The organism is Streptomyces sp. MUM 2J (genome assembly GCF_022414535.1).
Classification (GTDB): Bacteria; Actinomycetota; Actinomycetes; order Streptomycetales; family Streptomycetaceae; genus Streptomyces.
Genome location: NZ_JADWYM010000020.1, coordinates 57,672 through 114,315 on the forward strand (window position 1 = coordinate 57,672; position 56,644 = coordinate 114,315).

Below are 56,644 nucleotides of genomic sequence, written 5' to 3' on the forward strand. Positions count from 1 at the left end.
CTGGGCGGGGATCGCCGGCGTCGAGGAGCGGCCCCGGGGCAGCGCGCGCTGCACGAGCGCGTGCGCGGTCAGCACACGCCGGCTCCGGCCCGGGCCGGAGGGCAGCACCAGGTAGGCGAGCCGGACGAGGCGCGGGTAGTGCTCGACGAGCGCGGCCTCGGCCTGTTCGACGTCGACGACCGGGTCGGAGGTGGGAGCGGGGTGAGGGGCGACATCCTGTGACTGCACGCCCAGTGGAACGAGCGACCCGGAGGATGGTCACCGCCGTCCGGGTGGCTCGGTCCTCCGCGCGGTCCCGCGGCCCGTCCACCGGCTCGACGAGCGCCCTCGCCCACTGCGCCAACGACAGCTGTCGGCACGGCGGATGGGGGCGAGGCCAGGCCTCTCCGGTGACCCCGGTGCCGTCACCGGCAAGACCGGCGACACCGAAGTGCAGCCACTTCGTGTACCCGTTGCGCGCCTCGGCCCTGGTCGTCGACCTGGTGGTCTGCTCCCGCGGCTGCGGGGCGGCGGCCACGCGATCGTCCCCGTCCTCGTTCACCGGGCCCCCTTCGCACAGGTGCCCCGGCGGTCGGTGGATTCTGAGCGCGGGCGGTGCCGGAGCCGTATCGAGGGCGAGACCCCTCAGGGAGGAACACATGAGGTCGACCCGACCCGTGGTCGCGCTCGCCGGAGCGGCGGCCGTGCTGGCGCTGGTGGGCTGCCGGTCCGGCGGCGCGGAGCAGGACGCGGTGCCGCCGGTGGCGACCGGGAGCCTGGAGCGCCTGGCCGCTACGGTGCAGTGCACCCCGAACATGCAGACCGACGCGGACGAGATCCGCCAAGCCGTGTGCAGCAACGCGGACGGCAGGTTCGTCCTCGCCACCTTCGCCACCGATCGCGGCCTGCGCGAATGGATCAACGAGGCCAAGGACTACGGCGGCCACTACCTCGTCGGCCGCAAGTGGGTCGCCGTCGGGGAGAGCGAGGTGCTCGACGCGCTGCGCGGCACGCTCGGAGGCGACATCGAGGAGGGGACGGACCACTCGGCGCACACGGGCGGCTGACCCGGTGCAAGGCGGAGCCGGCGGGGGCAGTGCCCACCGCCGGCTCCGTCATGTCCCCCTCACCTCGTCAGGCGCACCGCCCGCCCCTGTTGATGCAGCTGGCGATCTTGTTCGCCAGGCCGTTCTTCGTGATGCTGATGAAGTCGTCGTGGTCGGTGGCCGCCTTGTGGAGCTGCTCCGGGAAGCCGTCCACCGCGAAGGCGTTCTTCACCTGGCCGTTCTCGACGACCGGCTGCGGCACCTCGTACACCAGGCGCATCGTCAGCTGCGGGATCGGCTTGAAGCCGGCCTTGCAGTTGCCCCTGTCGTCGGCGAAGTCGACGTGCGTACGGTGGTTGGCGCTGTCGATGTTCTGCCCGTCCCAGCACGACTGGAAGGCGAACGAGCGCACCACGTCGCTTCCCTCGGGGCAGATCGGGTACTGCTCGGTCAGCTGCACCTTGTTCTCGAAGCCGGTGCAGCTCCAGTGCGCGTTGGCGTTCGCCAGGCCGTTGGTCGTGGTCTTGGCGTCACCGGTGATGATGCGCAGGAACTGCGGCAGGGCGACGACCTTGCTCCGCGGGTTGCCGACGTACTTGATCTGCGCCTGCTTGGCGGTCAGGATCCGGCCGACGTTGCCCTCCTTGCCGCCGCCGTCCTGGTTCTGGTCGAACTCCTGGGTGCCGTCCTGCAGGCGCAGCACCGGCCAGTAGTACGCCGACAGGTCGTTGCGGTTGCTGCAGCTCGTGCCGCCCTGGAGGAAGTTGTCGTTGTCGGAGAACGCGTTGATCTTCTGGTTGCCGACGTAGTCGTGCGTGTGGTGCGCGCCGTTGGTGACACCGGGCGCCACGATGACGTTGTCGGTGTTGTAGTTCTTGTTGGCGTTCACCCCGCAGCGGACGGTGAAGCTGCCGGTCGAGGCGTTGCGGGAATTGCGGGGCTTGGCCTTGACGTTCGCCTGCACCTTGGTGATGTCGACGAAGTCGGCCGCGGTGGGACCGTTGCCGGCCTGGCCGCCGATGCCGCCCTGCTGCCCGCCGTCGCCGTTCTGCTGGCCGCCGCCGTTCTGCTGGCCGCCGCCGTTCTGTTGCTGGCCGCCGTTCTGCTGCCCGTCGCCGTTCTGCTGCTGGCCGCCACCTGCCTGCACCTGGTCGGCGGTGGTTCCCGTGCAGGGGGCCATCCGGTCCAGACTCTGGGGCGCGTTGCCGCCGACCCGGTTGATCTCCAGCTGGATGCGGTCGATGATCACCTTCCGCCGGTCCTTCAGCGGGCCCAGGATGGTGTTCTGCACGAACCTGCCGTCTCTGGCCTGCGCGTCCCGGGTGGTCGTCAGCCGCTGGTAGGCCTCGGTGATCTGACGGTCCAGCGTGGCCAGTTCGCCGTCCACCTCACCCCGGGCCCGGTTCGGCACGTCGGTGAGTTTCTGCCCGACGTCCGGGCAGGTGATCGTCGCCACCTGGCCGGATGCGGCCTTCGTCCAGTTGCGTGGCGAGTGGTTCCTCTCGTGCGCCGATGCGTAGAAGTTCGCCCAGACCAGCCCGCCCCCACCGAGCGCTAGGGCCGCCGATGCGGCTATGGCCTTGGTGGCCATCGACGAACGGCGTTTTCTTGTGTTGCGTCCCATGGAACTCCTCTGACTTCCTTGCGGGCTTGCGGGGCGGCATCGAGGCGCCCGACAGGAGTGAAGCGGCTCCCTTTGATACGCAAGCGGTTCCTGGGGCGTTCAAATGCCCGAAGAAATCAGCGCAGTTGCAGGTCGGAGCAGGTGGCCGGACGCGTCCGGCGGACACCCGGCGGGACACGCCGAGGGGCGTCCACCGGCGGTGGACGCCCCTCGGAACCGCGGGTGCGGGTCAGACCTGGCCGGCCTTCTCCAGGGCGGCGCAGCAGGTGTCCACCAGCAGGCGGGTCACCACGTACGGGTCGACGTTGGCGTTGGGTCGGCGGTCCTCGATGTAGCCCTTGCCGTCCTTCTCGACCTGCCACGGGATGCGCACGGAGGCACCGCGGTTCGACACACCGTAGGAGTACTCGTCCCACGGGGCGGTCTCGTGCAGACCGGTCAGGCGGTCGTCGATGCCGGCGCCGTACTGCTTGACGTGGTCGAGCGGCTTGGAGCCCTCGCCGAGCGACTCGCACGCGGTGACGATCGCGTCGTAGGACTCGCGCATCGCCTTGGTGGAGAAGTTGGTGTGCGCACCGGCGCCGTTCCAGTCGCCCTTGACCGGCTTCGGGTCCAGGGTGGCGGCGACGCCGAAGTCCTCGGCGGTGCGGTAGAGCAGCCAGCGGGCCACCCACAGCTGGTCGGCGACCTCCAGCGGGGCGAGCGGACCGACCTGGAACTCCCACTGGCCCGGCATGACCTCGGCGTTGATGCCGGACAGACCCAGGCCCGCCGACAGGCAGTTGTCCAGGTGCGCCTCGACGACGTCACGGCCGAAGATCTCGTCCGAGCCGACACCGCAGTAGTAGCCGCCCTGCGGGGCCGGGAAGCCGCCCTTGGGGAAGCCGAGCGGGTAGCCGTCCTGGAAGAAGGTGTACTCCTGCTCGATGCCGAAGATCGGCTCCTGAGCGGCGAACTTCTCCGCGACCTCGGCCAGCGCGGCGCGCGTGTTCGTCGAGTGCGGGGTCATGTCCGTGTTGAGGACCTCGCACAGCACCAGCACGTCGTCGCCGCCGCGGAGGGGGTCGGGACAGGTGAAGACCGGCTTGAGCACGCAGTCCGAGGCGTGCCCCTCGGCCTGGTTGGTGGAGGACCCGTCGAATCCCCAGATCGGCAGCGCGTCCAGCCCGGCAGGAGCACCCGCGATTATCTTCGTCTTCGAACGGAGCTTGGCCGTCGGCGCGGTGCCGTCGATCCAGATGTACTCAGCCTTGAAGGTCACGGGCCACATCCTTCGGGGTGGGTCTGGGCGCACCTGCCGGTGCTGCGGCGCTGCGGCACCGTGGCGCCGCGCTGGTTGCCCGCGAGCCTGTCAACAGGCGATTTCCCGACCATTGCCCGGATGTGAACCGCGTGTTACCGGGTGATGCTGCGGCGTGACTCACGCCGTGAGGGCGGGGGAGGGGAGAAGGAGCCGTGCGTCACGGCACGCGGCGGGCCCCGGTGGACGACTCGTATGCGATGCGGTTGAGCCGGTCCGGTCCGCTCGGAAGCTCTCCGGCGCTGCGTCCTGAACCCCCGTCAGGAGGGGCCGGACCGCCGCCCTTTCCTGCCCGTCGTGTACCGCGAACGGCACCACCGTCCGCCCGACGAGGGGCTGAAGAACGCCTCGCCGAGGGGCACGGGCCGGACGCCCGCCTCGATGACGGCCCTGCGCCGGTCGTCCGCGGCGTGCACCTCCCGCGGACGGACGGCCCGCCTCCGGCACGCGAGGCGCTGCGGTCCCCGGACGCGCCGGTCCCGCTGCTCCTGGCGGGAGCAGCGGGACCCACGACGCGGCCCGGTGGGCCGCCGGGCCGGCGTGCGGGGAGACGGAGATCATGCCGGGCGTCTCCCCGCACGCGCTGCCCCAGGCCGCCCCCGCCGGGCTGGGGCAGTCGCCTCGCCGGTTTCCCGGGCACCCGGCTCCCTGAGCCGTGCGCCCGGACCTCACCCCACCTTCTCGATCACAGCCCTGCGGATCAGGAACTTGCCGGGCTCGCGGACCTGCTCGAAGGCCGCGTTGTTGAGCAGCACGCAGCTGCCGGAGACCGAGGTGACCTCCACGGTCGTGGACTTGTTGTTGTCCAGGTTCGTCACCTTCAGCTTCGTCCCTGCCGGGAACTGGTCACTGGAGGCCGCCGGTGCGCCGCCCTCGCCGGACAGGGTGACGGTGGACCCCTTGCACACCTGCTCGCCGACGGCCACGGCGCCCCCGTCGCCCGCCCCGGAGGGCTGTTCGGCCTGCTCGCCGTTCCGGCCGTCGTCCTGGGCGTTGCCCTGGCCGTTGTTCTGGGCGCCGTTGCCGTTCTGCGCGGCTTGGGAGTCCTGAGCCGACTCCCCCACCACGCACCCGGACGCCGCCTGCTTGCGCTTGATCTCGTCGATCACCGCCTGCCGGTTGGCGATCCTCGCCTCCGACTGCGCGTCGGGGTTGGCCCGCTGGCCGTCGATGAAGCGCTGGTTGTTGCCGAGGGCGGTGGCCAGCCCCTTGCAGGCGACCGACTCCGCGGCGGTCTGGGGCGGGGCGGCGTTCGAGGTGCTCGCCATGACGAAGGCACCGCCGCCCGCCACCGCCGCCGCACTGACCAGCAGGGCGATCTTCTTCTTCGTGCCGAGAGTTCTCCTGCGCGACATGCGCGCCTCCTGAAGAGGTAGGGGAGCGTACGCCGCTATGTACGAGATCCCGAACGAAGTTGCTCACAGGTTTCCGGGTACTCTCAAGTAACCTATGTCACAGGGGAGTTGAGTACGACCCGTCCTCTGTGTGACCGGACCTCTCGCTGCTCGCGGGGCGCGGCACCGCCACCGACGTGCCGCGGCGGCCCCCCGGTCCCGCGCGCCGGCGAGGCGTCCGCGGTCACGGCGCCATCGTCGCCACCGCCCGTTCGCGCACCCCCGGGAACGCGCCGTCGCCGTCCGCCGGAACGGACCGGTCGCGGCACGGGCCGCGCGCGCCTCGCCCGCCGTAGCGCTGCCGAAGGGGCGGGTGTCACCCGCGGGACAAGGCGTCCCGTACGGCGTCCTCGGTGCGGGCGACGACCGCCGTCCCGTCGGCCGCCGTGATGATGGGACGCTGGATCAGCTTCGGGTGCGCGGCGAGCGCGGCGATCCACCCCTCGCGTGCACCGGCATCCCGAGGCCACTCCCTCAGTCCCAGCTCCGCGGCGACGCGCTCCCCGGTGCGGGTGATGTCCCAGGGTTCGAGACCGAGCCGGTCGAGCACGGCCCTGATCTCGTCCTCGGTCGGCACGTCCTCCAGGTAGCGGCGGACGGTGTACTCGGCCCCCTCGGCGTCGAGCAGGCCGAGAGCGCCGCGGCACTTGGAACAGGCCGGGTTGATCCAGATCTCCATGCGCGCCACGGTACGCGACCCCGTCCGCGACCGGCTCTGTTCGAATTTTGGGCGTCCCGGCCGTCCCGCCCGCCACGCCGGTCATGGGGCGTCAAATCGTGCTCTCAACTGCGAAGTTGTGTCCATTCGGAGGCTCTCGGATGTCAGTGTCGGGCAGTAGAATGGAGGAAGTGTTCGAGGGAGTCGCCGGAACCTCCGGCGGACCGTCCCGACCGCGACAGGAGGATGCCCGTGCCCGCTGCCGCACTGAAGCCGAAGCCGTCCGCCGAGCCGCTGCCCACCCAGTCCACAGCGCACCGCCGCGTCCCGCTCGACCTGCCCTACGCGCCCGTGCACAAGCGACCCCTGCCGCCCGGGCGCCCCCGCGAGTGGTACGTCACCCACAACCGCCGCCTGAAGGCCATGCGCCTGGCCATCGCCCTGCTCGACTCCGGCGTCACCCTGCCCGTCCAGGCGCGCAACGAGACGATAAGGAGCACCGCGCGGCTGATCGGCGTCCACCCGCCGTCGGACACGACGTGCCACATGGTCCGCGCTCTCATGCGGTACTCGCGGTAGCCACCGCGAGCCGTGGACGCCGGGTGCCCCGACCCCACCCGGGGGTACCCGGCATCGCGCCGGTCAGCCGCTCGACTCCCGCTCCAGAGGCGTCCGGACCCGCGGCGTCACCCGCGTCGCCCCCCACCCGCTCGCGCAGCCGCTCCGGACCCCGCTTCTCGCGCATGGGCTGGAGGAGCGGGTCCTGGACGTGGTTCTGTCCCGGCTGTCCGATGCGGGAACGCTGCGGGCCGGGGGCCGGCAGCGGACCGATTCCACACAGGCGCTGGCCGTGGTGCGCACGCTGAACCGCATGGAGTTCGTCGGCGAGACGCTGCGAGCGGCGCTGGAAGCGCTGGCCGCGGCCGTCCCGGACTGGCTGCCCCCGCTGATCGACGCATCGTGGGTGGACCGCTACGGGGCCAAGGCCGACAACTATCGTTTCCCGAAGGGAGGCAACGCCCGCCTGGAGCGGGAAGAGCAAGTGGGACGGGACGGGTTCGCGCTCCTGGATGCCGTCGATGACGCGTTCGCTCCGGCCTGGCTGGGCGGGATCCCCTCGGTGGGAACCCTGCGCCGGGCCTGTTCCGAGCAGTACCACCGGGACGCGGAGGGGATGCGCCGGTGGGAGGGCAAGGACCTCCCACCAGCTAGTGCCGCAACAGGCGGCGTTCGCCCCGTCGCGGCGCCCGGCACGCACTCCCGCCGCACCGGCCGAAAGCCCGAGTACGCCCGGTACGAGGACTTCCGGCCGGCGCGCCAGGAGCACGCACCGGACGCCGCTCCCTGACGGGCGAACGGTGCCTGCCGCGGCACTGGAGAGCGGCTGTCCTCGCCATATGACACTGATGAGGCCGCCGCAGCCTCACATCCCGGGCGCGCCCCACACCGGGAACCAGCGGGCCAGGTCCTGCTCGATCCGCAGGTCGTCGGCGAGGGCCGCCTTCACCTGGAGCTCCAGTGCGTTGTCGCGGCGCTGGGCCCGGCCGGGCAGCGGGGCGAACGGGTAGAAGGTGCCCCGTTTGTAGAGGTAGACCAGCGCCAGCCTGCGGTCGCGGTCGTCGCGGAAGCCGGCCAGGGAGCACAGCAGCTGCGGGCCGAAGCCGTTGACCTCCATGGCGCTGTTGACCGCGTGCAGGTCGTTCACGAGCTGCGGCAGTTCGTCGGGGGAGCGGTGGGACACCAGCCAGGAGTAGCCGTAGTCGTCCTGGGTGAACTCCACCGGAGGCCCGGTGCGCTCGGCGTCGGCGTCCAGCAGCGCCTGCACCTCCCGGTGCGTCTGCTCGAACGCCGAGCCCTCGACCGTCGCGAAGCACACCGCGCCCTGCCCGGTCGCGGTGAACCCGGCGGCGGCCTCCAGCGTCACCGCCGCCGACGGCAGCGCGAAGAGCTGGTCCAGGTCGGGCGCCACCGGTTTCGTACGGCCGAGGAGGATGTCGAGAAGCCCCATGTCAGCCCTTCCCCGGTGCCGCCGGCTCGCCCAGCTCGGAGGAGATCCGGCCCAGTTGCTCCAGCCGCTGCTCCAGAGGCGGATGAGTGGCGAAGATCCGGGACAGGCCGGGTTCGCGGCCGTCGGCCGGGGTGAAGTAGAAGGCGTTGAAGGCCTGGGCCGTGCGCAGGTCCTTCGACGGGATGCGGGCGATGTCGCCGGAGACCTTCGTCAGCGCGGACGCCAGCGCCGAGGGCCGGCCCGTCAGCAGCGCCGCCGCACGGTCGGCGGCCAGCTCGCGGTACCGGGACAGCGCCCTGATCAGTACGAAACTGGTCGCGTACACGGCGAGGGAGACTCCCAGCACGCCCGCGATGATCACTGCCGTGTTCTGGTCCCGGCGCCCGCCGAACATCCCCGAGTACAGGGCGAACCGCACGAGCAGACCGGCCAGGACACCGAGGAACGAGGCGATGGTGATCACGGCCACGTCCTTGTGCGCCACGTGCGAGAGCTCGTGCGCGAGCACGCCCTCCAGCTCGCCGGGCTCCAGTCGCCGCAGCAGACCGGTGGTCACGCAGACGACGGCGTTGTCCGGGTTCCGCCCGGTGGCGAACGCATTCGGCATGTCCATGTCTGAAACGGCGACGACCGGCTTGGGCATGTCCGCCATGGAGCAGAGCCGGTCGATCACCGCGTGCAGCTCCGGATACTCCTCCCGCTCCACCACCCGCCCGCGCATCGCGAACAGGGCGATCCGGTCGGAGAACCAGTACTGCGCCCCCAGCATGCCCGCCGCCACCACGGCGACCAGCACCCAGGACTTCAGCAACAGGATCAGCGCGGCCACGAACGCCACGTACAGCAGCCCGAGCAGAAACAGCGTGACCGTCATCCGGACGGTCAGTCGCCGATCGCTCTGGAACCGACTCCGCATCTGTACCACCCCGCAGTCAGGCACTCGCCTACTGCAAGTGTGCACCCGGCGCGACCCAAGGCCGGGTCCCGATCGGCCCCAGTACCGGCAAAAGGTCCCCCCTTCCGCGCCCGGAACCCGCCGCGCCCGTTCGGATGCGGACCCCGGGCCTCCCGCCCGCTCTGCTTCGACACGTGATCGCCGAACGGACGCCGCCCCCTGTCGCGGCACCAGCCACGTCGGTGATCCCCGGCGAGCACCGTCTCCGTCCGGGCGTTCCCGGTGAGCCGCGCGGCGGCCGCCACCTCGACGGTCTCGACGGTCTCGGCCACGGTGCCTCCCCCGGTCAGGCCCGGAAGTCCTCCGGTACCGGTCAGAACCTGCCCGTCCGCGTCAGTGCGCTCCCCGCATCCGCGCCCACAGCAGCACCGCGAGCCCCGCCGCCACGCAGCCCAGCACCACGATCGTGGTCAGTCGTGGGGAACGGCGCCGGCGGCCGGGCCCCGGATCGGGCCGGAAGGGGACCGGGCCCGGCGGGTTGTGCTTCCAGCGGGCGGCGAGCATACGGGCGCGGGCGGACGGCTCCTTGTGCTCGGCGTCGTCCGCCCACTTCAGATCGAACTCACGCTCGGGATCGTTCTGGTCGGACATCGGTCGTCACCCCCGTGTCGGTGCCCCGGGCTCCTTGTCTCCCGGGTCCCTCGTTCCCCTGTTCGCATGGTACATACGCCGGCGCCCCCGCCTCCCGGACGGGAGACGAGGGCGCCGTACGGCTCACGCGTGGCTCACGCGCGGTCCGATCACACGTCGAAGTAGAGCTCGAACTCGTGCGGGTGCGGACGCAGCTGCAGCGGGGCGATCTCGTTCGTGCGCTTGTAGTCGATCCAGGTCTCGATCAGGTCGGCGGTGAACACGTCGCCCTGGAGCAGGAAGTCGTGGTCGGCCTCCAGGGAGTCGAGGACGGCCGGGAGCGAGGTCGGGACCTGCGCCACGTTGGCGTGCTCCTCCGGAGCCAGCTCGTACAGGTCCTTGTCGATCGGCTCGGCCGGCTCGATCTTGTTCTTGACACCGTCCAGGCCCGCCAGCAGCAGGGCCGAGAAGGCCAGGTACGGGTTGCCGGAGGAGTCGGGCGCACGGAACTCCACGCGCTTGGCCTTGGCGTTGGAACCCGTGATCGGGATACGCATCGCGGCGGAGCGGTTGCGCTGCGAGTACACCAGGTTGATCGGGGCCTCGAAGCCCGGCACCAGGCGGTGGTAGGAGTTCACCGTCGGGTTGGTGAAGGCCAGGAGCGACGGGGCGTGCTTGAGGATGCCGCCGATGTAGTAGCGGGCGGTGTCCGACAGGCCCGCGTAGCCCTGCTCGTCGTAGAACAGCGGCTCGCCGCCCGCCCACAGCGACTGGTGGACGTGCATGCCCGAACCGTTGTCGCCGAAGATCGGCTTCGGCATGAAGGTCGCGGTCTTGCCGTTGCGCCAGGCCACGTTCTTCACGATGTACTTGAAGAGCTGCAGGTCGTCGGCGGCGGCGAGCAGCGTGTTGAACTTGTAGTTGATCTCCGCCTGGCCGGCGGTGCCGACCTCGTGGTGCTGGCGCTCGACCTTCAGGCCGTTCTTCTCCAGCTCCAGGGAGATCTCGGCGCGCAGGTCGGCGAAGTGGTCGACCGGCGGGACCGGGAAGTAGCCGCCCTTGTAGCGGACCTTGTAGCCGCGGTTGTCCTCGAGCGCACCGGTGTTCCAGGCGCCGGCCTCGGAGTCGATGTGGTAGAAGGACTCGTTCGCCCCGGTCGCGAAGCGGACCGAGTCGAACACGTAGAACTCGGCCTCGGGGCCGAAGTACGCCGTGTCGGCGATGCCGGTCGACGCCAGGTACGCCTCGGCCTTCTTCGCCACGTTGCGCGGGTCGCGGGAGTACTGCTCGCCCGTGATCGGGTCGTGGATGAAGAAGTTGATGTTGAGGGTCTTGTCCCGGCGGAACGGGTCGACACGGGCGGTCGACAGGTCCGCGCGAAGAGCCATGTCGGACTCGTGGATGGCCTGGAAGCCGCGGATCGACGAACCGTCGAAGGCGAGCTCCTCGTCCGGGTCGAACGCCTCAACGGGCACGGTGAAGTGCTGCATGACGCCCGGCAGGTCGCAGAACCGGACGTCGACGAACTTGACGTCCTCGTCCGCGATGAACTTCTTGGCCTCGTCGGCGTTCTGGAACATCCAGCTCCTCCTACTCCCGACCGACTGCCGGGGTGGTAGATCGTTCGTGCGGCCAGTGCGGTGGCACACGCCGTCCCCGACCCTAGGGACGGGTGATTTCTCGGGCGTGACCCGTTTGTTTCGCAGAAGTTAACCGGCCCGGGTTCAACCGTAGCCCCGACACACCCCGCGCACACCCCGCCCTGCGGTGGTCCTGTGCGGGCGCAGTACCGTGGTCGGGTGGACAACAGGCAAGCAATCGGATCGTGGCTCTCCGGGCCCCGTGCCGCCATGGAGGACGCCGGAGCCGACTTCGGTTACCGGGGAGAGCAGCTGGGGCTGCCGGAGACCGGGCCGAACTCCCTCGCCCGCCCGGGACGCCGGCTCGGCGCGCTGGGCGTGGACTGGGGCCTGTGCGTCTTGATCGCATACGGTCTGATCACCGACGGCTACAGCCCCGCCACCAGCAACTGGGCGCTGCTGATCTTCCTGGTGATGAGCCTGCTCACCGTGGGCACGATCGGCTTCACCCCGGGCAAGCGCCTCTTCGGCATCCGGGTGGTCAGCCTGGAGACCGGAACCGTGAACCCGCTGCGCGCCGCCGTGCGCACGGTCCTGCTCTGCCTCGCCGTGCCGGCACTCGTCTGGGACCGCGACGGCCGCGGGCTCCACGACCGGCTGGGCCGGACGGTGGAGGTCCGCGTCTGATCCCTCCGGGGTTCCACGGCGGGCCCCGAACGGTTCGGCGCGTACCGCACCGCCCCGCACACGCAGTGCCGGCCCGCCTTGCGTCCGGCCGGCGTCCTGTGCCGGGCGCTCAGGCTTCGCCCGGGCTCTCCCGCGGGACCGGCGGTACCCGCACCACGACGCACCCCACACGACGGCGGAGGGGTCCGGCGATCGCCGGACCCCTCCGCCGTCGTGCGGGAGAACTCGTCGGGACGACCGTCAGCGGGCCTTCGGGCCGCCCTTGGGCATCCGCACGCCTTTCGGCATCGGGCCCTTCGGCATCGGCATGTTGCTGAGCAGGTCGCCCATGGCGCGCAGCCGGTCGTTGGTCGCGGTCACCTGCGGGCCGGTCAGCACGCGCGGCAGCTTCAGCATCGTGGTGCGGACCTTCTTCAGCTCGACCTGGCCCTCGCCGGTGCCGACCACGATGTCGTGCACGGGCACGTCCGCGACGACGCGGCTCATCTTCTTCTTCTCGGCGGCCAGGAGGGTCTTCACCCGGTTCGGGTTGCCCTCGGCGACCAGGACGATGCCGGCCTTGCCGACGGCCCTGTGCACCACGTCCTGGCTGCGGTTCATCGCCACGGCGGGGGTCGTCGTCCAGCCCCGGCCGATGTTGTCGAGGACGGCCGCGGCGGCGCCCGGCTGTCCCTGCATCTGCCCGAAGGCGGCCCGTTCGGCCCGGCGCCCGAAGACGATCGCCGTCGCCAGCAGGCCCAGCAGCAGGCCCAGGATGCCCAGATAGACGGGGTGGCCGATCAGGAAACCGATCACGAGGAAGACACCGAGGGTGCCGAGCCCGACTGCCGCGAGTACGAGACCGATCCTCTTGTCGGCCTTGCGGGTCATCTTGTACGTGAGGGCGATCTGCTTCAGTCGCCCTGCGTTCGCGGCGTCCGCCGCGTTGTCCTTCCTCGCCATGCCCCGAAGTCTACGTGCCCCCGGAAGCGCCTTCGACGGCAGTGCGGGGTGACGAGCGACTCAGGAGCGGGTGGCGACGCGCTCCAGGACCTGCTGGGCCTCGACCCGGTCCTTGGCGCGGCGGCGGTCCTCCAGGACGGAGGTCCAGGCGTTGCGGCGGGCGGTGCGCTGGCCGCTGCTCATGAGCAGGGACTCGACGGCGCGCAGCGCGTCGGTGAAGGACGGAATCGCGGTGGCGCGAACGGGCGCGGCCTGCATCTGGGGATCCCCCTACGGCTGGCGGGACGGGTGTACGTGGCGTGAGTCCAGCGTCACTGATTGGTGTTACCAGGGCGTGACCGACCGGTCAAACACCCATGAAGCCTTTGCCGCAGTGTCCGGCGGCGACCCGGAACGCCGGTGCGGCCCTGCCCCGTGCCCTGATCAGCGAGGACGGCCAGGACCGCATCACCCCGGCCATTACCCGCCGGTAATAATTTGTGCGTGAATTCACACAGTATGGTTCCCGAGGCGATCCCCGGGTGGTTCCCCGACGGTTCTCAGACGGCCTGAGTGGCCGCGAAGCCGTCCCGCTTCTCGATCGCCATCCGGTACAGGCGGCCGGCCCGGTAGGAGGAGCGGACCAGCGGGCCGGACATCACGCCGGAGAAGCCGATCTGCTCGGCCTCCTCCTTCAGCTCCACGAACTCCTGCGGCTTCACCCAGCGCTCCACCGGGTGGTGGCGCACGGACGGGCGCAGGTACTGCGTGATGGTGATCAGCTCACAGCCGGCGTCATGCAGCTGCCGCAGCGCCTCGCCGACCTCCTCGCGGGTCTCGCCCATGCCGAGGATCAGGTTCGACTTGGTGACCAGGCCGACGTCGCGGGCCTCGGTGATCACCTTCAGGGAGCGCTCGTAGCGGAAGCCGGGGCGGATGCGCTTGAAGATCCGGGGCACCGTCTCGACGTTGTGCGCGAAGACCTCGGGGCGGGACGAGAAGACCTCCGCCAGCTGCTCGGGGACCGCGTTGAAGTCGGGTGCGAGCAGCTCCACCTTGGTCCGGCCGTCCTCGCGCTGAGCGGTCTGCCGGTGGATCTGCCGTACCGTCTCGGCGTACAGCCAGGCGCCGCCGTCCTCCAGGTCGTCGCGGGCGACGCCGGTGATGGTGGCGTAGTTCAGGTCCATGGTGACCACCGACTCGCCCACGCGGCGCGGCTCGTCGCGGTCGAGGGCCTCCGGCCTGCCCGTGTCGATCTGGCAGAAGTCGCAGCGCCGGGTGCACTGGTCGCCGCCGATGAGGAAGGTCGCCTCGCGGTCCTCCCAGCACTCGTAGATGTTCGGGCAGCCGGCCTCCTGGCAGACCGTGTGCAGGCCCTCGCTCTTGACCAGGTTCTGCATCTTGGAGTACTCGGGACCCATTTTCGCCCGCGTCTTGATCCACTCGGGCTTGCGCTCGATGGGGGTCTGGCTGTTGCGGACCTCCAGGCGCAGCATCTTGCGTCCGTCCGGTGAGACTGCGGACACGTCGGCTCCCTGTAGCTTCGATTCTTCGGCGTACACCAGGGTACGCCCGTGTTTACTGAGCCCTACCGCTCAGGCCAACCGCCCGGCCGCAGGGTGCATTCCCCTGATCAGGCGGTCGCCTTCTCGATCGGCCGCGGCTTCAGCTCCGCGTTCTCCAGGATGTCCCTCAGGTGCCTCTCCGCCACCGGCAGCACCTCGTCGATCGTGACCTCCCGGCCCACCTCGTTGGTCAGCGACGTGACCCCCGCGTCGCGGATGCCGCACGGGATGATCCGGTCGAACCAGGCGTTGTCCGGGTTCACGTTCAGGGCGAAGCCGTGCATCGTGACGCCCTTGGCGACCCGGATGCCGATCGCGGCGATCTTGCGGTCCTCGCGGCGCTGGCCCGCGTTGGAGGGGGCGTACTCGGGGCCGTTGAGCCGCGGGTCGAACTCCTCGTCGTGCAGGCGCGGGTCGAAGTCCAGGGAGAGTCCGCCGAGCGAGGGGCGCTGCTCCACCGGGTCGCCGAGCACCCAGACGCCGCTGCGGCCCTCGACCCGGGTGGTGGCCAGGCCGAACTCGGCGCAGGTGCGGATGAGGGCCTCCTCCAGGCGCCGCACGTGCGCCACCACGTCGACCGGGCGGGGCAGCTTCTGGATCGGGTAGCCCACCAGCTGGCCCGGACCGTGCCAGGTGATCTTGCCGCCGCGGTCGACGTCCACGACCGGGGTGCCGTCCAGGGGGCGCTCGCTGTCCTCGGTGCGCCGGCCCGCCGTGTAGACGGGGGGATGCTCCAGCAGCAGGACGGTGTCGGGCACCTCGTCGGCGAACCGCGCCGCGTGCACCCGGCGCTGCTCGTCCCAGGCCTGCTGGTACTCGACGGCGTCCGCTCCGAACCCCATACGGACGAACCGCAGCTCACTCACGGCAAGCGCCTCCCTCGAAGTCGTAAGGCCTGAAACGGGCCCACGCCACTGTACGTCCGCGGGATCCGCGCTACAGAGGCCGGATCTGCGTCAGCCGCTGGGGGCAATCCTCACACGATCGGATGAATGACCGCCAAAGGGTGCGACGGGGTGCTTACGCTCCGCTACATTCGCGCCGTTCACGAGGCCATAAGGGCAGCTCACAGGCAATTCCGGCACTTCAGTGGCCCGGAAGGCAGGAGACCACACCGCAGATGACGGAACGACCCGCGCAGCGCACCCCCAACCGCCAGCTCGCCGCGCTCATCGCAGAAGCGGGGTTCTCCAACGCAGGTCTCGCCCGTCGCGTGGACCAGCTCGGCCTGGAGCACGGGCTCGACCTGAGATACGACAAGACGTCCGTGACCCGCTGGCTGCGCGGGCAGCAGCCGCGCGGCACCACGCCGGCACTGATCGCCGAGGTCTTCACCCGTCGTCTCGGCCGTCGCCTCACCGCGCAGGACCTCGGGCTGGATGCCTGTGCGCCCGTCTACGCGGGCCTGGAGTTCGCCGCCGGCCCCGAGGAGGCCGTCGACATCGTCAGCGGCCTGTGGCGCAAGGACTCCGGCAGTCATGCCGAGCTGCGCAAGATCGCCTTCACCCCCGCCGGGCTCGTGGTGCCCAGCAGGGACTGGCTCATCGGCCGTGCCGACGAGAAGGTCGCCCGCGGCGAGACGCCCCGCGTCCCCGCCCAGGGCCGCCCCGCCGCGCCCCGGGGCACGGCCCCGGGCGAGCCGCGCCGCCGCAATCCGGCCGAGCGCGGGCCCGGACACCGGGTGAGCGGGGGCGACATCGCCGCGCTGCGTTCGGTCGCCGAACTGTTCCGCACCCTCGACGACGCCTACGGCGGCGGCCACGCCCGGCAGGCCCTCGTGCGCTACCTGGAGCACGAGTGCGAGCCGATGCTGCGCGGCGTCTACGGCGAGCAGACCGGCCGGCGGCTGTTCGGCGCCGCCGCCGAACTGACCCGGCTGGCCGGCTGGACGTCGTACGACATCGCGGCGCACGGCCTGGCCCAGCGGTACTTCGTCCAGGCGCTGCGGCTGTCCCAGGCCGCCGGGGACCGCGCCTACGGTGCCTACGTCCTGGTGACGATGAGCCGCCAGGCCGTGTACCTCGGGCACGGCCGCGAGGCCGTCCAGCTGGCGCGCGTGGCGCAGCAGGGCGTGGGCGGCGGCGGCCCGCCGGTCGTGCAGGCGCTGCTGCATGCCGCCGAGGCGCGCGGGCACGGGGTGCTCGGCGAGGTCCGCTCCAGCACCGCCTCCCTCGTGCGCGCCGAGCGCGCGCTGGAGGCGGCGCGACCGGGGGACGAGGTGCCCTCCTGGGCGCGGTGCTTCGACGAGGCCCAGCTGGCCGACGAGTTCGGGCACTGCCACCGCGACCTGCAGCAGTTCCGCGCCGCCGCGCAGCACGCCGAGCGCTCCCTGCAGCTGCGTGGCGCCGGGTACGCGCGCAGCAGGCTGTTCTCCAAGGTCGTCCTCGCCACCGCCCGACTCGGCCTCGGTGAACTGGACCAGGCCTGCCAGCTCGCCGCGGAGGCGGCCGGGCAGGCGGCGGAGATGCGGTCGGTGCGGGCGGTGGAGTACGTCAAGGACTTCGAGCGCCGCCTGGAGCCCTACAAGGACGCGGCGCCCGCGCGGGGGTACCGCGACAAGATCGCGGCGCTGGGGTAGGAGCCGGAGCCGGAGCCGGAGCCGCGGCGGGGCGGGGCGGCCCCGCCGCACGGCCCTGTGCCCGGGCCGGTGGTGCCCGGGCCGGGTTCCCCGCGCCGTGGGGCCGCGCGGAACCCGTGCTCCCGACCGACGGCCTTCAGGCGGCCTGCGCCGCCGGGGCCGGACCGGCGGTGTGCAGGGGCCCGGCCGCCCCCCGGTCCGCCAGGATCGCCGCGCAGGCGCGCCGGGCGGAGTGCAGGGCTCCCTGGACCGTGCTGGTGTCCCGGTGGTCGCCGCACACGTACAGGCCGGCCAGGAGCCGCACCGGACGCCTGAGGTCGTGCGGCGGCCGCATCGCGGGCACGGCCTCGGTGGTGCGGTGCACCGCGAGGGTCTCCCAGCGAGTGGTGGACGTGCCGTACAGCCGGGCCAGATGCATGCGGACGGCGGTGTCCACGGCGTCGGGCGGGACGCCCAGCACCGTGGACGAGATCAGCGCGCGGCCCGCCGGCGCCCGGGTCGGATCGACCCGGCTGACCACCGCCGTGTGGGCGACGGGGCCGCCCCGGTCGGCGTCCAGCAGCAGCGACGTGCCGGTCCCGGGCGCCTCGTCCGCCGTGTGGTGGACGACGGTCACCGGGTGGAAGGCTGGCACGCGCAGGCCGGGCAGCAGTTCGGCGGCGGTGCGCGCGTCCGTCGCGACCAGCACGGCACGGCAGCGGAACACCCCGTGCTCGGCCGTGGTGACCGCGGTGGTCGACACCGAGGTGACCCGCACCCCGGTGTGCACGGCGCCCGGCGGCAGCGCCCCCGCCAGCAGTTCCGGCAGCACCTCCGCGCCGCCCTCCGGCAGGCACAGCCGGCCCGCGGCGAAGGAGCGCAGTGCGAGGTCGGCGCACCGGCTGGACGTGGTCAGCGCGGGGTCGCACAGCAGGGCTGCCAGCAGCGGGCGCAGGAAGCCGTCGACCGTGCGTGCGGGTAGTCCGCGGGCGGTGAGGGCCCGGCCGGCCGGGGACTCGGGGCGGGACAGCAGCCGTTCGACGGGCAGGTGGGCGAGCCGGGTCAGGGCGGCGTCGAGCCGGGCCTGGTCGACGGGGCCGCCCAACGGGGCACCGGTACGGGCCCTGGGCACGGCACCCCTCGCCGTCCTGGGGGCGGCGCCCTTCGCGGCCGGCGCGCGGGGCGCCGTCCGGGGAGCGCTCGCCAGGGCGCGCACGACATGGAGTGCGCCCCTCGTGCCACTCCTCGCGCCCCGCGCGCCCGCGCCGCCCGCCACGGCACCCGCGCGGTGCCGGCGGCCGTCGCTGTGCAGCAGGACGCCCGGGGCGAACGGACGCAGGACGAGCGCGTCCAGTCCCGGGGTGCGGCGTAGTTCCGGATAGGCGGTGGACAGCAACTGCCCGATGCGGTCCAGCCGGAAGCCGTCGACCTTCTCGGTCGCCATCCGGCCGCCCACGTACGGGGCGGCCTCCAGTACCGTGGTCGTCACTCCTGCGCTGGTCAGCCGAAGCGCCGCCGAGAGGCCGGCGATCCCGGCTCCCACCACGACGACGTCTGCCTGGTACGCGGGCTCAAGCACGTGCCCCTCCTCGAGGTTGCGCGGCTGGTGGAGACGTCATGCCCTCAACAGCCGTCGGGAATACCCGAGTTCGGGACGAGGTTAGGGCCGTGATCGGTCGGGTGCAGTCGCGCACGAACAGGGCACGGTCGCACGGCGGTCGCATACGGTCACCGGTGGCCGCCCCGCCGCGCGGGGCGCGCTGCCCGTGCCCCGCGCGGCGGTCCCGGGCGCGCCGGCCCTACTCCCGCTGCGCCGCCCGGATCGCCTCCTCGATGCCGGGGAACGCGAAGACGAACCCCGACTCCAGCAGCCGCGCCGGCAGGATCCGTGCGCTGCCGAGCACGTCCCCGGACATCTCGCCCAGTACGGTCCGCAGCACCGGCGCCGGGACGCCGAGCAGGGTCGGCCGGTGCAGCACCCGCCCCATCGCCTCCGTGATCTCACGGTTCGTCAGCGGCTGCGGCGCGGTGAGGTTGAACGGGCCCGCGAGGTCGTCGCGGTCGATCAGGTGCCGGATCGCGGCGACCTCGTCGTGCAGCGCGATGTACGACCAGTACTGCCGCCCGTCGCCCAGCCGCCCGCCCAGCCCGGCCCGGAAGACCGGGAACAGCTTCGCCCAGGCGCCGCCCCGGCGCGACACCACGAGGCCGGTGCGCACCAGCACCGTCCGCACCCCCGCCTCCCGTGCGGGCCCGGCCGCCGCCTCCCAGTCCACGCACACCTCCGCCAGGAATCCCCGGCCGTGCGGCGCCCGCTCGTCCACGGCCCGGTCGCCGGTGTCGCCGTAGTAGCCGATCGCGCTGCCGCCCACGAACACGCGCGGCGGCTTCCTCAGCGCGGCGGCCGCCTCCGCGAGCGTCCGTGTGCCGTCCACCCGGCTGCTGCGGATCCGCTCCTTGTACGCCTCGGTCCACCACCGGTCGCCGATCCCGGCGCCCGCCAGGTTCACCACGGCGTCGCAGCCCTCCAGCCCCGCCACGTCCACGGACCCGCCCGCGGGGTCCCAGCGCGCCTCGTCCGCGCCCCCGGGCGCACGGCGCACCAGCCGCACCACCTCGTGCCCGTCGGCGGTCAGGGACCGCACGAGCGCACCGCCGATCAGGCCGGAGGACCCGGCCACCGCAATCCTCATCCGTCGCATGAGGCCATCCTGTCCCGTGAGCGCACGTGTCCCCCGGGGGAAACCCGTTTCGGGGCACGGCGGTCCCCACATAGGGTGACGGCCATGCCCGAGCCGACCCCGCACGAGCCGTCACCTCCCCGCCGGCCGCCGCACGAGCCGTCCATCCGCGTCGCCCGGCCCGAGGACGAGGAGGCACTGCGCCGGCTGGATCGCGCCAACTGGTCGCACCTGCACGCCATCACCCCGCAGCCCGAGCCCGGCGAGCCCTTCTTCCGGGAGACCGGCCGCCCCGCCGACCACCTCGTCGCCGAACTCGACGGCCGCCTCGCCGGGTACATCCGGCTCGGCTTCCCCACGCCGTTCGCCGCCAACACGCACGTACGGCACGTCCGCGGCCTCGTCGTCGCCGGGGAGGCCCGGGGCCGGGGCGCCGGCCGGGCCCTGGTGCGCGCGGCCGTCGACGGGGCCCGCGCGGGCGGCTTCCGCCGCATCACCCTGCGCGTCCTCGGCCACAACACCCCGGCCCGCAGGCTGTACGAGTCCGAGGGCTTCGTCGTCGAGGGCGTGCAGCCGGAGGAGTTCCTTCTCGACGGCGCCTACGTCGACGACGTCCTGATGGGCCGTCCACTGCGCTGAGGCCCGGTCAGGACGTCACCAGCTGCCCGGTGTCCACCGGCCGTGTCGCGTCCGCCGCGCGCTGCGCGGCCGGGGCCACCTCCGCCGCCGTCAGCACGTACCCCGTCTCGTCGTCCGAGGTGGAGCGGGCGAAGACCACGCCGAACACCCGGCCGTCCGTGGTCAGCAGCGGCCCGCCGGAGTTGCCGGGGCGGACCGTGGAACGGATCGAGTAGATCTCCCGGGTGACCGAGCCGTCGTTGTAGATGTTCTGCCCGTGCGCGTGCACCCGGGCCGCGACCGTGGCCGCCTGCAGGTCGAGGTCGCCGTCCTGCGGATAGCCCGCGACCACGGCCGCCGCCCCGCGTCCCGCGTCGTCGTCGAACCGCAGCACGGGCGCGTGCAGGCCGGGCACGTACAGCACGGCCACGTCCCGGTCCGGATCGAACAGCACCACCCGCGCCGGGTACGGCCGCCCCACCCCACCGACGCGCACCTTCGGCGCGTCGATGCCCGCGACCACGTGCGCGTTGGTCATCACGTGCCCCGGCGCGAACACGAACCCGCTGCCCTCTCGGCCCTGGTCGCCCGAGACCCCCTCGATCTTGACCGTGCTCCGCCGGGCCGCATCCGTGGCGGCGGCGGTCACGTTGTCGCCCGTGGGACGGGCGACCTCGGCCGTCGACTCGTTCTCGAACGGGTTGAACACCTGCGGGAAGCCCGCCTCCGTCAGTGCGGACGTGGCCCGGGAGAACCACGCCGGCGTGCTGTCCGGCATCGCGTCCTGCACCGCCCCCAGCAGCCGCGAGTCGCGGATCTGGCCGGTCAGCAGCGGTGACGAGGACGCGGCCAGCACGCTCGCCGCCACCCACGCCACGATCAGCACCGCGGCGGTGTTCGCGGCCGCCCCGCCCACGCCGTCGGCCACCCTCAGCGGCCCCCGGTCCAGCTCCCGCCGCAGCCGCAGCGCGAGCCGCCCCGCCAGCTCGTGGCCGGCCGCCGCAGGCAGCAGCACCGTGCACACCGCGGTCACCGTCGCCGCCGTCGACCCCGCCGGCACCAGCTCCATCACCCACGGCAGCACCCACACGCCGACCACCGCGCCGCCCACGAAGCCGGCGAGCGACACGCAGCCGGCCACCAGCCCGCGCCGGTAGCCGGAGCCGGCGTAGGCCAGGATCACCAGCAACAGCAGGATGTCCAGCACGTCCACGGAGCCGCCTTTCTCTCGGACCCGTTAGTACGCGGGGGACGGGCCCGGTGATCAGCCGCGCGCGTGCGGCCCGGCGGAGCCCGGCCGCACGCGCTGTCACCCGGGGAAACGCCGCGGACCCGGACGATGGTTCCAAGGGGTGGCACGGCACACATCGCGGGCGCGGGGGTTTGCGCCGATAGTGGGATCATGCGTGTCCGAACAGCTCGGGGGACACGGAAGCGGCGGGCCGTACGGATACCCGGCTCCGCCCGGGTGGCTTTCGGTTTCCTGCCCGGCCTCGCCGCCGTCGCCACGCTGGCCCTGTGCGTGCACGGTGCCGACCGCCCGTCCGGTACCGTCCGGCCTCCGTCCCCGGTGGCCCGCCCGGCCGGATCCCACACCGCGCCCAAGCCGTCGATCAGGCCCCGTTCGGCCTGGCTCGACGGCACCGCCCCCGCCCAGCCACCGCCGCGCTACGACGGCGAGGTCGTCGCCGTCTTCATCCACCACACCGACTCGCCCAACGACTACGACTGCGCCGACACCCCCCGCATCATCCGTGCTCTCTACACCGGTCAGACCCGCGACCGCAGCTGGGACGACATCGGCTACAACTTCCTCGTCGACCGCTGCGGCACCATCTACGAGGGTCGCGCCGGAGGCGTCGACCGCCCTGTCACCGGTGCCCACACCCAGGGCTTCAACCACCGCACCGCCGGCATCGCCGCCATCGGCACCTTCACCGAGGGCACCCGCGTGCCGCGGGCGATGACCGACGCGATCGCCGCGCTCGTCGCCTGGAAGCTGGGCCTCACCGGTACCGACCCCCGCGGCGGCGTCCGGCTGACCTCCAGCAACGGCCACAGCCGCTACCCACGCGGCACCACGGCCGTCCTGCCCGCCGTCGCCGCCCACAAGGACGCCTACATGACCCGATGTCCCGGCCCGGCCCTCGTCGCCCGGCTCCCGGCCATCAGGCTGCGCGCCGCGGCACTCCAGGGCCGCACACCCGACGCCGGGACGTGACCGGCACCAGCCACCACGACCACAGCGCCGCCCTGCCACCGCCGCCGGGTGCGGGAGGGCACCTGCGGTGGCCGGCCGTGCGGCCGGCAGCCACGGCCAGGAGCCGCGCCGTGCCCCGGCCGGCCCGGTCGCGGTGCGGGCCGGAGAGGCTCACGTGCGGAAGCGGTCCCAGAGTTTCGGGAAGCGCTCGGCCAGGGCCCGCTCGTTCTCGAAGTCGAGCGGCGTGCCCTCCGGCTCTGCCGGCTGGGGCGGCAGGCCCAGGTCGGGGGCGACGCCGCCGGTGAGCTGCTCGTAGGCCTCGTCGGCCGCGTAGCCGATCTCCTCGCCGTCGCCGTCGATCTCCTCGTCGAAGTCGCCGAGCAGACCGGCGAGGGAGTCGGGGTCGTGCAGCGCGCCCTCGAAGACCTCCCGCCCCTGCCCGATCAGCCAGCAGCGGAAGAAGTCGAAGGCGTCGTCACTGGCCCCGTCCAGCAGCACCCAGGCGGCGCCCCACAGATCCCAGCGGTAGGCGCGGTTGTAGCGCGCCTCGAAATGACGGGCGAAGTCCAGGACCGCCTCGGGATCCAGCCGCCGGAGCCGGTCCACGAGCACGTCGGCCTGTTCCTCGGGGTCGCCCTCGGCGGCCTCGCGGCTAGTGTCCACCAGGTCCCAGAACTCCGTCTCGTCCATCACGGCTCCAGCATCGGCCCATCGGAACCCGTACGCACGTGGAGTGCGGCGCATTTCGCGCCGGATCCCCGCACCCGATGCCAGGATCCCCGCACCCGGTTCCCCGATCCCCCCGCCCGTTCCTCACGCCCCGTACAGTCCGGCCATCCGCCGCGCGTCCCGGGCGAACCGGTCACGCAGCCCCGCGGGCGCCAGCACCTCCGCCTCCGGCCCGAGCGCCGTGAGCTGCGCGTGCGCGACCTCCTCGGACTCCACCGGCAGGGTCACCGTCACCCGTCCCGCACCGTCCGGCTCCCCGGCCGCGGCCAGCGCCCGGCGCGCGGCGAGCGGATCGACGGCGTGCCACAGCATCCGCACCCCCTGCGGGGACAGCCGTACGACGACCTCGTCCCGCCACAGGGACCGGGCGAACCGCTCCGCCTGCGCCGCCCAGAAGCCGGGCAGATCGAACCCCTCGTCGCGGGCGAAAGCACCCTCCTGGACGTCGACGGCGGTGAACCGGTCGATGCGGTACGTCCGGAACTCCCCACTCGCCCCGGTGCCCGCCACGCGCGCGCAGACGTACCAGACCCCCGCCTTCAGCACCAGCCCGTACGGCTCCAGGTCGCGATCCACCGTCCGTTGCGCACGCCGGTAGCGGGCCGTGATCCGCCGGTCGTCCCACACCGCGCCGGCCACCTCCGGCAGCAGCTCGGGCGTCCGCGGCTCGGTGAACCAGTTCGGTGCGTCCAGATGGAACCGCTGTGCCACCGAGAGCGGGGCGTCCCGCAGGGACGGCAGCAGCGCGGCCGACACCTTCAGCCGGGCCGCGGAGGCGGCGTCCTCCAGCCCCATCTCCCTCAGGGCCGCCGGCACCCCGCTCAGGAACAGCGCCTCGGCCTCACCGCGCGCCAGCCCGGTCAGCGGACCGCCGCCCAGGCCCGCGAGGCTGCGGGGAAGGGCGCGAGAGCCGCCGACCAGCCGGTACCCCCCGGCCCGCCCCCGGTCCGCGTACACCGGCACGCCCGCCTCGGACAGCGCCTGCGCGTCGCGCGCCACGGTCCGCTCCGAGACCTCCAGCTCCCGCGCCAGCTCCGCGGCGGTCATCGAGCGCCGGTACTGGAGCAGCAGCACCATCTTGATCAGTCGGGCGGCACGCATGCCGCCATCATGCAGCAGGCCCCCGCCGGGGCGGGGGCTGCGGTGGTGCGGCGGTCTCCCGCCCCGGTGGGGTGCGGTCGTGTGGTGGGTCGTGGCCCCGCTTCGGCGGGACCCCGACGACACCGGTCCCTACAGGCCGTACTTCTCCCGGGCCTCCTTGACCGCGGCGGCCTTCACCTCGCCGCGGCGGGCGAGCTGGGCCAGGGCCGCGACGACGATCGACGGGGCGTCGACGCCGAAGTGGCGGCGGGCCGCCTCACGGGTGTCCGACAGGCCGAAGCCGTCGGCGCCCAGCGAGGACCAGTCCTGCTCGACCCACTGCGCGATCTGGTCCGGGACCTGGCGCATGTAGTCGGAGACCGCCAGCACCGGGCCCTCGGCGCCCTGGAGCGCCTGCCGCACGAACGGCACCCGCTCCTCGCCGCGCAGGAGCGCCGCGTCGGCGTCCATGGCGTCCCGGCGCAGCTCCGACCAGGAGGTCGCCGACCACACGTCGGCGGCCACGCCCCACTCCTCGGCGAGCAGCCGCTGCGCCTCCAGCGTCCAGTGGATCGCCGTACCGGAGCCCAGCAGCTGGATGCGCGGGGCGTTGGCGGTGGTGGACAGGCCGGCCGACTCCGCGGTGTTGAAACGGTACAGGCCCTTGACGATGCCCTCGTCGATGCCCGGGCCGGACGGCCTCGCGGGCTGCGGCAGCGGCTCGTTGTAGACGGTGAGGTAGTAGAAGACGTTCGGGTCCTCGCCCGGCTTGGCCTCGCCGTACATGCGGCGCAGACCCTCGCGGACGATGACCGCGATCTCGTACGCGAACGCCGGGTCGTACGTCAGCGACGCCGGGTTCGTGGCCGCGATCACCGGCGAGTGGCCGTCGGCGTGCTGGAGGCCCTCGCCCGTCAGCGTCGTCCGACCGGCCGTCGCGCCGACCAGGAAGCCGCGGCCGAGCTGGTCGCCGAGCTGCCACATCTGGTCGGCGGTGCGCTGCCAGCCGAACATCGAGTAGAAGATGTAGAACGGGATCATCGCCTCGCCGTGCGTCGCGTACGACGTCGAAGCGGCGATGAAGTCGGCCATCGAACCGGCCTCGGTGATCCCCTCGTTGAGGATCTGGCCGTTCCGGGCCTCCTTGTAGTACATCAGCTGGTCGCGGTCGACCGGCTCGTACGTCTGGCCCTTGGGCGAGTAGATGCCGAGCGAGGGGAACAGCGACTCCATGCCGAAGGTGCGCGCCTCGTCGGGGACGATCGGCACCCAGCGCCTGCCCGTCTCCTTGTCGCGGACCAGGTCCTTCACCAGGCGGACGAAGGCCATCGTCGTCGCCACGTTCTGCGAACCGGAGCCCTTGTCGAAGGAGGTGAACGCCTTCTCGGCGGGGGCCGGCAGCGGGGCGAGGGGGTGCGTGCGGCGGGCCGGGGCCGGGCCGCCGAGGGAGGCGCGGCGCTCCTGGAGGTAGCGGACCTCCGGGGAGCCGGCGCCCGGGTGGCCGTAGGGCACCTGGCCGTCGGCGAAGTCGCTGTCCCTGATCGGCAGGCCGAGCAGGTCGCGCATCGCCTTGAACTCGTCCACCGTCAGCTTCTTCATCTGGTGGTTGGCGTTCTTCGAGGCGAAGCCCTCGCCGAGGGTGTGGCCCTTGACCGTCTGGGCCAGGATGACCGTCGGCGCGCCCTTGTGGTCCAGGGCCGCCTTGTAGGCGGCGTGGACCTTGCGCGGCTCGTGGCCGCCGCGGGAGAAGTGGAAGCAGTCGAGGATCTTGTCGTCGCTCAGCAGCTTCGCCATCTCCACGAGGGCCGGGTCGGACCCGAAGAAGCTCTCGCGGATGTAGGCGGCGTCGCGGGTCTGGTACGTCTGGATCTGCGCGTCCGGTACCTCGCGCAGGCGGCGTACGAGCGCGCCCGTGGTGTCCAGCTGGAACAGTTCGTCCCAGGTGGAGCCCCACAGCGTCTTGACGACGTTCCAGCCGGCGCCGCGGAACTGGGCCTCCAGCTCCTGCACGATCTTGAAGTTGGCGCGGACCGGGCCGTCCAGGCGCTGCAGGTTGCAGTTGATGACGAAGGTGAGGTTGTCCAGTTCCTCACGTGCGGCCAGCGCGAGCGCCGCCGTCGACTCCGGCTCGTCCATCTCGCCGTCGCCGAGGAAGGCCCAGACGTGGGACGCGGAGACGTCCTTGATGCCGCGGTTGGTGAGGTAGCGGTTGAACCGCGCCTGGTAGATCGCCGACAGCGGGCCGAGGCCCATCGACACCGTCGGGAACTCCCACAGCCAGGGGAGGCGGCGCGGGTGCGGGTAGGACGGCAGGCCGTTGCCGCCTGCCTCCTGCCGGAAGTTGTCCAGGTGCTGCTCGTTCAGCCGGCCGTCGAGGAAGGCGCGGGCGTAGATGCCGGGGGAGGCGTGGCCCTGGATGTACAGCTGGTCGCCGGAGCCGGCGGCGTCGCCCGAGTCCTTGCCGCGGAAGAAGTGGTTGAAGCCGGTCTCGTAGAGCCAGGCCGCGGAGGCGAAGGTGGCGATGTGGCCGCCGACGCCGTGCTTGCTGCCGCGGGTCACCATGGCCGCGGCGTTCCAGCGGTTCCACGCGGTGATCCGGGCCTCCATCTCCGGGTCGCCGGGCACGTGCGGCTCGGCGGCGGTCGGGATGGTGTTGACGTAGTCGGTCTCCAGGAGCTTCGGCAGCGCGATGCCGGTGCCCTCGGCGCGCTCCAGCGTGCGGCGCATCAGGTATGCGGCACGGTGCGGCCCGGCAGCCTCGGCGACGGCGTCCAGGGAGGCCTGCCATTCGGCGGTTTCCTCCGGGTCGCGGTCCGGGAGCTGGTCGAGCTCGCTCGGCTGGATGGCGTTGGGGTCGGTCATGTCGCCGCCTTCCTCAGTCGAAGGGGGGTTCCCTCACAGCGAAGGGTTCGGGGTGCCCTTGGTCTTTGGCAGGACAGGGCTGGACTTCGGTGGAAGTCCGTCGGCGACTGTAACTCCCTGATCGATGATCGATCAAAGGGTTGGCGGCGAAATCCCCCTGATCACGGAAAAGTAGGCACCCGGTGCCTTGCCCGGAGACACCGGGTGCCTTGTTTTTGAAGGGTTTACGCAGGTGGGAGCACGTTTGAGCGGGGGTGCGCTCAGCCCTCGTGGCGCGGCGCGCAGCCCAGGACGTGTGCCTTGACGATCTCGGCGATGCGGGGGTCCCGGCGGCGGAACGCCTGCACCAGTTCCTCGTGCTCCTCGGCGTAGGACTGCTGCACCGTGCCCAGCCAGCGGATCGACAGCGCCGTGAACACCTCGATGCCCAGGCCCTCCCAGGTGTGCAGCAGGACCGAGTTGCCGGCCGCGCGCACCAGCTCGCGGTGGAACGCGACCGTGTGCCGTACCTGGGCCGTGCCGTCGGTATGGCGGTCGGCCTCGTACAGCGCCGAGACGTGCGACTCCAGCGCGGAGCAGTCACCGGCCAGCCGCTCCGCCGCCAGCTCCGCCGCGATGGCCTCCAGGCCGGCCCGTACGGGGTAGCTCTCCTCCAGGTCGGCCGCGGTCAGGTTGCGCACCCGCACGCCCTTGTTCGGCGCCGACTCGATCAGCCGCAGTGACTCCAGCTCGCGCAGTGCCTCCCGCACCGGGGTCTGGCTGACCTCCAGCTCGGTGGCGATGCGCCGTTCCACGATCCGCTCGCCCGGCTGCCAGCGCCCGCTGATGATCCCTTCCAGGATGTGCTCGCGGATCTGCTCGCGCAGCGAGTGGACGACGGGCGCGGTCATGAGAGCTCCTTAGGGAGGGGCCACCGGCCCCCTGGGGCGTTTGACGTTTAGACAATAAGGCCGCAGGCACCGTCCGGAGGGGTGCACGGGGGCGCTTTCGCGCAGGTGAGACGAGACTTACACGCCCCGGCCGGCACCCGGGAAGCCCCGGTGCGCCCGCGGCGGAAAGCGGACCGCGCCCGGTGCCAGGTCCGCGGTGCCGGGCGTCGCGACGGGGCGAACGCTGCCCGTCAGGGCACCGGTGGCGCGACCACCGCTGCTCCATCCCCTGTCCGCGCCGCTCACGACGGCGCCCCCGCCCGGAAGCTCCGGGCGGGGGCGCCGTACGGCCTGCCGGCCGGGGATCGGGGACCACGCCGGCCTCCCGGTGATCCCCGTCCCTGCTACAGCCCGAGCTCGACCTCGAACTCGCCCGCCTCCAGGACGGCCTTGACGGCGCTCAGGTAACGGGCCGCGTCGGCGCCGTCCACCAGACGGTGGTCGTAGGACAGCGTCAGGTAGGTCATGTCGCGGACGCCGATGACCGTGCCCTCCTCCGTCTCGATCACGGCCGGGCGCTTGACCGTGGCGCCGATGCCGAGGATCGCGACCTGGCCCGGCGGCACGATGATCGTGTCGAAGAGCGCACCGCGCGAACCGGTGTTGGAGATGGTGAAGGTCGCACCGGACAGCTCGTCCGGGGTGATCCTGTTGGCGCGGACCTTGCCCGCCAGGTCGGCGGTGGCCTTGGCGATACCGGCGATGTTGAGGTCACCGGCGTTCTTGATGACCGGGGTCATCAGGCCCTTCTCGGAGTCCACCGCGATACCGACGTTCTCGGTGTCGAAGTAGGTGATGGTCCCCTCGGCCTCGTTGATCTTCGCGTTGATGACCGGGTGGGCCTTCAGAGCCTGGGCGGCCGCCTTGACGAAGAACGGCATCGGGGAGAGCTTGACGCCCTCGCGGGCCGCGAAGGAGTCCTTGGCCCGGCCGCGCAGCTTCATCAGGCGGGTGACGTCGACCTCGACGACCGACGACAGCTGGGCCTGCTCGTGCAGCGCCTTGACCATGTTGTCGCCGATGACCTTGCGGATGCGGGTCATCTTGACGGTCTGGCCGCGCAGCGGGGAGACCTCCAGGGCCGGCGCCTTCCTGGCGGCGGAGCCCGCGGCGGCCGGGGCCGGGGCCGGGGCCGGGGCGGCGGCCGCGGCCTTGGCGGCCTCGGCGGCGGCGACGACGTCCTGCTTGCGGATACGGCCGCCGACACCGGTGCCCTTGACGGTGGCCAGGTCGACGCCGTTCTCGGCGGCGAGCTTGCGCACCAGCGGGGTGACGTAGGCGCCCTCGTCGGCCGGCTGGGCGGCGGCCGGAGCCGGAGTGACCGGAGCCGGAGTGACCGGGGCGGGGGCCGGGGCGGGTGCGGGAGCCGCGGCGGCGGGCTGGGCCGGGGCCGCCGGGGCGGGCGCCGGAGCGGCCGGGGCCGGAGCCGGGGCAGCGGGGGCCGGGGCGGCACCCGGGGCACCGATGACGGCGAGCTTGGCGCCGACCTCGGCGGTCTCGTCCTCGCCGACCACGATCTCCAGGAGCACGCCGGAGGCCGGGGCCGGGATCTCGGTGTCGACCTTGTCGGTGGAGACCTCGAGCAGCGGCTCGTCGGCCTCGATGCTGTCGCCGACCGACTTCAGCCAGCGGGTGACGGTGCCCTCGGTGACGGACTCGCCGAGCGCCGGAAGGGTTACGGAAACCGCCATGGTTTCGGTTGCTCCTTACGAGTTGCGGAAGTCTGTGTCGTCGCGCCCGAGGGCTGATCAGTCGTGCGCGTGCAGCGGCTTGCCCGCCAGGGCGAGGTGGGCCTCACCGAGCGCCTCGTTCTGCGTCGGGTGGGCGTGGACGAGCTGGGCGACCTCGGCCGGCAGCGCTTCCCAGTTGTAGATCAGCTGGGCCTCACCGACCTGCTCGCCCATGCGGTCGCCGACCATGTGGACGCCGACCACGGCACCGTCCTTGACCTGGACGAGCTTGATCTCGCCCGCGGTCTTGAGGATCTTGCTCTTGCCGTTGCCCGCCAGGTTGTACTTCAGAGCGACGACCTTGTCCGCACCGTAGACCTCCTTGGCCTTGGCCTCGGTGATCCCCACGGAGGCGACCTCCGGGTGGCAGTACGTCACCCGCGGCACGCCGTCGTAGTCGATCGGGACGGTCTTCAGACCGGCCAGACGCTCCGCCACCAGGATGCCCTCGGCGAAGCCGACGTGCGCGAGCTGGAGCGTCGGGACCAGGTCACCGACGGCGGAGACGGTCGGGACGTTGGTCCGCATGTACTCGTCGACCACGACGTAGCCGCGGTCCATGGCGACCCCGGCCTCCTCGTAGCCCAGGCCCTGGGAGACCGGGCCGCGGCCGACCGCCACCAGCAGGACCTCGGCCTCGAACTCCTTGCCGTCGGCGAGGGTGACCTTGACACCGTCCTGCGTGTACTCGGCCTTCTGGAAGAAGGTGCCGAGGTTGAACCTGATGCCGCGCTTGCGGAACGCGCGCTCGAGCAGCTTGGAGGAGTTCTCGTCCTCGACCGGGACGAGGTGCTTCATGCCCTCGATGACGGTGACGTCGGCACCGAAGGACTTCCACGCCGAGGCGAACTCGACGCCGATGACACCGCCGCCGAGGATGATCGCGGACTTGGGCACGCGGTCCAGGACGAGGGCGTGGTCGGAGGAGATGATCCGGTTGCCGTCGATCTCCAGGCCCGGGAGCGACTTCGGCACGGAGCCGGTCGCCAGCAGGACGTGACGGCCCTGGACACGGCGGCCGTTCACGTCGACGGAGGTGGGCGACGACAGGCGGCCCTCACCCTCGATGTAGGTCACCTTGCGGGAGGCGACGAGCCCCTGCAGGCCCTTGTACAGGCCCGAGACGACGTCGTCCTTGTACTTGTGCACACCCGCGATGTCGATGCCCTCGAAGGAGGTCTTGACACCGAACTGCTCGCTCTCGCGCGCCTGGTCGGCGATCTCGCCCGCGTGAAGCAGGGCCTTGGTGGGGATGCAACCCCGGTGCAGGCAGGTGCCGCCGACCTTGTCCTTCTCGATCAGGGCGACGTCCAGGCCCAGCTGCGCCCCGCGCAGGGCCGCGGCGTAACCACCGCTACCACCGCCGAGGATCACTAGGTCGAAAACGGTGCTGGCGTCGTTCGCCACGTCACGTCCTCCATGCATGTGCGCCACCGGTCTCCAGTGACCGGCAGGCGGCTGGTGTCCGGCCGCTCGTTCTTCGGCCCTGGGTGGGGCCCTGTCCTGCCGTGCCCCATCTTCGCACTAGTCACTGCTTGACGAGACGCGGGGCCGGGGTGTGAGACGTCCCACGTTCCCGGGCGCCGAAGGGGCGGCCCGCTGCGGAAAACGCGGGCGCGGGGGCCGGTGCGATACGGTCCCCGCGCCCCGGGAGCCGCCCCGCGGTGGAGCGGGCCGGCTCAGCGGCCGGGCATCAGCCCAGGTCACCCGCGGCGGTCAGCTCCGCCAGGCGCACCAGGGTCCGTACCGCGGAACCGGTGCCGCCCTTCGGCGTGTAGCCGAAGGGGCCGCCCTCGTTGAAGGCCGGGCCCGCGATGTCCAGGTGTGCCCAGGTGATCCCCTCGCCGACGAACTCCTTCAGGAAGAGCCCGGCGACCAGGCCGCCGCCCATGCGCTCACCCATGTTCGCGATGTCGGCGACGGGGGAGTCCATGCCCTTGCGCAGGTGCTCCGGCAGCGGCATCGGCCACGCCGGTTCGCCCACCTCCTCCGCGGCCTCGTGCACCGCGCCGCGGAACGCGTCGTCGTTGGCCATGACGCCGAAGGTGCGGCCGCCCAGCGCCAGCATCATCGCGCCGGTCAGGGTCGCCACGTCCACGATCGCGTCCGGCTTCTCCGCCGAGGCCGCCCACAGCGCGTCGGCGAGCACGAGCCGGCCCTCGGCGTCGGTGTTGAGCACCTCCACGGTCTTGCCGCTGTACATGCGCAGCACGTCGCCCGGGCGGACGGCGGAGCCCGACGGCATGTTCTCGGCGAGCGCCAGCCAGGCGGTGACGTTGACCTGGAGCTTCAGCCGCGCGGCGGCGACCACCGCGGCGAACACGGCGGCCGCACCGCTCATGTCGCACTTCATGGTCTCGTTGTGGCCGGCCGGCTTCAGGGAGATGCCGCCCGAGTCGTAGGTGATGCCCTTGCCGACGAAGGCGAGGTGCTTCTTCGCCTTGGAGGAGGTGTACGACAGCTTGACCAGCCGCGGGGCCGCCGCGGACCCGCCGCCGACGCCGAGGATGCCACCGTAGCCGCCCTTGGCCAGGGCCTTGTCGTCCAGGACCTGGACCTTGATGCCGTGCTCCTTGGCCGCAGCCTGGGCGATCGCGGCGAAGGCCTCGGGGTCGAGGTCGTTCGGCGGGGTGTTGATCAGGTCGCGGGCGCGGTTGAGCTCCTCGGACACCGCGGTGGCGCGGGCGATCGCCGCCTTGTGCGCGGCGTCGCGCGGCTTGCCGCCCAGCAGGACGGCCTCGGCCAGCGGGGCCTTGCCGTTCTTGCCCTTGGTGCCGCTGCCGGAGGAGCCGTTCTCCTTGTAGGTGTCGAAGGAGTAGGCGCCGAGCAGCACGCCCTCACCGGTCGCGCCGGCGTCGCCGGCGTCGGCCAGCGGCAGCGCGAACGCGGCCTTCTTGGAGCCGGCGAGCGCGCGGGCGGCGGCGCCGGCGGCCTTGCGGAGCGCCTCGGGGTCGTACCCGGCGCCCTTCTCCGGCTCGGGGCCCAGGCCCACCGCCACGACGAGCGGCGCCTTGAAGCCGGCCGGGGCCGGGAGCTTGGTCACCTCGCCCTCGGCGCCCGAGGCCCCGAGGGTCTCCAGGACTCCGGCGAGCCGGCCCTCGTAGGCCTTGTCCACGGCCTCGGCGCCCGGTGCGACGACCAGGTCCCCGGAACCGGAGGCTGTGCCCTTGGCGACACCGATCACGATCGCGTCGGCCCGGAGACCGGGCGCCGCGGCGGTGCTGAGAGTGAGAGCAGTCACGGTGGTGAAATCTCGCTTCCGATGTGAAGTTTCTGTGGCCGAACGGTGTGGGTCGGCCGAGCCCGACGGCCGACAGTAGATCCGGCCTGCGGGAGCGATCCGACCGGGGTCCGAGTCAGCGCGGCGGACTGCTCGGAGCACCCGGCACACGAGACTACGCGCGAATGAGCATTCGCTCATTCCTGCGAACGTTCACCCTCTGGGGGTGTCGTGGCCGGTTTCCGATCCTCGCACTCCATGAGCTGAGCCACACTCATCAGGTCCGGTGGGTCGATGACGCACCGTTTTGCACGATTACCACGAATCCTCCGCATGTCGACCGTCACGCGTCGACCGATCGACGGTGGATTCCTCTGGGGGGAAGGAACAATCCATGGCGCGAAGTGCGCACGGATGGAGAATCGCCGCTGCCGTGATCGCGGCGGGCGGTATGACGGCGCTGGGCCTCGGGGCGCCCGGCGCATCGGCCGCGACGGAGCCGCGCATCGACCTGAAGGTGCTGGTGGTGGACAACGGTGACACGTCCGTCCAGGCCATCACCGCTCAGCTGAAGAGCACCGGCATCCCGTACACGACCGTTGACCTGGACGACCCCGGCCGCACGGTGATCGACGCGGCCTTCCTCGGCGACACCGTGGGTGGCACGCCCCGGGCCAGGTTCCAGGGGATCGTCCTGCCCAACGAGGCCCCGTTCGGCGCGGGTTCCGCCGAGCAGACCGCACTGGAGGAGTACGAACGGACCTACGGCATCCCACAGGTCGACGCCTACACCTGGGCCCACCCGGAAGTGGGTCTGGACTACACCGACGAGGGCGGCTGGGCCGGCACCCTCGACGGGCAGCGGGCGACCGTCACCACCGCCGGCCGCGCCGGGGCCTTCGGCTACCTCGACGGCGCCTTCACCTTCGAGGACAACTCCCCCACGGTCGCCGAGAGTTACGGCTACCTGGCCCGGCCCCGCGAGGGCTTCACCAGCTATGTGGACATCCCGGTGCCGGGCGGCTCGGGCACCGGCAGCCTGCTCGGCGAGTACGCCCACGACGGACGCCGTGAGCTGGTGGTGACCTTCGCCTACAACCAGTACCAGCAGCAGTTCCGCCTCCTCGCCCGGGGCGTCGTGGAATGGCTGACGGGTGGGGTGCACCTGGGGCAGGCACGCAACTACCTCGCCGTCCACGTCGACGACGTCTTCGCGGCCGACAGCCGCTGGGACACCGAGCGCAACTGCACGCCAGGCGACCTGGACTGCGTCGACGGCGGCGAGGAGACCGCACCGATCCGCATGACCGCCGCCGACGCCGCCTACGCCGCACAGTGGCAGCAGGACCACGGCTTCACCCTGGACATGGTCTTCAACGCGGGTTCAGGGGAGGAGTGGAAGAGCGAGAACGGCGGCACCGACGCGCTCGCCGACCGGCTGCTCGCCGACAGGGCGCAGTACCGCTGGATCAACCACACCTACACCCACCAGTTCCTCGGCTGCATCCAGGACGTCTCGGTCGTGCCGTGGAGCTGCGCGAAGAACGCGGACGGCTCGACGCAGTGGATGAGCCGCCCGGACATCTCCGCGGAGATCTCCAGCAACTACAACTGGGCCCTCCTGCACGGCGTCCCGGTCGACCGAGGCGAACTCGTCACCGGCGAGCACTCCGGCCTCAGGACGCTGCCGCAGCAGCCGGAGGACAACCCCTACCTGGCCCCCGCCCTGTCCGACAACGGCATCCGGTGGATCGCCTCGGACGACTCGCGTGAGCCCGAGCAGCGGGCGGTCGGCAGCAGCACGCTGACCGTGCCCCGCTACCCGATGAACGTCTACTACAACGTCGGCACCAAGGAGGAGATGGCCGACGAGTACAACTGGATCTACACCGCGAAGGCCGACGGCGGCAGCGGCGTGTGCACGGACAACCCCACCTCCACCTGCATGGACCAGCCCCTCGACGTCGCCACGGGCTACGACTCCTACATCGTCCCCCAGGAGGCGCACACCGACCTCGGCCACGCCATCTCCAACGACCCCCGACCGCACTACGCCCACCAGTCCAACCTGGCGGAGGACCGGATCCTCTACCCGGTCCTGGACAAGGTCCTGGCGGACTACCAGGCCCTGTTCGCCGACGACACCCCGCTGGAGAACCTGCGGCAGAAGGCCATCGGCACGGAGCTGCAACGCCGCGCCGCCTGGCAGTCGGCGATCGAGCACAACGAGGTCACCGCGTACCGCATCGGCGACACCGTGACCGTCACCGCGCCGTCCGGGACGCAGATCCCGGTCACCGCCCCGGAGGGGACCCGGCAGCAGCAACTGATCGGCACCACCACCTTCGGCTCGGCCTACGCGGGGGCTCTCTCGGGGTGGACCACGCCGGGACCGTTGCAGAGCGCGCTGACGCTGAACCTGCCGTAGCGCCCGGCTGAACCGGCGACACCGCCCCCGGCCGACGAAGGGGGCACGGGGAACTGCGCGACCGGCCCACGACGGACCCACAGCCGCGGTCCGGCGCGCAGTTCCCCCTCTCACCGTCCGCACCACTGGGGGGAACCGCGTAGCGATGCGCACCGGCCGTCAGGTCACCATGCTCACCGAAGGCACCTATCCCCATGTCCACGGAGGGGTCAGCACCTGGTGCGACCAACTCGTCAAGGGCATGCCGGAGGTCGACTTCCACCTGGTCTCGCTCACCGGGACCGGCCGCGAACCCGTCACCTGGGAGCTGCCGCCCAACGTCCGCCGCCACCGATCCGTACCGACCTGGGGCCGGCGGCCCGGCCGCAGACGGCCCCCGCACGGCCGCGCCCGCCGCCGCTTCACCGCCGCCTACGAGCATCTGCTGCTGTCCTTCCTGGACCCAGGGGCGGGCTGCGACTTCGGCGAGGCCCTGTACGAACTCGCCCCGCTCGCCCGGGCCGGGCTCCTCGCGCCGGCGCTGCGCACCGAGTCCGCGCTCCGCGCCCTGATGTGGATATGGACGATGCCGCACCTGCAGACGGCCGCGGCCCGCCCCACCGTCCACGACGCCCTCACCGCCATCGACCTGCTGGAGCACGCCCTGCGCCCGCTCGGCGTGCGCATCCCCCGCCAGTCCGTCGCCCACGCCGTCAGCAGCGGTCTCGCCACCCTGCCCGCCCTCGCCGCCCGCAGGCTGGACGGCGTGCCGTTCCTCCTCACCGAGCACGGCATCTACCTGCGCGAGCGCTACCTCGGCTACCGCGGCACCACCCAGCGCTGGCCGGTGAAGGCCTTCATGCTCGGCTTCTACCGCGAGCTGAACTCCCTGGGCTACCACGCGGCCGACCTCATCACCCCGTGCAACCAGTACAACCGCCGCTGGGAGGAGCGCGGCGGCGCCGACGGCGACCGGATCCGCACGGTCTACAACGGGGTTGACCCCAGCGCCTTCCCGCACGCCGGCCCCGAGCCGGACACCCCGACCCTCACCTGGTGCGGCCGGATCGACCCGATCAAGGACCTGGAGACGCTGCTCCGCTGCTACGCGCTGGTCCGCGCCGAGATTCCGGAGACCCGCCTGCGCCTGTTCGGCCCGGTCCCGCCGGGCGGCGAGGCCTACCGCACCCGGCTGGAGAAGCTCGCCGCCGAACTCGGCGCCACGGACGGCCTCACCTTCGAAGGCCGCGTCAGCGAGGTCTGGCGGGCGTACGCGGCCGGGCACGTCGTGATGCTGTCGTCGATCTCCGAGGGTTTCCCGTTCTCCCTCATCGAGGCCATGTCCTGCGGCCGCACGACGGTCTCGACGGACGTCGGCGGCGTACGCGAGGCCGTCGGAGACACCGGTCTGGTCGTCCCACCGCGCGAGCCGGAGAGGATGGCCGCCGCCGCGCTGACCCTGCTGCGCGACGACGAACGGCGCCTGGAACTGGGCGCACTGGCCCGGCAGCGGGTCGTCGACCGGTTCACACTGCGCCGCTCCGTGGACAACTTCCGCACCATCTACCAGGAACTCGCCGGGCAGCCCGAGGTGTACCGGCCCGCGGTCGAGACGGTCGAGGACTGGACCGAGGAACTGCACGACCCGTGGTACGCGTCCGTGGCGACGGACGGGACCGACCGGTGAGTGACGGCATGCGGCGGCCCGCCGCGATCCGCCCCCAGCCCCAGCCCCAGTCCCTGTCCCAGCCGCCGGCCTTCATCCCGCGGCAGCCGCGGCCCGGCCGGGCAGAGCCGGACCCGGTCGACGCGCTCGCCGACCGGCTGGAGGACTCCGTGGCGGCGGCCGTGCATCCGGACGAGATCGCCGCGCTGCTGGAGTCCGACGGGCTCTCCGACACGCGGATACGCGAGCGGTACGGCGTGAGGAACTCCTTCGCGCTCGCCGAGGCGCTGTACGAGCGCGTGGAGCGCCGCTACCCGGAACCGGACGGCCCCCACCACGACCCCTGGCAGGTCGGCCTGCTCGGCTGCCTGCTGCGCGGCGTCGTGTTCGCCCTGCCGGGCTTCGCCTACGTCCTCGGGGCGCCGCTGCTGTCCCACCACGCCGGCCCCGGCCTTCCGGCCGGCACGGCGGCCCTGCTCGCGGGCGCCCTCACCGGCTGGGCCTGGAACCAGGGCCTGGCCCACCGCGCGTACTCCTGGCTCGGCCTCGGCGACCGCCCGGCCGCGGCGCGGGCCCTGCGACTCGGGGCAGCGGCGGGCGCGCTGCTCGGTTCCCTCGCCGCCCTCGCCGTGGCCGGGCCGGCCCGGCCGGCGGCGGTGGCCTTCGCCGCGGTGCAGTCCTGCTACCTGGGCGCGGCCACCGTCCTGCTGGTGCTGGGCCGCGAACGGGCCCTGCTCGCCGCCCTGCTGCCGCTGGCCGCGGGCGCCACGGCCAGCCTGGTGTCCCCCGTCCCGGTGGCCGCCCGGCTCGTGCTGCTGCTCGGCTCGCTCGCCGCCGTGCTCACCCTCGCTCTGCGCGCAGTGGCGCCTGCCGCGCGGGACCCGCGCGACGGCAGCCGAACGGGCCTCGCCGCGCTGCTGCCCTTCGGCGCCCCGGGCACCGGGGCCGGGCGGCGGCGTGCCGCGCCGCCGTGGCTCACCGGCTCGCTGCCGTACGCCCTGTTCGGGCTGGGCAGCGGTGTCCTGGTGCTGCATGCGGCCCTCGGGGACGTGCTGGCCGGCCGGGAGCACGCCGCCATCGCCGCGCCGGCCGCGGTGGCGTTGACGCTGAGCATGGGGCCGGCCGAATGGCTGCTCCACCGCTTCCGCAGCGGCAGCCTGGCCGGGCTGCGCTCCACCGACAGCCCGCGTGCCTTCTGGCGGACCACCGTGCTCACGGTCGCGCGGTGCCTGAGCGCGTACCTGGCCACGCTGCTCGCCCTGGGCGTGACCGTCTCCGCCCTGTGGCCGGGCACGCTCGCGCAGGCGGGCGCCCCGGCCGGCATGGGCGGCGTCCGTCTCGCCGGGCTGCTGCTGCTCGGTGTGGTGCTGTGGACCGGCCTGCTGCTCCAGTCCTTCGGGGCCGTGCTCAGCGCGGCGACGGTCTGCTGTCTGGCCGCCCTCGCCCAGACCCTGGTGCTGGTGGCGCACCTGCTGTCTCCCCCGGCCGGGCCGGAGGTGCTGTGGGCCGGGGTGGCGGTGTACGGCGCGGCCGCCGCCGCCCAGGCCGTGCTGGTGTGCGTGCTGCTGGGAAGGGCGACCGCGCACCGGTGAGCAGCCCGCCGTCCGGGGGAGCGCGGCACCGCCACCACGTCCACGGGGTTCCGGAGGGCGCCGGCCGCTCCCGACCGGCCGCGGCCCACGGCGCGGTCCTCTACGGTGCGGTGCCCGGCTCGGGAGATCATCCTTGGGGTACGTTGCCGCACACTCTGGAGCCCACCCGGTGAGACGCCCCCTCCTCCTCGTCGCCCTTCTGCTGCTGGTCGCCGCCTGCTCGACGGCTGCGGACGACAAGCCCGCCACCCCGGATCCGGCCGGCGGGCGCTGGCAGCCGCGGCCCGGCACCGCCTGGCAGTGGCAGCTCAGCGGACGCCTGGACACCTCTGTGGACGTCCCGGTGTACGACGTCGACGGCTTCGACAACTCCGCGGCCGCCGTGTCCGCCCTGCACCGCGAGGGCCGCAAGGCGATCTGCTACATCTCCACCGGCGCGTGGGAGGACTGGCGGCCGGACGCCGGGAAGTTCCCCGCGTCGGTGCGGGGCCGGGGCAACGGCTGGGAGGGCGAGCGCTGGCTCGACATCCGCCGCACCGACGTGCTGGAACCGCTGGTCGCCGCCCGCTTCGACATGTGCCGGGCGAAGGGCTTCGACGCGGTGGAGCCCGACAACATGGACGGCTACCGCAACACCACCGGCTTCCCGCTGACGGCCGCCGACCAGCTCCGCTACAACCGGCTCGTCGCCCGGCTCGCCCACGACCGGGGCCTCGCCGTCGGCCTGAAGAACGACCTCGACCAGATCCCCGAACTGCTCGCCGACTTCGACTTCGCGGTGAACGAGCAGTGCGCCCAGTACGGGGAGTGCAAGGCGCTCACGCCCTTCGTCCGGGCGGGCAAGGCCGTCTTCCACGTCGAGTACGAACTGCCCACCGACCGCTTCTGCGACCAGACCCGCAGCCTGGGACTGAGCTCGATGCTCAAGAAGTACGAACTGGGAGCGTGGCGCCGCCCCTGCTGACCCCGTGCCGGGCCCGGCCGCCGTGGCCGGTGCCCGGAACGCGGTTCACCCGCCCAGGGTGAGTGCCACCAGAGCCACCGTCGCGGAGGTCTCCGCCAGGGCCCCGAACACGTCGCCGGTGACCCCGCCGAAGCGGCGGACACAGTGCCGCAGCAGCAGATCGGCGGCGGCGAGTGCGGCCAGGACCGCGACCGCGGTGCGCACGGCGCCGTACGGCCCGAAGACGGCCCCGCAGGCCGTGGCCACGACCGTGACGGCGACGGCCGCACCCGCGGCGGCGCCCGCCGGGACCACCCCGGCCACCGCGGCGCCCAGCCCCTCCGGCCGGGCCGCCGGCACGCCGCCACGGGCGGCCAGGGTCAGGGCGAGGCGGGCGGCGGTGGCCGCGCCGGCGGCGGCGAGCGCGCCACGGGCCCAGGAGCCGCTGTACAGCTGCGCCAGGGCGGCGACCTGGGCGAGCAGCACGAAGACGACGGTGAGCACGCCGAACGGGCCGATGTCCGACTGCTTCATGATCCGCAGCGCCTCGTCGGCGGGTTTGCCGCTGCCCAGCCCGTCCGCCGTGTCCGCCAGCCCGTCCAGGTGCAGTCCCCGGGTCAGCGCGGCCGGTACCGCCGCGGTGGCGACGGCGGCGAGCAGCGGCGCCGCGCCGAGGAACAGCAGCAGTAGCCCGAGGCCCGCGGCGGACGCGCCGACGACGAGTCCGGCGAGCGGGGCGCACAGCATCCCGCCGCGCGCCGCCTCGCGGTCCCAGCGGTGCACCCGGACCGGCAGCACGGTCAGGGTGCCGAAAGCGAAGCGGACGCCGTGGAAGGCAGGGGTCGTGGACACCGGCGCAGGCTACCGGGCGGTCGCGGGAGCGGGGGAGCCGGCTGGTCGGCGGTGGCCGGTAATCGGACGCTGCCGGACGGCGGCCGGGCGGCACTCACGGATAAAGTTCGCACATGGGACAGTGGTGGTACCGCAACATCGTCGAGCCGGGCAAGCTTCCGCTGCTGCTCGCCCTCACCGCCTTCGTCCTCACCTTCCTGATCACCCGCGTCATCGTCCGGCTCATCCGGGCCGGTCGGGGTCCCTTCGGCAACGTCAAGGCCGGCGGCCTGCACATCCACCACGTCGTCCCCGGCGTCATCCTCACCGTCGTCGGCGGCTTCGGCGCGGTCGCCGGTGGACGGCACGGCTTCGGCTCGTACGTGTCAGCGGTGCTGTTCGGGATGGGTGCGGGCCTGGTCCTGGACGAGTTCGCGCTGATCCTGCACCTCGACGACGTCTACTGGAGCGAGGCCGGCCGGCAGAGCGTCGAGGTCGTGGTGCTGACCGCGGCCCTGGTCGGTCTCTGGCTGGTGGGCTTCTCCCCGTTCGGCGTCAACGGCATGAGCGAGGACGAACTCCAGGGCCGCAGCAGCGTCGTCGTGTCCATCGCCATCAACTTCCTCCTCGCCCTCGGCGTCCTCGCCAAGGGCAAGCCCCGCATGGCGATCTTCAGTGTGATCGTGCCCTTGCTCGCCCTGATCGGCATCGTCCGCCTGGCCCGCCCCGGGTCCCCGTGGGCCAAACGCTTCTACCGCCGCCGCCCCCGGGCCCGCGCCCGGGCCACCTTGCGCGCCTACCACCACGACCGCCGCTGGTCCGGGCCGCAACGCGCGCTCCAGGACTGGCTCGGCGGCAAGCCCGACCCGGACCCGAGCCGCGCGGTGGAGCGCAGCTGAGCCGCCGCGCACAGCACCAGCACCGCCGCGATCGCCGCCAGATGCTCCTTGCCGGCCAGGTTGTCCTTGACGATCACCTCGACGACCATTCCCGTCACCACCGCACCGACGGTGACGTACGCCCCGTAGCGGCAGCCGACGAGGACCGCGAGGCCGACCACGGCCGCGGACGGACCGGTGTCCACCACCTGCGCGTCCGAGGCGGGCAGGCCCAGCGGGGCGTCCGGGCCCAGCCAGATGCCGACGCGGGCGTACAGGGTGCCGGCGAGTGTGGCCGCGTAGACGACGGTCAGGGTGCGCCACCGGCCCAGGCAGATCTCCGCGACGCCGAACGCGAGCAGGATCTGCGCGAGCGCCCCCCAGACGGGTAGATCCAGCGCCGGGACGAACAGGGAGAGCGGGGTGCGCAGCAGCGCCAGCCACAGTGGGTCCTCGGCCCGTACCGCCCCCAGGTCCTGGACCGGTGCGAGGCCCCAGGGCCGGTTCTGCACGATCTGCAGGGCCCCGGTCAGGCACACCGCGGCCAGGGTCATCCAGACCGCCCGCCAGCGCCGCTTCGACAGCGGACCGCGCACGGTGACGTACAGCGGCCCCCATTCGGCGCGGGCCCAGCGGGCGAGGCGGTTCATCGGCGTGTCTCCAGGTCCGTACGGTTCAGCCGGGCCGACCGGCCCGGCACCTTCAGGAACCCCTCCGCGCACGCCGGGGCGGTGCCGACGCGGGGAAGGCCCGCGTTCTTCCCGAAGAGCGGGAACCGCGGTCCCCGCACGGGCAGGTACGGGGCGTCGGCGCGGTACGGCGACTCGACCTGCCGCCAGAGGGAGAAGAAGCCGAGCAGCGACCGCCACAGCCTCAGCACCCGCCCGGCGCCGAGCCGGGCGCCACGTTCGAAGACCGATCGGAACACCGCGAAGTTGAGCGACACCTGCGTGATCTCGGCCTCTGCGGCGCGCCGCGTCACCTCGACGACCAGGAACTCCGTCACCCGTTCGCCGCGGCCTCGTCCCGGCCGCGCCGCATCGGATCCGGCGACAGCCCGTGCGGCTCCCACGGCACGGCGGACGGCAGAACCCTCGGGCGCCCGGCGGCGTCGGCGCCCTGCCGTTCCAGCCGTTCCCGCAGCCGCTTCTCGTCCTCCGGCCGCCCTGGGTCCCGGGCGGTCGCCACCGGCGGCGTGGTCAGGGGCAGGGCGAGGCGGGCGGTCCACCGCCGGCGGCGGTGAGCCGGGGGCCGGACCGGTCGCCCTCGGCGTGGAACTCCCGAGGCCGGCGCCGCGTTGCGAGGGTCTGCCGCCACGGCGAGCGGGGACAGGGGCGACTCGGGCATCTCCCATGAAGGGCGATCATATGGGCGCCTTCCCGGCACATCGTGCATCTCGCCCGGACGCTCGCGACGGGACCCCCGCCGCCGGCCGCCGGACGCCGCGCCGGCCCGGGTCCCGCCGGGCCGGTGGTGCGCCGGCCGTGCCGGCCGTCCGGCGTCCACAGGGTTCGGGAGCGCCTGGAAGGGGTGCGGGGCACCACACCGGCCGTATCGCGTCGCGGCACGTCCGGCGGCGTGCTCAGTCCTTGTGCACCTCGGGCAGTTCGGCCGCCAGAGCCGCCGCCGCCTGCACCAGGGGCAGGGCGAGCAGCGCCCCGGCTCCCTCACCGACCGTCACGCCCTGGTCCAGCAGGGGTTCCAGCGCCATCCGGTCCAGCGCCTTGGCCTGCCCCGGCTCACCGCCGGCGTGCCCGGCCAGCCACCAGTCCGGTGCCCGGAACGCGACCCGCTGCGCCACCAGCGCGCAGGCGGCACCGACCACGCCGTCCAGAATCACCGGCATCTTCCGTACGGCCGCCTGGAGCAGGAAGCCCGTCATCGCCGTGAGGTCGGCGCCGCCCACGGTCGCCAGGAGTTGCAGCTGGTCGCCGAGGACGGGCCGGGCGCGACGCAGGGCGTCGCGGATCGCCGCGCACTTGCGCATCCAGGCGAGGTCGTCGATGGCGAGCCCGCCGCGCCCGGTGACGACGGAGGCGTCGGTCCCGCACAGGGCGGCGACCAGCACGCCCGCCGCAGTGGTCCCGCCCACGCTGAGGTCGCCGAGCACCACCAGGTCCGTCCCGGAGTCCGCCTCCTCGTCGGCGACCGCGACGCCGGCCCGGAAGGCCTGCCGGGCCTCCTCGGCGGTCAGCGCGTCCTCGATGTCGATCCGCCCGCTGCCGCGCCGCACCCGGTGCCGCACGACGTCCGCGGGCAACGCCTCCGGGTCGCAGTCCAGCGCCATGTCGACCACCCGCAGCGGTACGCCGAGCCGCCGGGCCAGCACGGACACCGGCCGGGCGCCCTCCAGTACGTCCCGCACCAGTTCGACGGCGCTGCCCGCGGGCCGCGACGACACCTCCAGCCCGGCGATGCCGTGATCACCCGCGAACAGCACCACCCGTGGCTGGTCGACCGGCCGCACCGGAACGGCCCCCTGTGCCGCGGCCAGCCACTCACCCAGGTCGTCGAGGCGCCCGAGCGACCCGGGCGGCACGCTCTGACGCTCCCGGCGCGCCTCGGCGTCACGCCGCACCCCGCCGTCCGGGCGCTCGATCAGATCGGTGAAGTCGTCGAGATTAAGCGAGCTCATTCGCCGAACAGTACCGGCCCGGGGCGAACGCCCCGGCGCCACATCGGCACGCCGTCGTTGCACCCGGGATCGCTTTCCCATACGTTCCGTTTTGCTGCGGATTGTCGCGCCCCCTCTCGTCCCCCACCGGGAGCCGCTCATGCCCCCCAGGCCCATCCACGAGCCCCGCCGCGAGGACTGCCCCTGGTGCGGAGCGCCCCGCCTGCGCACCCGGCTGCGCGCCCCCGACCTCCGCCACGGCAGACCGGGTACCTTCACCGTCGACGAGTGCCGCGACTGCGCCCACGTCTTCCAGAACCCGCGCCTGACGCCCGAGGGCCTGGCCCTCTACCGCGAGGGCGGTCCGGGCGCCTCGGACGAGGGGAGCGCCGTTCGCCGCCGGCACCACCGCGACGCCGCCCGCGCCGTGCTGCGCCACTGCCCCGAACCGGAGAGCTGGCTGGACGTGGGCACCGGCGACGCGGCCTTCCCCCGGGCGGCGAAGGAACTCTTCCCCTACACGTCCTTCGACGGCACCGACCCCACGCCGAGGGTGGTGCGGGCGCGCCGTGCGGAGCGGGTGGAGGAGGCACACGTGGGACGCCTGACGGTTCCGGAGCTGACGGCCCGCCTGCGCGCCCGCTACGACGTGGTCAGCGTGCTCGGCCAGCTGCAACGCAGCCCCGACCCGCGCGCCGAACTCCGCGCCGCCCTGACGGCGCTGCGCCCCGGCGGTCATCTGCTGCTGGAACTGCCCGACCCGGCCTGCTCGTTCGCCGCCGTGCTGGGCAAGTGGTGGCACTCGCACGGCCAGCCGCACCACCTCCAGCTGCTGCCTCTGGCCAACATTCGCGCGGAACTGGAGGAGCAGGGCTGCACGATCCTGACGGCGGACCGCGGGTCGGCCCATGTGCCCCGCGACCTGGCGCGGGCGGTGTCCCTGGCCGCGGGCCGGAAGCTGCCCCGTCCGCTGACCCGCTCGCTGACGGCCACGGCCGGCACGGCGGACCGCACCCTGTCCCCCCTGCTGCGCCGCACCCGCTTCGCGAACTCCTACCGCGTCATCGCCAGGAAGGGGCAGCTGTAGGGGAGCCGTGGGGCAGCTGTAGGGGAGCCGCGGGGTGCCGTGGCCGGACCCGGCCCGGCCGGGCCGCGCGGTCCGACCCGGCGCCCGGCCGGGCCACTGCCCGGCATCCCGCCGAACCGGGCGGTGGGTGCCGCTCAGCCCCGCAGCACCACCGCCTGGCCCGCCACCACCAGCAGCACCTGCTCGCACTCGCCGGCGACCGCCGCGTTCAACCGGCCCAGCTCGTCCCGGTACCGCCGTCCCGACGCGGTCGCCGGCACGATCCCGGACCCCACCTCGTTCGTCACCAGCACCACCGTCCGCCGGGCCGCCCGCACGGCCGCCGCGAGTCCGGTCACCCGCTCCCGCAGCAGCCGCTCACCCCCGTCCGCCCACGCCGCGTCGTCCCACGCCCCCACGGAGTCCATCGCATCGGTCAGCCACAGCGACAGGCAGTCGACGAGCAGCGGCGGCCCCTTCGCCTCCAGCAGCGGCACCAGCTCGCAGGTCTCCACCGTCCGCCACGACCCCGGCCGCCGCTCCCGGTGCGCGGCGACCCGCGCCGCCCACTCCCGGTCCCCGCCCCGCGTTCCGCCCGTCGCGACGTACAGCACCTCGGGGAAGGACTCCAGCCGCCGCTCGGCCTCCACCGACTTGCCCGACCTCGCCCCGCCCAGCACCAGTGTCCGCCGCGGCACCTCCGGCACCTCCTCGCTGGACCCCACCATGAGCGTCGAACCGTCCGGCACCGCCCGCGCACCCGCCGCCGCCAGCCGCCGCCGGACCTCGAAGCCGGGCGGCACGTCGTGGTCGAGGTGGACGGCGACGACGTCGGTGGCCGGCCCGACCGCCCCGGCCGCCCGCAGCCGGGCCAGGGCGTCCGGCCGCCCCACCACGTCGGCGGCGACCAGGTCGTACGCCGTCGCCGCCGGGGTCCGTTCCTCCAGGCCCGCAGGCGCCCCGCCCGGTGGCAGGTACAGCAGCCGCCCCCCGTCCGGTCCCGTCACCGCGTACCCGGTGCCGGGCGCGTCCATCGCCACCGCCCGCACCCGATGCCCCGTCAGCAGGGCCAGCTCCCGCCCGTCCGGCACCCGCCCGGGCTGCGGCAGCCCGTCCGGCACCTCCACGGCCGGCCCGTTGCCCGGGTGTGACAGCAGCACCTGCCGCACGTCGCCCAGCAGACGCCCCGCCCGCGCCGCCGCGAACGCCGCGCCCGGCGTCAGGTCCAGCAGCACCGTTCCGTCCACGAGCAGTGCGGTGGCCGCCCGGGCGTCGTCGCCGAGGGCGGCCGCGCAGGCGGCGCAGGGGCAGTCGGGGCGGGGCAGTCCCGCCGGGGCACCGGTGCCGAGCAAAGTCACTTCCACGCCCCGATCTTCCCCTGCCGCCCCGGGTCCTGCGCGTCCGGCTAGGCTCGGTGCGGGAGCCGGACCAAGATCCGGCTTCCGCTCTGCATGTGCTCACACCTGGGAGGCGTACATGGCGGCATGGACGTGGCGGTTCGAGAAGGCCGACGGGACGGAGGTCCAGCCCGCGGTCCAGCCCGAGGAGTTCACCACGCAGGGGGACGCCGAGTCCTGGGTCGGGGAGCACTACAAGGAACTGCTGGCGGGCGGCGCGGACCAGGTGCGGCTGTTCGAGGACGCCACGGAGATCTACGGGCCGATGAGCCTGCACGCCGACGAGTCGTAGGAGTGCGCCCGGGCGGCCGGCCCGGGACCGGCCGCCTCCTCACTGCTCGCCCAGCGTCACGTCCGCCGTCTGCTTCTCCCCGCCGCGGGTGTAGGTGACGGTCGTCTTCTCCCCTGGCGCCATGCCCGCCAACTGCTCCGCCAGTGACTGGGTGCTGGTGATGTCGGCGCCGCCGAGCCCGGTGATGATGTCCCCGGACCGCAGCCCGGCATTGTCGGCGGCGCCGCCGTCGGCGACCGCGACCACGGCGACACCGGCGGGCTGGTAGTCGGCGTCGACGACCGTACGGCCGGTGATCCCCAGGGCCGCCCGGCCCGAGTCGGTGACCTTGCCGCTGTCGATGATCTGGTCGGCGACCGTCTTCACCATCGATGCCGGGATCGCGAACCCGATGCCGGGCGCCGCGCTGTTGCCCAGGTCGGGGTCGGTCGCGGCGAGCGTCGGGATGCCGATGACCTGCCCGTCCAGGTTCACCAGCGCGCCTCCGCTGTTGCCCGGGTTGATCGCGGCCGACGTCTGCACCATGTTGCCGATCGTGGCGCCCGTACCACCGCCCGCACGGGCCTCGGTGACGGTCCGTCCGGTCGCCGAGACGATGCCCTGGGTGACGCTGGACGCCAGCCCCAGCGGGGAGCCCATCGCCAGCACGATGTCGCCGACCTCCACCTTGGTGGAATCCGCGAACTCGGCCGGCTTGAGCCCGTCCGGCACCGAGTCCAGCTTGACGACCGCCAGGTCCTGCTCGGGGTAGGAGTAGACCAGGGTCGCGGACTGCGGCTGCTCGCTGTTGGCGGTCGTCACCCGGAACGCCGTCTCGTCGCCGACGACGTGCGCGTTGGTGACGATGTGTCCCTTGTCGTCGTACACCACGCCGGATCCCAGCCCGCTGCGCCCCTGGATCTGTACCACGGACGGCAGAACGCTCTTGATCACCTTCTGGTAGGCGCTCTCCAGCTCGTCGCTCTGCCGGGCCGCGGCGGCGGGCTGTGCGGCCTGCGTCGTCGCCTTCTCCCGCTCGCCCGACGAACCGGAGCCGGAGCATCCGGCGAGGGGGGACAGGAGGACGGCGGAACAGGCGGCCAGCGCGACGGTCGCCCGGAGCCGGGCTCGGGAGGTGGGAACGTCCATGGGCCGAGTCTCACGCCGGGGGGACACCCCCGGCCTGCGCTGGGCGCCCGAACGGGTGGGCTCAGCCCCGCACCCCGCACAGGTGCAGCAGCGCCGCCACCGCCCGGTAGGGATCGGTCCGCCCGGCCCGCTCCTCGACCGCCAGCAGCGTCTCGGCGTCGTCGGGGACCGCGGCCCCGTCCGCGGCCGTGTCCGTGAAGACACGGACCCCGTACCAGGCGTGCAGCGGCGCCCCGATCCGCGCGAGCGTCGAGGTCAGTGCCTCGCGACGGTCCGCGCGGACGTCCAGGCCGAGCCGGTTGCGGTAGGCGGTGGTGTCGAAGGCGGTCAGCGCCTGCCCCCAGTCGCCGTACAGGCCTGGCCGCATGGCCAGCGCGTCGCCGTTGCGCACCAGCAGCGACAGCAGACCGCCCGGGGCGAGCATCCGCGCCAGCCCCGCCAGCAGGGAGTCGGGGTCCTCGACGTACATCAGCACACCGTGGCACAGCACCACGTCGAAGCTTCCGGGCAGGAAGTGGACGCCGGTGTCATGGCCGTCGCCCTCGACGATCCGCATCCGGCGGCGGATGCCCTCCGGTTCCCCCGAGAGGGCCTTCCGGGCCGCCGCGACCATGGTCGCGTCCCGCTCCAGGCCGGTCACCTGGTGTCCGGCGCGGGCCAGCCGCAGCGCCTGTGTGCCCTGGCCCATCCCCACGTCGAGCACCCGCAGCCGCTGCCCGACCGGGAACCGCCCGGCTATCTGCTCGTCGAGCTGGCGAGCCACCAGCTCCTGCCGCACGACATCGCGCAGCCCGCCCATCCGGCTCAGCCAGGCGTCGGCCGCCCCCTGGGAGAACGACGTCGTGCTCAGGGCCGCTCTCCGCGCTTGACCTGCGGTTTGGGCAGCCGCAGACGGCGCATCTGGAGCGAGCGCATCAGGCCGTAGGCGACCGCGCCGCGCTTGTTCTGGTCGGGGAAGCGCTCCCTCAGCTGCTTCCTCAGGCGGAAGCCCGAGAGGATCGAGTCGAGCACGATCAGCACGATCACGACCAGCCACAGCAGCAGCGCGAGGGCCTGCAGCCGGCCCACCCGGACCACGCTCAGGACCAGGATGACCACGGCCATCGGCAGGAAGAACTCCGCCACGTTGAACCGTGAGTCGATGAAGTCGCGCACGAAGCGGCGCACCGGACCCTTGTCGCGGGCCGGCAGATAGCGCTCGTCGCCACTGGCCAGCGCCTGGCGCTGGCGCTCCATGGTCTGGCGGCGCTCCTCGCGGGAGCGCTTGGCGGCCTCCTTGCGCGTCGTCGGCGTGTTGGCCACGCTGCGGCGCTGGGACTGGGCCTCACTGCGCTTGGGCGTCGGCCGGCCCTTGGGGGCCTGCGGGTCACGGGGCTGCTTGGAGACGGTCACCTGCGCCTTGTCGGCGGTGGGGGCCTTCTCGTCCTTGGCACGGCTACGGAACACAAAAGCCAAGGGTACGGGGTCCGGGGGCATGGACCCCAGCCCCGTGGGGAACGATCCGGCAACACCATTCGTCTGTAGGGGGACAGAACAGATCCACGAGTGACGCAGCGCACGTCCCGGGGGCGACGGTCCGCCGGCCGTCCCCGGACACACCTCCTCCTCCCTGCGCCGGAGCCGGTTCGTGCACAGTCGTCCCTGGGGATGAGCGCATCCGTTCCCGAACAGTGCGGTAATGGATGCAGGGCCCGTACTGTGGGTTCTGTCGCAGTGAGCTGGAGCTGGAGTCCGTCAGAAGGGGGCGCGCGAAGCCCATGAGCGGTGTCATGAAGCGTATGGGGATGATCTTCCGCGCGAAGGCGAACAAGGCCCTTGACCGGGCCGAGGACCCGCGCGAGACCCTCGACTACTCGTACCAGAAGCAACTGGAACTGCTGCAGAAGGTGCGCCGCGGCGTCGCCGACGTGGCCACGTCGCGCAAGCGTCTGGAGCTTCAGCTGAACCAGCTGGAGCAGCAGTCGTCCAAGCTGGAGGACCAGGGCCGCAAGGCGCTCGCGCTGGGCCGCGAGGACCTGGCGCGCGAGGCCCTGTCCCGCAAGGCCGCCCTCCAGCAGCAGGTCACGGACCTGGAGACGCAGCACGCCACCCTCCAGGGCGAGGAGGAGAAGCTCACCCTGGCGGCCCAGCGCCTCCAGGCGAAGGTCGACGCCTTCCGCACCAAGAAGGAGACGATCAAGGCGACCTACACCGCGGCCCAGGCCCAGACCCGCATCGGCGAGGCCTTCTCCGGCATCTCCGAGGAGATGGGCGACGTCGGGCTGGCCATCCAGCGGGCCGAGGACAAGACGGCGCAGCTCCAGGCCCGCGCCGGCGCCATCGACGAGCTCCTCGCCTCGGGTGCCCTGGACGACCAGTCCGGCATGCACAAGGACGACATCCAGGCCGAGCTGGACCGCCTCTCCGGTGGTACGGATGTAGAGCTGGAGCTGCAGCGCATGAAGGCCGAGCTGGCCGGAGGTCCGTCCGGCGACCGACAGGCCATCGAGGGCGGCACCGACCAGCAGCAGTCCGAGCAGCAGCAGGACACCCCGCGCTTCGACAAGCAGTAGGACGGCGCCGGGACCCCGAGCCGAGGAGGCGACGTGATCGTACGGATCATGGGTGAGGGCCAGGTGAGGCTGGAGGACGGCCATCTCACCGAGCTGAACAAGCTCGACGACGAGCTGCTCGCCGAGATCGAGAACGGCGACGGGCCCGGCTTCCGCCGCACTCTCGACGCGCTGCTCGTCAGGGTCCGCGAGCTGGGCGTCCCGCTGCCCGACGACACTCTCGAACCCTCCGGGCTCATCCTGCCCGCCCAGGAGGCGACCCTGGAGGAGGTCCGGGAACTGCTCAGCGACGACGGCCTGATCCCGGGCTGACGGATCCACCGGCCGGCTCGGTTCCCGGCCCGGACGGCGCCCCGTACCGTTCCTTCGGTGAGCACCCTCGACCGCGCCCGATGCCGACTGGGAGCACACCCCCTTGCGCTGGACGCGGCGCTTGCGGCGGTCGTGCTCGCCTGCATGGTCACCGGCTCGTTCGCCGGGCCGCACGGCGAGAGCGGCGTCACCTGGGGTGTGCGCACCCCCGACCTGCTCAGCCTGGTCCTGATGACCCTCGGCGCGGCCGCGCTGGTCCCGCGCCGACGCGCCCCGCTGACCGTGCTCGCCCTCACCGGTGCCCTCTCCCTGGTCGAGAGCGTCACCGGCGACCCGCGTGCCCCCGTCGCGATGGCCGCCGTCATCGCCCTCTACACGGTCGCCTCCACCACCGACCGCCCCACCGCCTTGCGGGCCGGCCTGCTCACCATGACCGTGCTGACCGGCGCCGCGATGCTCGCCGGCCCGCTGCCCTGGTACGCGCAGGAGAACCTCGCCCTCCTCGCCTGGACGGGCATCGGCGCCACCGCCGGCGACGCCGTGCGCAGCCGCCGCGCCTTCGTGCAGGCCATCCGCGAGCGGGCGGAGCGCGCCGAGCGCACCCGCGAGGAGGAGGCCCGCCGCCGCGTCGCCGAGGAGCGGCTGCGCATCGCGCGCGACCTGCACGACGTGGTCGCCCACCACATCGCCTTGGTCAACGTGCAGGCAGGTGTCGCCGCGCACGTCATGGAGAGGCGGCCCGACCAGGCCAAGGAGGCCCTCGCCCATGTGCGCGAGGCCAGCCGCAGCGCGCTCGACGAACTGCGCGCCACCGTCGGCCTGCTCCGCCAGTCCGGCGACCCGGAGGCCCCCACCGAGCCGGCCCCCGGCCTGGAGCGGCTGGACGAACTCACCGGCACCTTCCGCAGCGCCGGTCTCCACGTCCAGGTCCTCCGCACCGATCCGGACATCACCCTTCCGGCCGCCGTCGACCTGGCCGCCTACCGCGTCATCCAGGAGGCCCTGACCAACGTGCAGAAGCATGCCGGTACCGCGGCGAAGGCCGAGGTCAGCGTCGTACGGGTGGGGCCCCGGGTCGAGATCAGCGTCCTGGACGACGGTGCCGCGCAGGACGGCGGTCCGGCTCCGGTCCCGGGCACGCAGCGGGGCGGGGGGCACGGGCTGCTCGGCATGCGGGAACGCGTCACCGCGCTCGGCGGCACCCTCACCACCGGCCCCCGCTACGGAGGGGGCTTCCGCGTCCATGCGATCCTGCCGGTCACGACCCGGACGGCAGCGCCGGGCGAACCGGGGGAGACCGCATGACCATCCGCGTCCTGCTCGCCGACGACCAGGCGCTGCTGCGCAGCGCGTTCCGCGTGCTGGTCGACTCCGAGCCCGACATGGAGGTCGTCGGCGAGGCCTGCGACGGCGCCGAGGCGGTGCGGCTGGCCGGGCAGGAGCGTGCCGACGTCGTCCTGATGGACATCCGCATGCCGGGCACCGACGGCCTCGCCGCCACCCGCATGATCGGCGCCGACCCGTCCCTGTCCGAGGTCCGCGTGGTCATCCTGACCACCTTCGAGGTCGACGACTACGTCGTGCAGTCGCTGCGGGCGGGCGCCTCCGGCTTCCTCGGCAAGGGCAGCGAACCGGAGGAACTGCTCAACGCCATCCGGGTGGCGGCCGGCGGCGAGGCCCTGCTCTCCCCGGCCGCCACCAAGGGCCTGATCGCCCGCTTCCTCGCCCAGGGGGACCCGGGTGACGGCGAGGGGGACCCGGCCCGCTCCGAGCGGCTGGCCGCGCTCACCGGGCGCGAGCGCGAGGTACTGGTCCAGGTGGCCGGCGGCCACTCCAACGACGAGATCGCCGAGCGCCTCCAGGTCAGTCCGCTGACGGTGAAGACCCACGTCAACCGGGCCATGGCGAAGCTGGGCGCGCGGGACCGGGCCCAGCTGGTGGTGATCGCGTACGAGTCGGGCCTGGTGCGCCCACGGCAGGAGTGACGCCGCGGCAGGGAGACGCCGCCTCCGGCGCGCCGGAGGCCTTTCCGCTGAGGTCCGGAGCCGGGACCGGAGGGGGAGAGCCCGCCGGCCGCCCGGTCGGACCATCTCCCGCCCCGCTCGTGGCCGGGGATCCGGCGCGTGGCGGACCCCGGCGGCGGCAGGTGTCCTCCGGCCCCGTCCGTCCACGGGGTGACTGCACCCACCGGCCCGTACTGCGCCCGGAGTAGGTGTCACATAAGGAAATGGACCTGGGGGCTACGGAACAGCACCCGACGATGCAACAGGGTGTAGAGGCCACCACTTCTGCCGCTCACAGAAGAGAGAGAGACCCTGTCCATGTCCCGGCTGTCCCGCTTCAGCCTCGCGCAACGGGCCCTGATAGGCCTGGTGTCGATCGTCGCGCTGGTCTTCGGCGCGATCGCGATCCCGCAGCTCAAACAGCAGCTGCTGCCCACCATCGATCTGCCCATGGTCTCCGTGCTGGCGCCCTACCGGGGCGCCTCCCCGGACGTCGTGGAGAAGCAGGTCGTCGAGCCGATCGAGAACAACCTCGAAGGCGTCGACGGCCTGACCGGCGTCACCTCCACGGCGAGCGAGGGCAACGCCGTGATCGTGGCCTCCTTCGACTACGGCAACGACACCCAGCGGCTCGTCGCCGACGTGCAGCAGGCCGTCAACCGCGCCCGGGCCAGGCTCCCCGACGGCGTGGACCCGCAGGTCGTGGCCGGTTCCACCGACGACATGCCGACCGTCGTCCTCGCCGTCACCTCCGACAAGGACCAGCAGGCGCTGGCCGACCAGCTGGACCGGACCGTCGTACCGGCCCTGAAGGACATCGACGGCGTCGGCCGGGTCGCCGTGAACGGGGTGCGCGACCTGCGGGTCGCCGTCACTCCCGACGCCGTCGCACTGGCGAAGGCGGGTCTGACCCCCCAGTCCCTCGCCCAGGCCCTCCAGGCGGGCGGAGCCACCGTCCCCGCGGGCTCTTTCGACGAGGACGGTGCCAACCGCACCGTCCGGGTCGGCGGCGGCTTCACGTCGGTGCGGCAGATCCAGGACCTGGTCGTGCGCGGCAGCAAGCCGGTGCGGCTGGGCGACGTCGCCGAGGTGAAGCAGGAGGAGGCCCCGGCCGACTCCATCACCCGCACCGACGGCAGGCCCAGTCTCGCCGTGATGGTCACCATGGACCACGACGGCAGCGCGGTCGCCATCTCGAACGCGGTCCAGGACAAGCTGCCCGGTCTGCGTGAGGACCTCGGCTCCGGCGCCACCCTCACCGTCGTCAGCGACCAGGGGCCGGCCGTGTCGAAGGCCATCTCCGGACTGACCACGGAAGGCGCGCTCGGTCTGCTCTTCGCCGTGCTGGTGATCCTCGTCTTCCTGGCGTCGGTGCGTTCCACGCTCGTCACCGCCGTGAGCATCCCGCTCTCGGTGGTCCTGGCGCTGATCGTGCTCTGGACCCGCGACCTGTCGCTGAACATGCTGACGCTGGGCGCGCTGACGATCGCGATCGGCCGGGTCGTCGACGACTCCATCGTCGTCCTGGAGAACATCAAGCGGCACCTCGGCTACGGCGAGGAGCGCCAGGCCGCGATCCTCGCCGCGGTCCGCGAGGTCGCGGGCGCGGTCACCTCCTCCACCCTCACCACCGTCGCCGTCTTCCTGCCGATCGGCCTGGTCGGCGGCATGGTGGGGGCACTCTTCGGCTCCTTCAGCATCACCGTGACGGCGGCGCTGCTGGCCTCGCTGGTCGTGTCGCTGACGGTCGTGCCGGTGCTCTCGTTCTGGTTCCTGCGCCCGCCCAAGGGCACGCCCGCGGACGCGACCGAGGCCCGCCGCCGGGCGGAGCGGAAGGAGGCCGACAGCCGCCTGACGCGCTTCTACGTCCCCGTGCTGCGCTTCGCCACGCGCCGCCGCCTGACCAGCGTGCTGATCGCGGTCGTCGTCCTCGTCGGCACCTTCGGCATGGCCCCGCTGCTGAAGACCAACTTCTTCGACCCGGGCGACCAGAAGGTCCTCACCGTCCGGCAGGAGCTCCCGCCGGGCACCGGCCTGGCGGCGACCGACGCCCAGGCGCGGAAGGTCGAGAAGGTGCTCGCCGCGGTCAAGGGGGTCAGGGACTACCAGGTCACCGTCGGTTCCTCCGGCTTCATGGCGGCCTTCGGCGGCGGCACGGACACCAACCAGGCGTCGTACCAGGTGATGCTGGAGGACTCCGCGGACCACGAGGACGTCCAGGAGCGCATCGAGGCCGGGCTGGGCCAGCTGGACGGCATCGGCACGACGACCGTCGCGGCCGGTGACGGCTTCGGCAACCAGGACCTGCGCGTGGTCGTCAAGGCAGCGGACGGGGAGGTGCTCCGCACGGCCGCCGAGCAGGTCCGCAAGGCGGTCGCGGGCCTGGACGACGTCACCGACGTCACCAGCGACCTGTCGCAGAGCGTGCCGCGCATCTCGGTGAAGGCCAGCGGCAAGGCCGCGGCGGCCGGCTTCACCGACCAGACGCTCGGCTTGGCGGTCGCGCAGGCGGTCCGCGGTACCCCGGCCGCCAAGGCGGTCCTCGGCGACACCGAGAGGGACGTCGTCATCACGTCGGCGCACCCGGTGCGGTCGCTGCAGCAGCTGCGGGACCTGCGGCTGGGCGCGGTGAGGCTGGGCGACGTCGCCGACGTGCGGCTGGTGGACGGCCCCGTGTCGATGACCCGCATCGACGGTCAGCGTGCGGCCACCATCACCGCCAAGCCGAAGGGCGACAACACCGGCGCGGTGAGCGCCGACCTGACGGCCGAGCTGAACGCGTTGAAGCTGCCGGCGGGCGCGACGGCGGAGATCGGAGGCGTCACCTCCGACCAGGACGACGCGTTCAAGAACCTGGGCCTGGCGATGCTGGCGGCGATCGCGATCGTCTTCATGCTCCTGGTGGCCACCTTCCGCTCCCTGGCGCAGCCGCTGATCCTGCTGGTGTCCATCCCGTTCGCCGCGACGGGCGCGCTCGGCCTGCTGATCGCCACGGGCACCCCGATGGGCGTCCCGGCGATGATCGGCATGCTGATGCTGATCGGCATCGTGGTGACGAACGCGATCGTGCTGATCGACCTGATCAACCAGTACCGCGCTCAGGGGCACGGCGTGGTCGAGGCCGTGGTCGAGGGCGGGCGCCACCGTCTGCGACCGATCCTCATGACAGCCCTGGCGACCATCTTCGCCCTGCTCCCGATGGCCCTGGGCGTCACCGGCGAGGGCGGCTTCATCGCCCAGCCGCTGGCGGTCGTGGTGATCGGCGGCCTGGTCACCTCGACGCTGCTGACGCTGCTGCTGGTGCCCACGCTCTACGCCATGCTGGAACTCCGCAAGGAGCGCCGGGCGGTCAGGCGCGCGGCGAAGCGGCGGGCGAAGCAGGAGCCGTCCACGCCGGACCCGGAGCCGGCACAGGTCTAGCCGGAGCCGGCGCAGGCCGGCCGGACGGGCGAGGGGGCCGCACCCGAACGTGCGGCCCCCTCGCCCTGTCCCGGTGCCGTGACTACGGCAGGGCCAGCATCCGCTCCAGCGCCAGCTTGGCGAACGCCTCGGTCTCCTTGTCGACCTCGATGCGGTTGACCAGGGAGCCCTCGGCCAGGGACTCCAGGGCCCAGACCAGATGGGGCAGGTCGATGCGGTTCATGGTGGAGCAGAAGCAGACCGTGCGGTCGAGGAAGACGATCTCCTTGCCCTCGGGGGCGAAGCGGTTCGCCAGGCGGCGGACCAGGTTCAGCTCCGTGCCGATGGCCCACTTGGAGCCGGCCGGGGCGGCCTCCAGGGTCCTGATGATGTACTCGGTGGAGCCGACGTAGTCCGCGGCGGCGACGACCTCGTGCCGGCACTCCGGGTGGACGAGGACGTTCACACCGGGGATGCGTTCGCGGACGTCGTCGACCGAGTCCAGGCTGAAGCGGCCGTGCACCGAGCAGTGGCCGCGCCACAGGATCATCTTCGCCGCGCGCAGCTCGTCGGCGGTCAGCCCGCCGTTCGGCTTGTGCGGGTCGTAGACGACGCAGTCGTCCAGGGCCATGCCCATGTCGCGGACGGCGGTGTTGCGGCCGAGGTGCTGG

Annotated in this window: 50 protein-coding genes and 1 pseudogene (2 of these 51 only partly in view); 19 read left to right on the top strand and 32 right to left on the bottom strand. The window is 72.9% G+C overall.

Annotation, left to right across the window (positions count from 1 at the left end):
- Positions 1-228 carry the beginning of a hypothetical protein gene (locus tag I3F54_RS17800; RefSeq protein ID WP_240119793.1) on the bottom strand. The gene continues 1,689 nt to the left of window position 1, outside the view, so the window shows 228 of its 1,917 coding nt (coding positions 1-228); its start codon is at positions 226-228; the stop codon falls past the left edge of the window.
- 410 nt (positions 229-638) lie between these two features.
- Between I3F54_RS17800 and I3F54_RS17805 the strand changes: the two genes are divergently transcribed.
- Complete coding sequence (locus I3F54_RS17805) at positions 639-1,046, top strand: hypothetical protein (protein ID WP_240119794.1); 408 nt, start codon at positions 639-641, stop codon at positions 1,044-1,046.
- Positions 1,047-1,113: 67 nt separating this feature from the next.
- Here the strand turns inward: I3F54_RS17805 and I3F54_RS17810 are convergent, their stop codons facing one another.
- The 4 genes from I3F54_RS17810 to I3F54_RS17825 form a co-directional block, all read right to left on the bottom strand.
- Positions 1,114-2,649, bottom strand: coding sequence for a DUF1996 domain-containing protein (locus tag I3F54_RS17810; RefSeq protein WP_240119795.1), 1,536 nt, complete (start codon positions 2,647-2,649; stop codon positions 1,114-1,116).
- A 229-nt stretch (positions 2,650-2,878) separates the two neighbouring features.
- Positions 2,879-3,910, bottom strand: a complete 1,032-nt coding sequence (glnII, locus tag I3F54_RS17815) for a glutamine synthetase (RefSeq protein WP_240119796.1) — start codon at positions 3,908-3,910, stop codon at positions 2,879-2,881.
- Positions 3,911-4,617: 707 nt separating this feature from the next.
- On the bottom strand, positions 4,618-5,304 hold the full coding sequence (locus tag I3F54_RS17820) for a hypothetical protein (RefSeq protein WP_240119797.1): 687 nt from the start codon (positions 5,302-5,304) through the stop codon (positions 4,618-4,620).
- Positions 5,305-5,659: 355 nt separating this feature from the next.
- Complete coding sequence (locus I3F54_RS17825; protein WP_240119798.1) at positions 5,660-6,022, bottom strand: ArsC/Spx/MgsR family protein; 363 nt, start codon at positions 6,020-6,022, stop codon at positions 5,660-5,662.
- Between the two features lie 231 nt (positions 6,023-6,253).
- Here I3F54_RS17825 and I3F54_RS17830 point away from each other — a divergent pair, with 231 nt between their 5' ends.
- Both I3F54_RS17830 and I3F54_RS17835 read left to right on the top strand, forming a co-directional pair.
- Complete coding sequence (locus I3F54_RS17830) at positions 6,254-6,580, top strand: hypothetical protein (protein WP_240119799.1); 327 nt, start codon at positions 6,254-6,256, stop codon at positions 6,578-6,580.
- Positions 6,581-6,770: 190 nt separating this feature from the next.
- Positions 6,771-7,349: a hypothetical protein gene (locus tag I3F54_RS17835; RefSeq protein ID WP_240119800.1), complete on the top strand. Its 579-nt coding sequence runs from the start codon at positions 6,771-6,773 to the stop codon at positions 7,347-7,349.
- Between the two features lie 75 nt (positions 7,350-7,424).
- On the opposite strand, the gene I3F54_RS17840 is transcribed toward I3F54_RS17835, so the two are convergent.
- The 4 genes from I3F54_RS17840 to glnA all read right to left on the bottom strand — a co-directional run bounded on the left by I3F54_RS17840 (position 7,425) and on the right by glnA (position 11,114).
- Positions 7,425-8,009, bottom strand: coding sequence for a hypothetical protein (locus I3F54_RS17840; protein WP_240119801.1), 585 nt, complete (start codon positions 8,007-8,009; stop codon positions 7,425-7,427).
- Position 8,010: 1 nt separating this feature from the next.
- Positions 8,011-8,925 (bottom strand): zinc metalloprotease HtpX, encoded by a 915-nt coding sequence (gene htpX / locus I3F54_RS17845; RefSeq protein WP_240119802.1) that lies wholly within the window; start codon positions 8,923-8,925, stop codon positions 8,011-8,013.
- Positions 8,926-9,297: 372 nt separating this feature from the next.
- Positions 9,298-9,555: a hypothetical protein gene (locus I3F54_RS17850; RefSeq protein WP_240119803.1), complete on the bottom strand. Its 258-nt coding sequence runs from the start codon at positions 9,553-9,555 to the stop codon at positions 9,298-9,300.
- Between the two features lie 149 nt (positions 9,556-9,704).
- Positions 9,705-11,114, bottom strand: coding sequence for a type I glutamate--ammonia ligase (gene glnA / locus I3F54_RS17855; RefSeq protein ID WP_240119804.1), 1,410 nt, complete (start codon positions 11,112-11,114; stop codon positions 9,705-9,707).
- A 219-nt stretch (positions 11,115-11,333) separates the two neighbouring features.
- On the opposite strand from glnA, the gene I3F54_RS17860 reads away from it, so the two are divergent.
- Positions 11,334-11,801 carry an RDD family protein gene (locus I3F54_RS17860; protein WP_240119805.1) on the top strand — a complete coding sequence of 156 codons (468 nt, stop codon included), beginning with the start codon at positions 11,334-11,336 and terminating at the stop codon, positions 11,799-11,801.
- A gap of 240 nt (positions 11,802-12,041) precedes the next feature.
- Here the strand turns inward: I3F54_RS17860 and I3F54_RS17865 are convergent, their stop codons facing one another.
- From I3F54_RS17865 to lipB, 4 genes are all read right to left on the bottom strand, one after another.
- Positions 12,042-12,743: a DUF4191 domain-containing protein gene (locus I3F54_RS17865; protein WP_240119806.1), complete on the bottom strand. Its 702-nt coding sequence runs from the start codon at positions 12,741-12,743 to the stop codon at positions 12,042-12,044.
- 60 nt (positions 12,744-12,803) lie between these two features.
- Positions 12,804-13,001: a hypothetical protein gene (locus tag I3F54_RS17870; RefSeq protein ID WP_240119807.1), complete on the bottom strand. Its 198-nt coding sequence runs from the start codon at positions 12,999-13,001 to the stop codon at positions 12,804-12,806.
- Between the two features lie 281 nt (positions 13,002-13,282).
- Positions 13,283-14,248: a lipoyl synthase gene (gene lipA, locus I3F54_RS17875; RefSeq protein ID WP_240119808.1), complete on the bottom strand. Its 966-nt coding sequence runs from the start codon at positions 14,246-14,248 to the stop codon at positions 13,283-13,285.
- Positions 14,249-14,355: 107 nt separating this feature from the next.
- Positions 14,356-15,153, bottom strand: a complete 798-nt coding sequence (gene lipB / locus I3F54_RS17880; RefSeq protein ID WP_240119809.1) for a lipoyl(octanoyl) transferase LipB — start codon at positions 15,151-15,153, stop codon at positions 14,356-14,358.
- 254 nt (positions 15,154-15,407) lie between these two features.
- Between lipB and I3F54_RS17885 the strand changes: the two genes are divergently transcribed.
- Positions 15,408-16,865, top strand: a complete 1,458-nt coding sequence (locus I3F54_RS17885) for a regulator (RefSeq protein ID WP_240119810.1) — start codon at positions 15,408-15,410, stop codon at positions 16,863-16,865.
- A 136-nt stretch (positions 16,866-17,001) separates the two neighbouring features.
- Here I3F54_RS17885 and I3F54_RS17890 read toward each other — a convergent pair whose 3' ends face one another.
- Together I3F54_RS17890 and I3F54_RS17895 are read right to left on the bottom strand one after the other, a co-directional pair.
- On the bottom strand, positions 17,002-18,423 hold the full coding sequence (locus I3F54_RS17890; protein ID WP_240119811.1) for an NAD(P)/FAD-dependent oxidoreductase: 1,422 nt from the start codon (positions 18,421-18,423) through the stop codon (positions 17,002-17,004).
- Positions 18,424-18,643: 220 nt separating this feature from the next.
- Entirely contained in the window at positions 18,644-19,546 is a 903-nt protein-coding gene (locus I3F54_RS17895; RefSeq protein ID WP_240119812.1) for a TIGR01777 family oxidoreductase, read from the bottom strand.
- 84 nt (positions 19,547-19,630) lie between these two features.
- On the opposite strand from I3F54_RS17895, the gene I3F54_RS17900 reads away from it, so the two are divergent.
- On the top strand, positions 19,631-20,164 hold the full coding sequence (locus tag I3F54_RS17900) for a GNAT family N-acetyltransferase (RefSeq protein WP_240119813.1): 534 nt from the start codon (positions 19,631-19,633) through the stop codon (positions 20,162-20,164).
- A 7-nt stretch (positions 20,165-20,171) separates the two neighbouring features.
- Here the strand turns inward: I3F54_RS17900 and I3F54_RS17905 are convergent, their stop codons facing one another.
- Positions 20,172-21,356, bottom strand: a complete 1,185-nt coding sequence (locus I3F54_RS17905; protein ID WP_240119814.1) for a MarP family serine protease — start codon at positions 21,354-21,356, stop codon at positions 20,172-20,174.
- A 189-nt stretch (positions 21,357-21,545) separates the two neighbouring features.
- Here I3F54_RS17905 and I3F54_RS17910 point away from each other — a divergent pair, with 189 nt between their 5' ends.
- Complete coding sequence (locus tag I3F54_RS17910; protein ID WP_240119815.1) at positions 21,546-22,364, top strand: peptidoglycan recognition protein; 819 nt, start codon at positions 21,546-21,548, stop codon at positions 22,362-22,364.
- Positions 22,365-22,514: 150 nt separating this feature from the next.
- On the opposite strand, the gene I3F54_RS17915 is transcribed toward I3F54_RS17910, so the two are convergent.
- From I3F54_RS17915 to I3F54_RS17945, 7 genes are all read right to left on the bottom strand, one after another.
- Positions 22,515-23,033, bottom strand: a complete 519-nt coding sequence (locus tag I3F54_RS17915) for a DUF4240 domain-containing protein (protein WP_240119816.1) — start codon at positions 23,031-23,033, stop codon at positions 22,515-22,517.
- Between the two features lie 123 nt (positions 23,034-23,156).
- On the bottom strand, positions 23,157-24,173 hold the full coding sequence (locus I3F54_RS17920; RefSeq protein ID WP_240119817.1) for a YafY family protein: 1,017 nt from the start codon (positions 24,171-24,173) through the stop codon (positions 23,157-23,159).
- Between the two features lie 129 nt (positions 24,174-24,302).
- On the bottom strand, positions 24,303-27,014 hold the full coding sequence (gene aceE / locus I3F54_RS17925; protein ID WP_240119818.1) for a pyruvate dehydrogenase (acetyl-transferring), homodimeric type: 2,712 nt from the start codon (positions 27,012-27,014) through the stop codon (positions 24,303-24,305).
- A 260-nt stretch (positions 27,015-27,274) separates the two neighbouring features.
- Complete coding sequence (locus I3F54_RS17930) at positions 27,275-27,904, bottom strand: GntR family transcriptional regulator (protein ID WP_240119819.1); 630 nt, start codon at positions 27,902-27,904, stop codon at positions 27,275-27,277.
- Between the two features lie 383 nt (positions 27,905-28,287).
- A complete protein-coding gene (gene sucB, locus I3F54_RS17935; protein ID WP_240119820.1) occupies positions 28,288-29,634 on the bottom strand; it encodes a 2-oxoglutarate dehydrogenase, E2 component, dihydrolipoamide succinyltransferase in 1,347 nt (448 codons plus the stop codon).
- A 57-nt stretch (positions 29,635-29,691) separates the two neighbouring features.
- Positions 29,692-31,080 (bottom strand): dihydrolipoyl dehydrogenase, encoded by a 1,389-nt coding sequence (lpdA, locus tag I3F54_RS17940; protein ID WP_240119821.1) that lies wholly within the window; start codon positions 31,078-31,080, stop codon positions 29,692-29,694.
- Positions 31,081-31,366: 286 nt separating this feature from the next.
- Positions 31,367-32,914 (bottom strand): leucyl aminopeptidase, encoded by a 1,548-nt coding sequence (locus I3F54_RS17945; protein ID WP_240119822.1) that lies wholly within the window; start codon positions 32,912-32,914, stop codon positions 31,367-31,369.
- Between the two features lie 373 nt (positions 32,915-33,287).
- Between I3F54_RS17945 and I3F54_RS17950 the strand changes: the two genes are divergently transcribed.
- From I3F54_RS17950 to I3F54_RS17965, 4 genes are all read left to right on the top strand, one after another.
- Complete coding sequence (locus I3F54_RS17950; RefSeq protein ID WP_240119823.1) at positions 33,288-35,321, top strand: hypothetical protein; 2,034 nt, start codon at positions 33,288-33,290, stop codon at positions 35,319-35,321.
- Positions 35,322-35,466: 145 nt separating this feature from the next.
- Complete coding sequence (gene pelF, locus I3F54_RS17955; RefSeq protein WP_240119824.1) at positions 35,467-36,987, top strand: GT4 family glycosyltransferase PelF; 1,521 nt, start codon at positions 35,467-35,469, stop codon at positions 36,985-36,987.
- Between the two features lie 8 nt (positions 36,988-36,995).
- Positions 36,996-38,558, top strand: coding sequence for a hypothetical protein (locus I3F54_RS17960; RefSeq protein WP_240119847.1), 1,563 nt, complete (start codon positions 36,996-36,998; stop codon positions 38,556-38,558).
- A 169-nt stretch (positions 38,559-38,727) separates the two neighbouring features.
- The gene (locus I3F54_RS17965; RefSeq protein WP_240119825.1) at positions 38,728-39,522 is read left to right on the top strand and encodes an endo alpha-1,4 polygalactosaminidase; all 795 of its coding nucleotides are present in this window, start codon (positions 38,728-38,730) and stop codon (positions 39,520-39,522) included.
- Between the two features lie 45 nt (positions 39,523-39,567).
- Here the strand turns inward: I3F54_RS17965 and I3F54_RS17970 are convergent, their stop codons facing one another.
- Positions 39,568-40,353: an adenosylcobinamide-GDP ribazoletransferase gene (locus tag I3F54_RS17970; protein ID WP_240119826.1), complete on the bottom strand. Its 786-nt coding sequence runs from the start codon at positions 40,351-40,353 to the stop codon at positions 39,568-39,570.
- 113 nt (positions 40,354-40,466) lie between these two features.
- Between I3F54_RS17970 and I3F54_RS17975 the strand changes: the two genes are divergently transcribed.
- A complete protein-coding gene (locus tag I3F54_RS17975) occupies positions 40,467-41,231 on the top strand; it encodes a hypothetical protein (RefSeq protein WP_240119827.1) in 765 nt (254 codons plus the stop codon).
- On the opposite strand, the gene I3F54_RS17980 is transcribed toward I3F54_RS17975, so the two are convergent.
- From I3F54_RS17980 to cobT, 3 genes and pseudogenes are all read right to left on the bottom strand, one after another.
- Positions 41,129-41,860 (bottom strand): hypothetical protein, encoded by a 732-nt coding sequence (locus I3F54_RS17980; RefSeq protein ID WP_240119828.1) that lies wholly within the window; start codon positions 41,858-41,860, stop codon positions 41,129-41,131. The genes I3F54_RS17975 and I3F54_RS17980 overlap by 103 nt on opposite strands.
- Positions 41,857-42,323: pseudogene (locus I3F54_RS17985) on the bottom strand (phosphatidylglycerol lysyltransferase domain-containing protein); the annotation flags it as partial. The gene I3F54_RS17980 and the pseudogene I3F54_RS17985, both read right to left, overlap by 4 nt.
- 469 nt (positions 42,324-42,792) lie before the next feature.
- Positions 42,793-43,845: a nicotinate-nucleotide--dimethylbenzimidazole phosphoribosyltransferase gene (gene cobT / locus I3F54_RS17990; protein WP_240119829.1), complete on the bottom strand. Its 1,053-nt coding sequence runs from the start codon at positions 43,843-43,845 to the stop codon at positions 42,793-42,795.
- Between the two features lie 139 nt (positions 43,846-43,984).
- On the opposite strand from cobT, the gene I3F54_RS17995 reads away from it, so the two are divergent.
- A complete protein-coding gene (locus tag I3F54_RS17995) occupies positions 43,985-44,911 on the top strand; it encodes a class I SAM-dependent methyltransferase (protein WP_240119830.1) in 927 nt (308 codons plus the stop codon).
- Positions 44,912-45,045: 134 nt separating this feature from the next.
- Here I3F54_RS17995 and I3F54_RS18000 read toward each other — a convergent pair whose 3' ends face one another.
- Entirely contained in the window at positions 45,046-46,254 is a 1,209-nt protein-coding gene (locus I3F54_RS18000) for a bifunctional adenosylcobinamide kinase/adenosylcobinamide-phosphate guanylyltransferase (protein ID WP_240119831.1), read from the bottom strand.
- A gap of 112 nt (positions 46,255-46,366) precedes the next feature.
- Here I3F54_RS18000 and I3F54_RS18005 point away from each other — a divergent pair, with 112 nt between their 5' ends.
- A complete protein-coding gene (locus tag I3F54_RS18005) occupies positions 46,367-46,579 on the top strand; it encodes a hypothetical protein (protein WP_205385456.1) in 213 nt (70 codons plus the stop codon).
- A 39-nt stretch (positions 46,580-46,618) separates the two neighbouring features.
- Here I3F54_RS18005 and I3F54_RS18010 read toward each other — a convergent pair whose 3' ends face one another.
- From I3F54_RS18010 to I3F54_RS18020, 3 genes are all read right to left on the bottom strand, one after another.
- Positions 46,619-47,707 carry a S1C family serine protease gene (locus I3F54_RS18010; RefSeq protein WP_240119832.1) on the bottom strand — a complete coding sequence of 363 codons (1,089 nt, stop codon included), beginning with the start codon at positions 47,705-47,707 and terminating at the stop codon, positions 46,619-46,621.
- 61 nt (positions 47,708-47,768) lie between these two features.
- The gene (locus tag I3F54_RS18015) at positions 47,769-48,470 is read right to left on the bottom strand and encodes a bifunctional 2-polyprenyl-6-hydroxyphenol methylase/3-demethylubiquinol 3-O-methyltransferase UbiG (RefSeq protein WP_240119848.1); all 702 of its coding nucleotides are present in this window, start codon (positions 48,468-48,470) and stop codon (positions 47,769-47,771) included.
- Positions 48,471-48,553: 83 nt separating this feature from the next.
- Complete coding sequence (locus I3F54_RS18020; protein ID WP_240119833.1) at positions 48,554-49,183, bottom strand: DUF3043 domain-containing protein; 630 nt, start codon at positions 49,181-49,183, stop codon at positions 48,554-48,556.
- 302 nt (positions 49,184-49,485) lie between these two features.
- Here I3F54_RS18020 and I3F54_RS18025 point away from each other — a divergent pair, with 302 nt between their 5' ends.
- The 5 genes from I3F54_RS18025 (at position 49,486) to I3F54_RS18045 (ending at position 55,994) form a co-directional block, all read left to right on the top strand.
- On the top strand, positions 49,486-50,259 hold the full coding sequence (locus I3F54_RS18025) for a PspA/IM30 family protein (protein WP_240119849.1): 774 nt from the start codon (positions 49,486-49,488) through the stop codon (positions 50,257-50,259).
- A 33-nt stretch (positions 50,260-50,292) separates the two neighbouring features.
- Positions 50,293-50,571, top strand: coding sequence for a hypothetical protein (locus I3F54_RS18030; protein WP_240119834.1), 279 nt, complete (start codon positions 50,293-50,295; stop codon positions 50,569-50,571).
- A gap of 57 nt (positions 50,572-50,628) precedes the next feature.
- Positions 50,629-51,876, top strand: coding sequence for a sensor histidine kinase (locus I3F54_RS18035; RefSeq protein WP_240119835.1), 1,248 nt, complete (start codon positions 50,629-50,631; stop codon positions 51,874-51,876).
- Positions 51,873-52,556, top strand: coding sequence for a response regulator transcription factor (locus tag I3F54_RS18040; protein WP_240119836.1), 684 nt, complete (start codon positions 51,873-51,875; stop codon positions 52,554-52,556). Before I3F54_RS18035 ends, I3F54_RS18040 begins: the two co-directional genes overlap by 4 nt.
- Before the next feature lie 336 nt (positions 52,557-52,892).
- Complete coding sequence (locus I3F54_RS18045; RefSeq protein ID WP_240119837.1) at positions 52,893-55,994, top strand: efflux RND transporter permease subunit; 3,102 nt, start codon at positions 52,893-52,895, stop codon at positions 55,992-55,994.
- Positions 55,995-56,076: 82 nt separating this feature from the next.
- Here the strand turns inward: I3F54_RS18045 and nadA are convergent, their stop codons facing one another.
- Positions 56,077-56,644 carry the 3' end of a quinolinate synthase NadA gene (nadA, locus tag I3F54_RS18050; protein ID WP_240119838.1) on the bottom strand. It continues 617 nt past the right edge of the window, so the window shows 568 of its 1,185 coding nt (coding positions 618-1,185); its start codon lies off the right edge, out of view; its stop codon occupies positions 56,077-56,079.

Coding starts and splice junctions, on each gene's coding strand:
- I3F54_RS18040 (WP_240119836.1), top strand. CDS start 51,873: ATGACCATCCGCGTCCTGCTCGCCGACGACCAGGCGCTGCTGCGCAGC.
- I3F54_RS18005 (WP_205385456.1), top strand. CDS start 46,367: ATGGCGGCATGGACGTGGCGGTTCGAGAAGGCCGACGGGACGGAGGTC.
- I3F54_RS17960 (WP_240119847.1), top strand. CDS start 36,996: ATGCGGCGGCCCGCCGCGATCCGCCCCCAGCCCCAGCCCCAGTCCCTG.
- I3F54_RS17895 (WP_240119812.1), bottom strand. CDS start 19,546: ATGCGACGGATGAGGATTGCGGTGGCCGGGTCCTCCGGCCTGATCGGC.
- I3F54_RS17885 (WP_240119810.1), top strand. CDS start 15,408: ATGACGGAACGACCCGCGCAGCGCACCCCCAACCGCCAGCTCGCCGCG.
- I3F54_RS17920 (WP_240119817.1), bottom strand. CDS start 24,173: ATGCGTGCCGCCCGACTGATCAAGATGGTGCTGCTGCTCCAGTACCGG.
- I3F54_RS17980 (WP_240119828.1), bottom strand. CDS start 41,860: ATGAACCGCCTCGCCCGCTGGGCCCGCGCCGAATGGGGGCCGCTGTAC.
- aceE (WP_240119818.1), bottom strand. CDS start 27,014: ATGACCGACCCCAACGCCATCCAGCCGAGCGAGCTCGACCAGCTCCCG.
- I3F54_RS17805 (WP_240119794.1), top strand. CDS start 639: ATGAGGTCGACCCGACCCGTGGTCGCGCTCGCCGGAGCGGCGGCCGTG.
- I3F54_RS17840 (WP_240119801.1), bottom strand. CDS start 8,009: ATGGGGCTTCTCGACATCCTCCTCGGCCGTACGAAACCGGTGGCGCCC.
- I3F54_RS18045 (WP_240119837.1), top strand. CDS start 52,893: ATGTCCCGGCTGTCCCGCTTCAGCCTCGCGCAACGGGCCCTGATAGGC.
- I3F54_RS17820 (WP_240119797.1), bottom strand. CDS start 5,304: ATGTCGCGCAGGAGAACTCTCGGCACGAAGAAGAAGATCGCCCTGCTG.
- I3F54_RS18010 (WP_240119832.1), bottom strand. CDS start 47,707: ATGGACGTTCCCACCTCCCGAGCCCGGCTCCGGGCGACCGTCGCGCTG.
- I3F54_RS18025 (WP_240119849.1), top strand. CDS start 49,486: ATGGGGATGATCTTCCGCGCGAAGGCGAACAAGGCCCTTGACCGGGCC.
- I3F54_RS17950 (WP_240119823.1), top strand. CDS start 33,288: ATGGCGCGAAGTGCGCACGGATGGAGAATCGCCGCTGCCGTGATCGCG.
- htpX (WP_240119802.1), bottom strand. CDS start 8,925: ATGCGGAGTCGGTTCCAGAGCGATCGGCGACTGACCGTCCGGATGACG.
- glnA (WP_240119804.1), bottom strand. CDS start 11,114: ATGTTCCAGAACGCCGACGAGGCCAAGAAGTTCATCGCGGACGAGGAC.
- I3F54_RS17930 (WP_240119819.1), bottom strand. CDS start 27,904: ATGACCGCGCCCGTCGTCCACTCGCTGCGCGAGCAGATCCGCGAGCAC.
- I3F54_RS17995 (WP_240119830.1), top strand. CDS start 43,985: ATGCCCCCCAGGCCCATCCACGAGCCCCGCCGCGAGGACTGCCCCTGG.
- pelF (WP_240119824.1), top strand. CDS start 35,467: ATGCGCACCGGCCGTCAGGTCACCATGCTCACCGAAGGCACCTATCCC.
- I3F54_RS17865 (WP_240119806.1), bottom strand. CDS start 12,743: ATGGCGAGGAAGGACAACGCGGCGGACGCCGCGAACGCAGGGCGACTG.
- I3F54_RS17825 (WP_240119798.1), bottom strand. CDS start 6,022: ATGGAGATCTGGATCAACCCGGCCTGTTCCAAGTGCCGCGGCGCTCTC.
- I3F54_RS17870 (WP_240119807.1), bottom strand. CDS start 13,001: ATGCAGGCCGCGCCCGTTCGCGCCACCGCGATTCCGTCCTTCACCGAC.
- I3F54_RS18020 (WP_240119833.1), bottom strand. CDS start 49,183: ATGCCCCCGGACCCCGTACCCTTGGCTTTTGTGTTCCGTAGCCGTGCC.
- I3F54_RS17850 (WP_240119803.1), bottom strand. CDS start 9,555: ATGTCCGACCAGAACGATCCCGAGCGTGAGTTCGATCTGAAGTGGGCG.
- sucB (WP_240119820.1), bottom strand. CDS start 29,634: ATGGCGGTTTCCGTAACCCTTCCGGCGCTCGGCGAGTCCGTCACCGAG.
- I3F54_RS17900 (WP_240119813.1), top strand. CDS start 19,631: ATGCCCGAGCCGACCCCGCACGAGCCGTCACCTCCCCGCCGGCCGCCG.
- cobT (WP_240119829.1), bottom strand. CDS start 43,845: ATGAGCTCGCTTAATCTCGACGACTTCACCGATCTGATCGAGCGCCCG.
- I3F54_RS17810 (WP_240119795.1), bottom strand. CDS start 2,649: ATGGGACGCAACACAAGAAAACGCCGTTCGTCGATGGCCACCAAGGCC.
- I3F54_RS17910 (WP_240119815.1), top strand. CDS start 21,546: ATGCGTGTCCGAACAGCTCGGGGGACACGGAAGCGGCGGGCCGTACGG.
- I3F54_RS17915 (WP_240119816.1), bottom strand. CDS start 23,033: ATGGACGAGACGGAGTTCTGGGACCTGGTGGACACTAGCCGCGAGGCC.
- I3F54_RS17975 (WP_240119827.1), top strand. CDS start 40,467: ATGGGACAGTGGTGGTACCGCAACATCGTCGAGCCGGGCAAGCTTCCG.